General features: G+C 37.0%; 54 protein-coding genes and 2 riboswitches (2 of these 56 cut by a window edge). Of the genes, 30 read left to right on the forward strand and 24 right to left on the reverse strand.

Annotation, left to right across the window (positions count from 1 at the left end; translation table 11 throughout):
* The 6 genes from ACSV5T_RS01595 to trmFO all read left to right on the forward strand — a co-directional run.
* Positions 1-177: the final stretch of a ribonuclease HII gene (locus ACSV5T_RS01595; RefSeq protein WP_438320097.1), read on the forward strand. Its footprint begins 621 nt before the window's first position; 177 of the gene's 798 nt are visible here — the last part of the coding sequence; its start codon lies beyond the left edge, outside the window; the stop codon is at positions 175-177.
* 224 nt (positions 178-401) lie between these two features.
* Positions 402-800, forward strand: coding sequence for a YraN family protein (locus ACSV5T_RS01600; protein ID WP_438320098.1), 399 nt, complete (start codon positions 402-404; stop codon positions 798-800).
* An 11-nt stretch (positions 801-811) separates the two neighbouring features.
* Positions 812-2,449, forward strand: a complete 1,638-nt coding sequence (locus tag ACSV5T_RS01605) for a YifB family Mg chelatase-like AAA ATPase (RefSeq protein ID WP_438320100.1) — start codon at positions 812-814, stop codon at positions 2,447-2,449.
* An 8-nt stretch (positions 2,450-2,457) separates the two neighbouring features.
* Complete coding sequence (gene dprA / locus ACSV5T_RS01610; protein ID WP_438320101.1) at positions 2,458-3,705, forward strand: DNA-processing protein DprA; 1,248 nt, start codon at positions 2,458-2,460, stop codon at positions 3,703-3,705.
* Positions 3,695-6,091 carry a type I DNA topoisomerase gene (topA, locus tag ACSV5T_RS01615; RefSeq protein WP_438320103.1) on the forward strand — a complete coding sequence of 799 codons (2,397 nt, stop codon included), beginning with the start codon at positions 3,695-3,697 and terminating at the stop codon, positions 6,089-6,091. The genes dprA and topA overlap by 11 nt, the downstream gene beginning before the upstream one ends.
* The gene (gene trmFO / locus ACSV5T_RS01620) at positions 6,084-7,400 is read left to right on the forward strand and encodes a methylenetetrahydrofolate--tRNA-(uracil(54)-C(5))-methyltransferase (FADH(2)-oxidizing) TrmFO (RefSeq protein ID WP_438320104.1); all 1,317 of its coding nucleotides are present in this window, start codon (positions 6,084-6,086) and stop codon (positions 7,398-7,400) included. The genes topA and trmFO overlap by 8 nt, the downstream gene beginning before the upstream one ends.
* Before the next feature lie 141 nt (positions 7,401-7,541).
* Here the strand turns inward: trmFO and lgt are convergent, their stop codons facing one another.
* A complete protein-coding gene (gene lgt, locus ACSV5T_RS01625; RefSeq protein ID WP_438320105.1) occupies positions 7,542-8,363 on the reverse strand; it encodes a prolipoprotein diacylglyceryl transferase in 822 nt (273 codons plus the stop codon).
* Between the two features lie 153 nt (positions 8,364-8,516).
* Between lgt and ACSV5T_RS01630 the strand changes: the two genes are divergently transcribed.
* From ACSV5T_RS01630 to ACSV5T_RS01640, 3 genes are all read left to right on the forward strand, one after another.
* Entirely contained in the window at positions 8,517-10,232 is a 1,716-nt protein-coding gene (locus tag ACSV5T_RS01630; RefSeq protein WP_438320106.1) for a glycosyl hydrolase family 18 protein, read from the forward strand.
* A 90-nt stretch (positions 10,233-10,322) separates the two neighbouring features.
* Entirely contained in the window at positions 10,323-12,791 is a 2,469-nt protein-coding gene (gene leuS, locus ACSV5T_RS01635) for a leucine--tRNA ligase (protein WP_438320108.1), read from the forward strand.
* A 76-nt stretch (positions 12,792-12,867) separates the two neighbouring features.
* A complete protein-coding gene (locus ACSV5T_RS01640) occupies positions 12,868-13,347 on the forward strand; it encodes a deoxycytidylate deaminase (RefSeq protein ID WP_005386569.1) in 480 nt (159 codons plus the stop codon).
* A gap of 161 nt (positions 13,348-13,508) precedes the next feature.
* Here the strand turns inward: ACSV5T_RS01640 and ACSV5T_RS01645 are convergent, their stop codons facing one another.
* Positions 13,509-14,738 carry an aminopeptidase gene (locus tag ACSV5T_RS01645; protein ID WP_438320109.1) on the reverse strand — a complete coding sequence of 410 codons (1,230 nt, stop codon included), beginning with the start codon at positions 14,736-14,738 and terminating at the stop codon, positions 13,509-13,511.
* A 111-nt stretch (positions 14,739-14,849) separates the two neighbouring features.
* Here ACSV5T_RS01645 and ACSV5T_RS01650 point away from each other — a divergent pair, with 111 nt between their 5' ends.
* From ACSV5T_RS01650 to ACSV5T_RS01675, 6 genes are all read left to right on the forward strand, one after another.
* Positions 14,850-15,419 carry a helix-hairpin-helix domain-containing protein gene (locus ACSV5T_RS01650; RefSeq protein WP_105089216.1) on the forward strand — a complete coding sequence of 190 codons (570 nt, stop codon included), beginning with the start codon at positions 14,850-14,852 and terminating at the stop codon, positions 15,417-15,419.
* Positions 15,376-17,598: a ComEC/Rec2 family competence protein gene (locus ACSV5T_RS01655; RefSeq protein ID WP_438320110.1), complete on the forward strand. Its 2,223-nt coding sequence runs from the start codon at positions 15,376-15,378 to the stop codon at positions 17,596-17,598. Before ACSV5T_RS01650 ends, ACSV5T_RS01655 begins: the two co-directional genes overlap by 44 nt.
* Before the next feature lie 11 nt (positions 17,599-17,609).
* Entirely contained in the window at positions 17,610-18,587 is a 978-nt protein-coding gene (gene holA, locus ACSV5T_RS01660; RefSeq protein ID WP_438320111.1) for a DNA polymerase III subunit delta, read from the forward strand.
* 2 nt (positions 18,588-18,589) lie between these two features.
* A complete protein-coding gene (locus ACSV5T_RS01665) occupies positions 18,590-22,381 on the forward strand; it encodes a PolC-type DNA polymerase III (protein WP_438320112.1) in 3,792 nt (1,263 codons plus the stop codon).
* A gap of 192 nt (positions 22,382-22,573) precedes the next feature.
* On the forward strand, positions 22,574-22,816 hold the full coding sequence (locus ACSV5T_RS01670; RefSeq protein ID WP_438320113.1) for a hypothetical protein: 243 nt from the start codon (positions 22,574-22,576) through the stop codon (positions 22,814-22,816).
* Positions 22,817-22,871: 55 nt separating this feature from the next.
* Entirely contained in the window at positions 22,872-23,330 is a 459-nt protein-coding gene (locus tag ACSV5T_RS01675) for a hypothetical protein (RefSeq protein WP_438320114.1), read from the forward strand.
* 92 nt (positions 23,331-23,422) lie between these two features.
* Here ACSV5T_RS01675 and poxB read toward each other — a convergent pair whose 3' ends face one another.
* Positions 23,423-25,165 (reverse strand): ubiquinone-dependent pyruvate dehydrogenase, encoded by a 1,743-nt coding sequence (gene poxB / locus ACSV5T_RS01680; RefSeq protein WP_438320115.1) that lies wholly within the window; start codon positions 25,163-25,165, stop codon positions 23,423-23,425.
* Positions 25,166-25,458: 293 nt separating this feature from the next.
* Positions 25,459-25,574, forward strand: a riboswitch (FMN riboswitch).
* Positions 25,575-25,642: 68 nt separating this feature from the next.
* On the opposite strand from poxB, the gene ribD reads away from it, so the two are divergent.
* From ribD to ACSV5T_RS01730, 10 genes are all read left to right on the forward strand, one after another.
* Positions 25,643-26,857 (forward strand): bifunctional diaminohydroxyphosphoribosylaminopyrimidine deaminase/5-amino-6-(5-phosphoribosylamino)uracil reductase RibD, encoded by a 1,215-nt coding sequence (gene ribD / locus ACSV5T_RS01685; RefSeq protein ID WP_438320116.1) that lies wholly within the window; start codon positions 25,643-25,645, stop codon positions 26,855-26,857.
* Positions 26,838-27,494: a riboflavin synthase gene (locus ACSV5T_RS01690; protein ID WP_438320118.1), complete on the forward strand. Its 657-nt coding sequence runs from the start codon at positions 26,838-26,840 to the stop codon at positions 27,492-27,494. Before ribD ends, ACSV5T_RS01690 begins: the two co-directional genes overlap by 20 nt.
* An 18-nt stretch (positions 27,495-27,512) precedes the next feature.
* Positions 27,513-28,715 carry a bifunctional 3,4-dihydroxy-2-butanone-4-phosphate synthase/GTP cyclohydrolase II gene (locus ACSV5T_RS01695; RefSeq protein ID WP_438320119.1) on the forward strand — a complete coding sequence of 401 codons (1,203 nt, stop codon included), beginning with the start codon at positions 27,513-27,515 and terminating at the stop codon, positions 28,713-28,715.
* Between the two features lie 72 nt (positions 28,716-28,787).
* Complete coding sequence (gene ribH / locus ACSV5T_RS01700; RefSeq protein ID WP_105085641.1) at positions 28,788-29,249, forward strand: 6,7-dimethyl-8-ribityllumazine synthase; 462 nt, start codon at positions 28,788-28,790, stop codon at positions 29,247-29,249.
* A gap of 196 nt (positions 29,250-29,445) precedes the next feature.
* On the forward strand, positions 29,446-30,324 hold the full coding sequence (hslO, locus tag ACSV5T_RS01705) for an Hsp33 family molecular chaperone HslO (protein WP_295202901.1): 879 nt from the start codon (positions 29,446-29,448) through the stop codon (positions 30,322-30,324).
* 109 nt (positions 30,325-30,433) lie between these two features.
* The gene (mtnP, locus tag ACSV5T_RS01710; protein WP_438320120.1) at positions 30,434-31,228 is read left to right on the forward strand and encodes an S-methyl-5'-thioadenosine phosphorylase; all 795 of its coding nucleotides are present in this window, start codon (positions 30,434-30,436) and stop codon (positions 31,226-31,228) included.
* Between the two features lie 42 nt (positions 31,229-31,270).
* A complete protein-coding gene (gene mtnA, locus ACSV5T_RS01715) occupies positions 31,271-32,335 on the forward strand; it encodes an S-methyl-5-thioribose-1-phosphate isomerase (protein ID WP_438320121.1) in 1,065 nt (354 codons plus the stop codon).
* A 75-nt stretch (positions 32,336-32,410) separates the two neighbouring features.
* The gene (locus tag ACSV5T_RS01720; RefSeq protein WP_438320122.1) at positions 32,411-33,655 is read left to right on the forward strand and encodes an adenosylhomocysteinase; all 1,245 of its coding nucleotides are present in this window, start codon (positions 32,411-32,413) and stop codon (positions 33,653-33,655) included.
* A gap of 53 nt (positions 33,656-33,708) precedes the next feature.
* Entirely contained in the window at positions 33,709-34,998 is a 1,290-nt protein-coding gene (locus ACSV5T_RS01725) for an amidohydrolase (protein ID WP_438320123.1), read from the forward strand.
* Positions 34,999-35,103: 105 nt separating this feature from the next.
* Positions 35,104-35,766: a hypothetical protein gene (locus ACSV5T_RS01730; protein WP_287512413.1), complete on the forward strand. Its 663-nt coding sequence runs from the start codon at positions 35,104-35,106 to the stop codon at positions 35,764-35,766.
* Between the two features lie 111 nt (positions 35,767-35,877).
* Here ACSV5T_RS01730 and ACSV5T_RS01735 read toward each other — a convergent pair whose 3' ends face one another.
* Entirely contained in the window at positions 35,878-36,627 is a 750-nt protein-coding gene (locus ACSV5T_RS01735; protein WP_295825091.1) for a class I SAM-dependent methyltransferase, read from the reverse strand.
* 147 nt (positions 36,628-36,774) lie between these two features.
* Between ACSV5T_RS01735 and ACSV5T_RS01740 the strand changes: the two genes are divergently transcribed.
* From ACSV5T_RS01740 to ACSV5T_RS01750, 3 genes are all read left to right on the forward strand, one after another.
* Entirely contained in the window at positions 36,775-37,713 is a 939-nt protein-coding gene (locus ACSV5T_RS01740) for a DUF1848 domain-containing protein (RefSeq protein WP_438320124.1), read from the forward strand.
* A gap of 151 nt (positions 37,714-37,864) precedes the next feature.
* Positions 37,865-38,776, forward strand: a complete 912-nt coding sequence (locus ACSV5T_RS01745; protein ID WP_005386606.1) for a haloacid dehalogenase-like hydrolase — start codon at positions 37,865-37,867, stop codon at positions 38,774-38,776.
* A 1-nt stretch (position 38,777) separates the two neighbouring features.
* Positions 38,778-39,521 carry a DUF4241 domain-containing protein gene (locus tag ACSV5T_RS01750; RefSeq protein WP_227720903.1) on the forward strand — a complete coding sequence of 248 codons (744 nt, stop codon included), beginning with the start codon at positions 38,778-38,780 and terminating at the stop codon, positions 39,519-39,521.
* A 108-nt stretch (positions 39,522-39,629) separates the two neighbouring features.
* Here ACSV5T_RS01750 and ACSV5T_RS01755 read toward each other — a convergent pair whose 3' ends face one another.
* The 3 genes from ACSV5T_RS01755 to ACSV5T_RS01765 form a co-directional block, all read right to left on the reverse strand.
* Positions 39,630-39,779: a hypothetical protein gene (locus tag ACSV5T_RS01755; RefSeq protein ID WP_005386608.1), complete on the reverse strand. Its 150-nt coding sequence runs from the start codon at positions 39,777-39,779 to the stop codon at positions 39,630-39,632.
* 671 nt (positions 39,780-40,450) lie between these two features.
* Positions 40,451-41,068, reverse strand: a complete 618-nt coding sequence (locus ACSV5T_RS01760; protein ID WP_119207183.1) for a phosphatase PAP2 family protein — start codon at positions 41,066-41,068, stop codon at positions 40,451-40,453.
* A gap of 195 nt (positions 41,069-41,263) precedes the next feature.
* Positions 41,264-42,607, reverse strand: coding sequence for a VanW family protein (locus ACSV5T_RS01765; protein WP_438320126.1), 1,344 nt, complete (start codon positions 42,605-42,607; stop codon positions 41,264-41,266).
* A 107-nt stretch (positions 42,608-42,714) separates the two neighbouring features.
* On the opposite strand from ACSV5T_RS01765, the gene ACSV5T_RS01770 reads away from it, so the two are divergent.
* Positions 42,715-43,725 carry a site-specific integrase gene (locus ACSV5T_RS01770; RefSeq protein WP_370815993.1) on the forward strand — a complete coding sequence of 337 codons (1,011 nt, stop codon included), beginning with the start codon at positions 42,715-42,717 and terminating at the stop codon, positions 43,723-43,725.
* A gap of 122 nt (positions 43,726-43,847) precedes the next feature.
* Here ACSV5T_RS01770 and ACSV5T_RS01775 read toward each other — a convergent pair whose 3' ends face one another.
* Entirely contained in the window at positions 43,848-44,156 is a 309-nt protein-coding gene (locus tag ACSV5T_RS01775; RefSeq protein ID WP_295868843.1) for a LysM peptidoglycan-binding domain-containing protein, read from the reverse strand.
* Positions 44,157-44,398: 242 nt separating this feature from the next.
* On the opposite strand from ACSV5T_RS01775, the gene lexA reads away from it, so the two are divergent.
* Positions 44,399-45,070, forward strand: coding sequence for a transcriptional repressor LexA (gene lexA / locus ACSV5T_RS01780; protein ID WP_438320128.1), 672 nt, complete (start codon positions 44,399-44,401; stop codon positions 45,068-45,070).
* 136 nt (positions 45,071-45,206) lie between these two features.
* Here the strand turns inward: lexA and dapA are convergent, their stop codons facing one another.
* From dapA to ACSV5T_RS01860, 16 genes are all read right to left on the reverse strand, one after another.
* The gene (gene dapA / locus ACSV5T_RS01785) at positions 45,207-46,094 is read right to left on the reverse strand and encodes a 4-hydroxy-tetrahydrodipicolinate synthase (RefSeq protein ID WP_438320129.1); all 888 of its coding nucleotides are present in this window, start codon (positions 46,092-46,094) and stop codon (positions 45,207-45,209) included.
* A gap of 21 nt (positions 46,095-46,115) precedes the next feature.
* Positions 46,116-47,147 carry an aspartate-semialdehyde dehydrogenase gene (locus ACSV5T_RS01790; protein WP_438320130.1) on the reverse strand — a complete coding sequence of 344 codons (1,032 nt, stop codon included), beginning with the start codon at positions 47,145-47,147 and terminating at the stop codon, positions 46,116-46,118.
* Between the two features lie 23 nt (positions 47,148-47,170).
* Positions 47,171-47,968, reverse strand: coding sequence for a 4-hydroxy-tetrahydrodipicolinate reductase (gene dapB, locus ACSV5T_RS01795; protein WP_438320131.1), 798 nt, complete (start codon positions 47,966-47,968; stop codon positions 47,171-47,173).
* Between the two features lie 74 nt (positions 47,969-48,042).
* A riboswitch (Lysine riboswitch) is annotated at positions 48,043-48,214 on the reverse strand.
* A 41-nt stretch (positions 48,215-48,255) separates the two neighbouring features.
* The gene (gene recN / locus ACSV5T_RS01800) at positions 48,256-49,920 is read right to left on the reverse strand and encodes a DNA repair protein RecN (protein ID WP_438320132.1); all 1,665 of its coding nucleotides are present in this window, start codon (positions 49,918-49,920) and stop codon (positions 48,256-48,258) included.
* A gap of 4 nt (positions 49,921-49,924) precedes the next feature.
* Positions 49,925-50,380 (reverse strand): arginine repressor, encoded by a 456-nt coding sequence (gene argR / locus ACSV5T_RS01805; protein WP_024065706.1) that lies wholly within the window; start codon positions 50,378-50,380, stop codon positions 49,925-49,927.
* Between the two features lie 320 nt (positions 50,381-50,700).
* Positions 50,701-51,276: a class I SAM-dependent methyltransferase gene (locus ACSV5T_RS01810; protein WP_005386627.1), complete on the reverse strand. Its 576-nt coding sequence runs from the start codon at positions 51,274-51,276 to the stop codon at positions 50,701-50,703.
* Positions 51,277-51,303: 27 nt separating this feature from the next.
* Complete coding sequence (locus ACSV5T_RS01815; protein ID WP_005386628.1) at positions 51,304-52,188, reverse strand: NAD(+)/NADH kinase; 885 nt, start codon at positions 52,186-52,188, stop codon at positions 51,304-51,306.
* Between the two features lie 9 nt (positions 52,189-52,197).
* Positions 52,198-53,001 carry a TlyA family RNA methyltransferase gene (locus ACSV5T_RS01820; RefSeq protein ID WP_438320134.1) on the reverse strand — a complete coding sequence of 268 codons (804 nt, stop codon included), beginning with the start codon at positions 52,999-53,001 and terminating at the stop codon, positions 52,198-52,200.
* Positions 52,998-53,477 carry a divergent PAP2 family protein gene (locus ACSV5T_RS01825; RefSeq protein ID WP_005386630.1) on the reverse strand — a complete coding sequence of 160 codons (480 nt, stop codon included), beginning with the start codon at positions 53,475-53,477 and terminating at the stop codon, positions 52,998-53,000. Before ACSV5T_RS01825 ends, ACSV5T_RS01820 begins: the two co-directional genes overlap by 4 nt.
* A 28-nt stretch (positions 53,478-53,505) precedes the next feature.
* Positions 53,506-54,384, reverse strand: coding sequence for a polyprenyl synthetase family protein (locus ACSV5T_RS01830; protein ID WP_005386631.1), 879 nt, complete (start codon positions 54,382-54,384; stop codon positions 53,506-53,508).
* Positions 54,385-54,393: 9 nt separating this feature from the next.
* Complete coding sequence (gene xseB, locus ACSV5T_RS01835) at positions 54,394-54,600, reverse strand: exodeoxyribonuclease VII small subunit (RefSeq protein WP_298631581.1); 207 nt, start codon at positions 54,598-54,600, stop codon at positions 54,394-54,396.
* Positions 54,575-55,798, reverse strand: a complete 1,224-nt coding sequence (xseA, locus tag ACSV5T_RS01840) for an exodeoxyribonuclease VII large subunit (RefSeq protein ID WP_438320135.1) — start codon at positions 55,796-55,798, stop codon at positions 54,575-54,577. Before xseA ends, xseB begins: the two co-directional genes overlap by 26 nt.
* Positions 55,799-55,800: 2 nt before the next feature.
* Positions 55,801-56,754 carry a Kae1-like domain-containing protein gene (locus ACSV5T_RS01845; RefSeq protein WP_438320136.1) on the reverse strand — a complete coding sequence of 318 codons (954 nt, stop codon included), beginning with the start codon at positions 56,752-56,754 and terminating at the stop codon, positions 55,801-55,803.
* Positions 56,754-57,158, reverse strand: coding sequence for a transcription antitermination factor NusB (nusB, locus tag ACSV5T_RS01850; protein WP_438320137.1), 405 nt, complete (start codon positions 57,156-57,158; stop codon positions 56,754-56,756). Before nusB ends, ACSV5T_RS01845 begins: the two co-directional genes overlap by 1 nt.
* Positions 57,148-57,543, reverse strand: coding sequence for an Asp23/Gls24 family envelope stress response protein (locus tag ACSV5T_RS01855; protein WP_129823021.1), 396 nt, complete (start codon positions 57,541-57,543; stop codon positions 57,148-57,150). The genes nusB and ACSV5T_RS01855 overlap by 11 nt, the downstream gene beginning before the upstream one ends.
* Positions 57,544-57,555: 12 nt before the next feature.
* Positions 57,556-57,671, reverse strand: the end of a protein-coding gene (locus ACSV5T_RS01860; protein ID WP_178884980.1) for an Asp23/Gls24 family envelope stress response protein. Its footprint extends 265 nt past the window's final position; 116 of the gene's 381 nt are visible here — the last part of the coding sequence; its start codon lies beyond the right edge, outside the window; its stop codon occupies positions 57,556-57,558.

The raw sequence follows: 57,671 nt of genomic DNA on the forward strand, positions 1-57,671 counted from the left end.
CGAGATCGATATATGAAGAGCCTTGATGATGAATACCCTGGTTATGGATTTGGTATTCATAAAGGCTATTATACGGAGTTACATAAAGAAGCTGTTGAACAACAAGGTGTAACACCACTTCATCGCAAGAGTTTTGAACCTATTAAATCTATCGTCCGTTGGGTTAAACCTGATTGATTATATTAACGTAAATTTATCATATAAATTGTATATAGTTTATAACCGTAAAGAGGTTCCTATTGGTCACCGATGTGACTATTAGGAACCTCTTTTGTATTTACTTTTATAGTCTCCATATTCTACGCTACAAGTAAGTGTTACCTGTTGAACGTTTAGATGTAGATTGAGTGATACATATTCTATACGTTATTGTGGTTACTACACTTAAATAGGAGGTATATATGAAAACGATTAGTACAGGTAAAGCATTTAATGAACTAGATTCAAAGGAGCTTGGAAAATGGGGCGAACGGATGGCCATTAAATATATTGAAAAGATCGGCCTTACAGTGGTAGATACGAATTATAGAACCCGGTTAGGTGAAATTGATATCATTGCAAAACGTGATTTAATCTATCATTTTATTGAAATTAAAGCCCGCCGTGGAATGAAGCATGGATTGGCTCGTGAAGCGGTGACAAAGAAGAAACAAAAGCATATTAAACGGGCAGCTATGTTATTTTTGTATGATCTACATCAAAAAAAACGGCGGTGGAAAGAATTATCCTTTGATGTAATTGAAGTGTACTTGCATGAAGACTTTCAAAGTTCCATTCATTATTTACCGCAATGTTTTTAGAGAGGTTACTTATGTATGCAAAACTATTTGGCGCCACCTTACATGGCATAGATGGATGCATTATTACAGTGGAAGTTGATATATCTCAAGGATTACCTGTCTTTGACATTGTAGGGCTACCTAATCAATCGGTTAAGGAAGCTCGTGAACGTGTGCGGGCCGCCATCAAAAATAGTGGCTATGAATTCCCTATGAGACGCATTGTGGTGAATCTAGCACCTGCTACGATTCGTAAAAGTAGTGCAGGACTCGATTTAGCTATTGCTTTAGGGGTTCTGTTTGCATCGGGACAGATAAAGGGGCGCAAAGCTAATATTTCTGCTTTATTAAGTAACAGTCTGTTTATGGGAGAGCTAGCTTTAGATGGTTCACTATTACCAACATTTGGAACCTTGGCTATGTCTCTTGCAGGCTTAGATTCTAATTATTCTACTATATTTACAAGTGTTGAAAATGGTCATAACTTAAAGGCCATACCAAAGCTTACCATTTATGGGGAATCTTCATTACTACATATTATTTCTATTTTAGAGAAACTAGCTAAATCAAAGACCGGTAAAGGAAATAAAGGGACTATTAGCCAATCTACAAGTTCAGGAAATCAAAGCTATAAGCAATCAGTGGAATTGTTAGAGTCATATGAACCTGTAGATTATATAAATGAAGATAGTTGTGTAGTTACAGGACCTAATGAAATATATACAGTTGATTTTAGTGATGTACAGGGGCAAGAACTTGGTAAACGGGCTATGCTCATCAGTGCTGCAGGTCATCATCATTGTATTATGATAGGTCCACCAGGTGGTGGTAAAACGATGATGGCTGAGAGATTGCCGACCATACTACCACCTATGACCTGGAATGAAATGATTGAAGTGAGTCGTATACAAGACGTAATAGGATTATTAGGAGATTCGGGATTGGTTACAACTCGTCCTTTTAGACATCCCCATCATACTGCAACTTTAGCGAGTATGGTAGGAGGCGGTATTCAAGGTCGACCTGGTGAGGTAACCCTTGCTCACGGAGGTGTTCTATTTATGGATGAGGCACCTGAATTTCAACGTCAAGTTATCGATGCGCTTAGGCAACCTTTAGAATCACGTACAATTACCATCAATCGCTCTCAAGGTAATTACATATATCCTGCCGATTTTATTTGTATCTTAGCAGCTAATCCCTGTCCTTGTGGATATTATCATGATCCTTATAAAGAGTGCGTATGTACGGAAACAATGGTTAAAAATTATCAGCAACGATTATCTGGACCTATTATGGATCGTATCGATTTGCACATACCTGTTGAAAGGCCCACATTAGAGCAATTATTAGATACTTCGTCTTCAACGATGACGAGTGAAAGTATGAGAGAACAAGTTGTTATGGCGACCTCTATGCAACAGAAACGGTATGAAGGCCTAGATTTTAGCTCTAATGGTGCCGTACCGCATAAGGCCATAAGTGAGCTTTACCATATTACCGATAAGGCTTGGAGTGTACTCGGTAATATATTTGACCATTTCCATTTAAGTGGACGTGCTTTTGATCGCATATTAAAGGTCGGTCGTACCATAGCAGACCTTGAGGGAAACCCACAAGTGGAACCACATCATATTTCCGAAGCAATGTTATTTAGAACAGGTAAGTAGGTGATATTATGACAAGATATGACGACAACATTTATATTGCAGGTCTCCAAAGTTTATATAATGTGGGCGCAGCACATGTAAGGAGTTTTATTGATGATTTTGGAGGACCCTATGAAGCTTGGCAAGCTGTTAAGAAGGTTGAAAATTTGAAATCTTATTATCATATTTCCGTAGGAGATAAACGTGCTATTGCAGCATCGGCTAAGGATGAAAAACTAGATTATATAATTCAAAAATTAGATGAATATAAGATGGATGTTACTACCTTTCTAGATAAAGATTTCCCATCTATGTTAAACCAAATCTATAATCCACCAGCTATATTATTTATGCGAGGTAATCGAGCCTTATTAGATAAAAGGTTGAACCGTATTGCCATTGTAGGTGCGCGACGATGTTCATTATATGGGCGGAATGTGGCAAGAATGTTAGGAAAAGAATTGGGCAAATACAGTACTATAATTGTTAGTGGCGGTGCTCGTGGTATCGATTCGCATGGCCATGAAGGACTACTAGCAAGTCAGGGGTACGGTATTGTCGTTATGGGATGTGGATTAGATATTGTATATCCTAGAGAAAATTCAAAATTATTTGATAGAGTACTGGCTAATAATGGGTTACTCCTATCTGAATATCCTCCAGGCACACCGCCATCAGCAAAGCATTTCCCTGCGCGAAACCGTATTATTAGTGGCCTTAGTCGAGGTGTAATCGTAGTAGAGGCTAAGTCTAGTAGTGGCTCCTTGATTACGGCGGATATGGCGGTCAGTGAAGGGCGCGATGTGTTTGTAGTACCGTGTAACCTATTAGATCATACAGCGGATGGTAATAAGTTCCTTATGAGAAACGGGGCTTATGTATTGACTGGATATGAGGATATAGTGGAACAGTATCATTTAACATTGCGGGATTTTTTCGCTACAGAAGAGAAACTTTCACCGGCAAAAAAGAAACTTTCAGCGTCAAAGAAAGAGGAACATAGTCATGTAAAAAAGGGGGATTTATCGAGTAATACATGTAAGGGTGTTGATAGTCATGGGCCGTCTATGTTAAGCTTTAGTTTGGATAAGAGTTTAATCTTGAGTGAAATACCTCATGATCGATGTATTACTGTTAGTGATATTTTGAAAGTAACTCACATTCCATTGCAACAATTGCAGCCCTTATTACTAGAATTAGAGCTAGAAGGGGCTATAGAGCATCAACCGCCGAGAGGCTATATTAATATGACTAGGAGTGATATACTTGTCCATTAAACGATCTATCGTTATTGGCGAGCCAAAAGCAGCTAGTACTAGTAAAGAAACAAAAAAGAAAAGTACTACAAAAGAGAGTACTACGATAAAACGTAAGGTTGCCAAAGAGGCTCTTACTCCTATGGGGATTGTACGGGACAAGTCTGTATTACAAACCTCTGTGCCACCTGAACAACGTGAACCTCGCGTATATAATCCAGATGGCAAAGTATTGGTTATCGTAGAATCTCCTGCTAAATCTAAAACAATTGAAAAATTCTTAGGTCCAAACTATGTGGTAAAAGCAAGTATGGGCCACTTACGAGATTTGCCTAAATCTCAAATGGGTATCGATATTGAGCATGGCTTTACACCGCGCTATAGCAATCTAGTAACTCGTAAAAAGGTTATTGATGAACTCGTTTCCTATGCCGATGAAAGTAGTGCCGTATTGCTCGCAACTGACCCTGACCGCGAAGGGGAAGCCATTTCATGGCATTTAGCGTACATTCTTAATGTAGATCCTACGTCTACATGCCGTATTACATTTAACGAGATTACGAAAAATGCCGTTGCAGAGGCCTTAGAATCTCCACGGACTATCGATATGAACATGGTAGATGCTCAACAAGCACGCCGTGTGTTAGACCGTATCGTAGGTTATAAATTAAGTCCATTATTATGGAAAAAGGTTTGTAAGGGCCTTAGCGCAGGTCGTGTACAGTCCGTTGCTGTTCGTCTCATCTGTGAACGCGAACGAGAAATTCAAGCCTTTGTGCCACAAGAATATTGGACTATTGAAGGCAATTTTGAAACGCCTAAAAAAGAGGCTTTCACAGCCGAATTAACTCATATTAAAGGTGAGAAAATCGATATTACTACTGAAAAAGATGCACAAGCCGTTGTAGATGCCATTGGCGGTGCTGATGCAGTAGTAACGAATGTGGAAAAACGGAAGCGCTCTCGTAAAGCGGCACCACCATTTACAACATCTACGTTGCAACAGGATGGTGTTCGTAAGTTGAACTTTGGTGCAAAGCGTACCATGATGATTGCTCAACATTTGTATGAAGGTTTAGAAATCGGTTCCTATGGTCATGTAGGCTTGATTACTTATATGCGTACAGACTCTACGCGTATTTCTAAAGAAATGCAAGTAATGGCTAAGGACTATATTCTTCGTAACTATGGTGAAGACTATTATCCATCTAAACCTAATATGTACGGAGCAAAAGGTTCAGCTCAAGACGCCCATGAAGCGATTCGTCCTACATCATTAGAGTTAACACCAAAAATGGTAGAACCATTCTTGAGCCGTGATGAGCTTAAATTATATACATTGATTTGGAATCGTTTTATGGCGAGCCAAATGGCACCGCAACAAAATGAATCCACTACCATTGAATTGACTGTTCATGATGACTATACATTTAAAGCGACAGGCTCTCGTGTAATCTTCCCAGGTTTTAGTGCTGTTTATGAAGATGCTAAAAAAGAGGATGTTCCTCAATTGCCAGCACTTAAAAAGAATGATGCTGCTCATACTGTACAGGTATTGCCTGAACAACATTTCACGCAACCACCTCCACGTTATTCCGAAGCGAGTCTTATCAAAACATTGGAAGAGCTCGGTATTGGTCGTCCAAGTACTTACGCTCCAATTCTTGATACAATCGTAAGCCGTAACTATGTAGAAAATACTAATAAACAATTCGTTCCTACAGAGCTAGGCTTTGTCGTGGTAGATTTCTTGATAGCGTACTTTGAAAAAATCATCAATACAAGCTTTACTCGCGATCTTGAAGAAGAACTTGATGCTATTGCATCAGGTAAGGATACGTATCTAAAGGTATTGTCTGATTTCTATGAAGTATTCGCTAAAGAGCTAGAGGATGCGAGCGATGTGGATCGCATCGAAATTGCATCTATGGAAAGTGATGAAACGTGCGAACTCTGTCATAGCCCAATGGTATATAAATTTGGTCGCTATGGTAAGTTCCTTGCATGTTCTAACTTCCCAGAATGTAAAAATACTAAACCTATTACGGTAGGGACAGGTGTAACTTGCCCTAAATGTAAAGAAGGAGAAATCGTAGAACGTAAGTCTCGTCGAGGGCGTTTGTTCTATGGTTGTAACCGTTATCCACAATGTGATTTCACATTATGGGATAAACCAACCCATGAATTCTGTGATACATGTGGTTCTATTATGGTTGAAAAGACATATAAAAATGGGACGACTAAGAAATTCTGTTCCAATGAAGCTTGTCCAACTCGACCTCCAAAGAAAACTAGAAAGAAAAAGAGCGAAGCTAGTGAAGAAACTGTAAAAGAATCTAAAGAAACTAAAGAGTCTAAGAATTCTAAAAAATCTAGCAAAGCCAACGAGGAAACAACAGTTGAATAATAAAAATGTTATTGTTATTGGTGCAGGTCTAGCTGGTTCTGAGGCGGCTTGGCAACTCGCTAACCGTGGCATTCATGTAGACTTATATGAAATGCGCCCTGTGAAGAGTTCCCCTGCGCACCAAACAGATCAATTTGCAGAACTCGTATGTAGTAACTCTTTACGAGCTGGCAATATTGAAAATGCAGTAGGTCTTTTAAAAGAAGAGATGCGTCGTTTAGGCTCCATTATAATGGAATGTGCTGATGCTACTGCTGTACCAGCTGGAGGCGCCTTAGCCGTTGATCGTCATCTATTTAGTGAAATGGTGACTAAAAAGGTAAAAGGCCATCCTAATATTACAGTTCATCACGAAGAGGTAACAGAAATTCCTGCTGAAGGTACTGTTATTTTTGCTTCTGGTCCCCTTACATCTGAAGCATTAGGTGATAAGATTAAAGAATTAACTGGTGAAACAGGCTTTTACTTCTACGATGCAGCAGCACCTATTGTTACAGCAGACTCTTTGAATTATGATAAAGTATTTGCCGCTTCTCGTTATGATAAGGGCGACGCAGATTATCTTAATTGTCCTATGACAGAAGAAGAATACAAAGCATTCTGGCATGAGCTTACAACGGCTGAAGCAGTACAACCAAAGGATTTTGAAAAAGAAATCTATTTCGAAGGTTGTATGCCTGTAGAAATTATGGCTAGCCGTGGTGAAGATACATTGCGCTATGGACCATTAAAACCAGTAGGTTTGGTGGATAAGCGTACCAATGAGGAGTCTTATGCAGTTGTTCAATTGCGTAAGGAAAATAAGGAAGGCACTATGTTTAACTTGGTAGGCTTCCAAACTCACTTAAAATGGGGCGAACAAAAACGTGTATTCGGTATGATTCCTGGCCTTGAAAATGCAGAATTTGTACGTTATGGCGTTATGCATCGTAATACGTATATCAATTCTCCTGAGTTGTTGAACCATGCATTTCAACTAAAAAAAGAACCGCGTTTATTCTTTGCGGGTCAAATGACAGGCGTAGAAGGTTATTTAGAATCTGCTGCGAGTGGCCTTATGGTTGGTCTACAAGTGGATCGTTATTTAGACGACCGTTCATTTATTGACTTCCCTAAAACTACAGCTATTGGATCCCTTAGTCACTATATTTCTAACTATGAAGGGTCTAACTTCCAACCTATGAATGTCAACTTTGGTATTATGGATCCATGGCCACAAAAAATCCGCAAGAAAAAAGAGAAAAATGCACTCATTGCTAATCGTGCATTAGAAGAACTAGATGCATTAAAAGCTAAAGAAAATCTATAAATTTTGGACCTATAAATTTTATTGCTCCATACTATATGAGTTTTTAAGACTTATAAAGAAAAATCCTTCATTCAATGGGAGACCCATGAATGAAGGATTTTTTCTTATTCATAATATATGTTTCTTATTATTTGTTATTATTTACGTTTTTTTTGTTTTAGGCGCTGTTTCTGTAGTTTTAAGTCCAGGTTGATTTTTCTTTTCTAAGTAGCCTAAATAAATGAATAAGCAAATACCTACAATGATGACAATAAGACTAGTCATCTGAGCTGATTTTAAGCCTAATGTTAAGTCTACATAGTCACCGCGCAAGAATTCAAGGAAGAATCTAGCTGTAGAATAGAGAATAGCGTATAGTACAAATACTTGACCTTTAGCATGTTTAAAGGAACTAAATAATAGAAGGGCCACAAATATAAGAATGTCGATTTGACCTTCCCAGATTTCGGCAGGCCATAATGGTTGATTGCCGTAAGTGCGATGTGCTAACGTGCTTTCAGGATAGAGAATGCCAAAATTACCGCCCGTAGGATGTCCAAAAGCATCGCCATTTAAAAGGTTTGCCATACGCCCTACAGATTGAGCCAAGATTAAGGCAGGGGCAAATAAATCTGCAAAGGCCCAGAAGTCGATATTGTTTTTACGTAAGTACCAGTAACCAGCAATGGTGCCTAATACAACGCCACCTTGGATGGCCATACCACCTTGCCATACAAAGGGAATTTCTAATAAATGATTGCCATAATAGTGCCAATCAAAGAAGAATACGTCCCATAATCTAGCCCCGATGAGACCCGCTACGGCAACAGTAATGGAAAAGTCGATGATATGTTCATGCCATCCTCGACCATCTTTTTTTAATAAAACATAGGCAACAGAGGCACCACAGATGATAGCTAAAGCTAACATGGCACCATAGGCCCTGATAGGGAAGTCCCCTATAAAAAATAGATATTGATGCATATAAAACTCCTTATGTAATAACTTGTATTGTATAAGGTAAATTATAAATTACATGTACTCTTCATGCAACAACTGAGAGGAATTCTATATAATATGGTATAATATAGAGATTGAAATTATATCCCCTTTAGGGGACTAGAGTTAGGAGAGTTCATGATTCGTAAATCTACTATTTTAAAATCTTTAACAGCTTTGGTAATGTCTGCATTATCTAGTACAGCCGTACAAGCAGAAGTATTAGTGCCGCTCGATCAATTCTTGGCGAATACTACGCGTCATTACGAAGCTAATCAATATAAAACATCCTATACGGTATATGTACCTCAAACAGTATTACAAGGGAATACTATCGTTTTAGACCCTGCTGCTGTTGGGGAACCTGTAAAATTGCCCACAACTAGCAAAAATGGCACGATCTATGTCGACATTGAGTCTGATCCAGCTATGCTCGGTGTAAGCTATACAAAAACGAATGGACAATTAACATTAGGTCCTGCTCCACAAGCTTCTACGGTAAAAGCTCCGTATACAATGCAAACTCCATTGTCTTGGGCCTTTGATCCATGGCCAACACAGGGAACTCCATATCAAGCAAAACTCAATGCTAGCGGCGATAATATCATTTCTCCAAGCTGGTTTAAATTGCATAGCCTTGGCCTCGAAGCAAGTCCTAATGTAAGTATTGATTATGTTAACGATTATAAGAGTAAAGGTTATCACGTATGGCCTTTGATTACGAATAGATTCGACCCTGGCTTTACTAGTGGTATCTTAGCAGATCAATCTGTATGGAAAAAATATGCTCATAACCTCGTGCAATATGCTTATATTTACGGCTTTGATGGTTATAACTTTGACTTTGAAAATATTGATTATGCCGACCGTGATCGTTTAACAGCGTTTGTAGCGTATTTATCTAACCATTTACATCAATACAATATTAAAACATCCATTGATGTAACTGGTTATTCTGATAGCCCAGAATGGTCTTTAGTATATAACCGCAGCGCCTTTGCAAATTCCGTAGATTATGTAGTTCTCATGGCTTATGATGAAACATGGGCTAAGAGTACCACAGCAGGTCCTGTAGCAAGTTATCCATGGGTTCGCAATCATACAGAAAAAATGCTTTCTGAAGTGCCATCCCAAAAACTAGTACTTGGTGTGCCATTCTATATGCGCTTATGGCATGATACAAATGGCTATGCTAAGGGCGAAACATTGGCTATGAAAAATACAGGTAGTTACTTTGCAAACTACAAGGATAAAATGACATGGGATGATAGATTAAAACTTTATTATTTATCTATCCCAACTGGCTCTGGTTCCGATCGTATTTGGTTTGAAGATAATACGTCTTTAGGTTTGAAATTAGACCTTGTAAAAGAGTTACAGCTTGGTGGTTTTGCTGCATGGCGTAAAGGCTTTGAAGATGAATCTACTATTGCTATGATTCAAGGTAAAGACTTAGGTCGCGGTATTCCTAAATCTCCTACAGCGGTTATTCCTGAACCAGTAGTAGAAGAAACTAAACCATTAACTAAGCTTGAACAATATAAATTACGCCTAGAGGAAAAAGAAAAGGCAAAAGCTGCTAAAGCGGAAGCAAAACGTAAAGCAAAAGAAGAAAAAGAATTAGCTAAACGCAAAGCTAAAGAAGAAGCGGAGCAAGCTAAAGCTGAGAAAAAACGTCAAGCTGAGGAAGCCAAGGCAGAGAAAAAGCGTTTAGAAGAAGAAGCTAAGGCTCAAAAGGAACGGGATGCACAAGAGGCAAAGAATACAATTGCTTCTTATAAGAGCCATGGATCAGTTCAAAATACAACTACTAAAAACGAATTAACTAAATCTGTACAAGTAGTAAAACGCTAGAGTTTGACTGCTTTCATAGTACGTAGTAAAATAAAAATATTGATTATAAAACGGCAACTATTGAGGTTGACTATATGAGGAGGCCCCTACATGAATGAAAAATATGTAGCCCAAGATATTGAGAAAAAGTGGCAAAAGTATTGGGATGATAACCATACATTTAAAACAGAATATGATGAATCCAAAGAAAAATACTATGTATTAGAAATGTTCCCGTACCCATCTGGTAACTTACACATGGGTCACGTGCGTAACTATTCCATCGGTGACGTAGTAGCTCGTTTCAAAAAAATGAAGGGCTTCAACGTATTACATCCAATGGGCTGGGACTCCTTTGGTATGCCTGCAGAAAACGCAGCTATCAAACATGGTATTGCTCCTAAAACATGGACTCTTGATAACATCGAGAACATGAAATTACAACAAAAAGCACTTGGCTTGTCCTATGATTGGGACCGTGAAGTTGCAACATGTAAAGAAGATTACTACAAATGGACGCAATGGTTCTTCCAACAATTTTATAAAAAAGGCTTAGCCTATAAAAAAGAAGCAAAAGTAAACTGGTGTGAAACTTGCCATACTGTATTGGCTAACGAACAAGTTATCGATGGCGCTTGCTGGCGCTGTGACAACCCAGTTGAGAAAAAAGACTTGTCTCAATGGTTCTTGCGCATTACAGAATATGCTGATCGCTTGTTAACAGATTTGGACACTCTTGATCATTGGCCACAACGCGTTAAATTGATGCAAAAGAACTGGATTGGCCGTTCTGAAGGTACAGAATTCTCCTTTGAAGTACCATCCATCAATGAACGCGTATCTGTGTACACTACACGGGTTGATACTATTTATGGCGTAAGCTATGTAGTATTGGCTCCTGAACATCCATATGTAGAACGCCTTATTGAAAATGCGCCTAATAAAGCTGAATTAGAAGCTTTCATTACACGTATGCGCAATATGAGCGATATTGACCGTACATCTACAGAGGCACCTAAAGAAGGTATGTTCACTGGTTCCTATGCAGTAAACCCTATGTCTGGCGAACAAGTTCCTGTGTGGATTGCTAACTATGTATTAGTAGACTATGGTACTGGTGCTGTAATGGGTTCCCCTGCGCATGATGAACGTGACTGGGAATTTGCTCACAAATACGATTTGCCTATTAAACAAGTTGTAGCTTGTGAAGGCAAAGAATACAGCCTTGATAAATGGCAAGAATGGTACCATGAAGATGGTATCCTCGTTAACTCTGGTGAATATAATGGCCAAACATCTGAAGAGGCTCGTAAAACTATCACAGCTGCTCTTAACGAACGCGTCATTGGTGAAGGTAAAGTAAACTTCCGTCTTCGCGACTGGTTGATTTCTCGTCAACGTTACTGGGGCGTGCCAATTCCTGTAGTATATTGTGAAAAATGCGGTGAACAACTTGTTCCTGAAGAAGAGTTGCCAGTACGCTTGCCAGAGGATGTTAAATTTGAGTCTGGTGCCGTATCTCCATTGGCTACATCTGAAAGCTTCCTAAATACTACATGTCCTAAATGTGGTGGTCCTGCACGCCGTGAAACAGACACAATGGATACATTTATCGATTCCTCTTGGTACTTCTTGCGCTATACAGACGCTAAAAATGACCAAGCTCCATTCGATAAAAAAATCGCTAACTACTGGATGAACGTTGATCAATATATCGGCGGTATTGAACATGCTATTTTGCACTTGTTGTACTCCCGATTCTTTGTGAAAGTTATTCACGATTTAGGCCTTATCGAAGCTAACGAGCCATTCCGTGGCTTGTTGACACAAGGTATGGTTCTTAAAGAAGGCAGCAAAATGTCTAAATCCAAAGGTAATGTAGTTTCTCCAGAAGAAATTATCAATACTTATGGTGCAGATACTGCACGTTTGTTCATTCTATTTGCAGCTCCTGTAGATCGTGACCTTGATTGGTCTGACCAAGGCGTTGAAGGTTCTTACCGTTTCTTAGGTCGTGTATGGCGTATTGTTGATGCGTACAACGAAGAAGCTAAGAAAAATGTAACTGGTGAACTTACAAAAGACGAATTTGCATTGCGTCGTGAATTACACCGTGTTATCAAAAAGGTAACAGAAGACCTCGATAACAACTTCAACTTCAACACTGCGATTTCTGCCATCATGGAACTAGTAAATGCTATGTACGCTCATAAGGACAAAGCTGAAACGATCAATAGTGCTTTAGCTAATGAACTAACTCATTCCTTATTACTTCTTTTAGCACCATTCGTTCCTCATATGACAGAAGAGTTGTGGCATGAATTGGGTGAAACTACATCCATCCACACTGAAAAATGGCCTGTATACGAAGAATCAGCTCTCGTTGTAGATGAAGTAGAAGTAGTATTACAAGTAAATGGTAAAGTTCGTGATAAACTTACTGTTTCTGTAAATATTACAAAAGAAGAATTAGAAACATTGGCTAAAGAATCTAGTCGTGTTCAAGAGTTTACAGAAGGTAAAAATATTGTAAAAGTTATTTATGTACCTGGTAAACTTGTAAATATCGTAGTTAAATAACGATATTCTATTCGTTTAATACAGTAAGCCCCCAACTACATAAGTAGAAGGGGGCTTATTTTTTAGTGAGGTAATTATGGCAAAACGTAGCGATTATATTTCCTGGGATGAATACTTCATGGGGGTTGCCATCTTAGCAGCGCAACGCTCTAAGGATCCTAATACACAAGTTGGTGCATGTATCGTTAGCAATGATAATAAAATCTTATCTATTGGCTATAATGGCATGCCTTTGAATTGTAGTGATGATGACTTTACTTGGGAACGCGATTCAGCAGACGATAACAAATATTTCTATACTGTACATAGTGAACTCAATGCTATTCTGAATTATCGCGGTGGTTCTCTAGAGGGTTCCAAGATTTATGTTACATTATTCCCTTGTAATGAATGTGCTAAGGCAATCATTCAAAGTGGTATTAAGGCCGTTATCTACCGCGATGACCTTTATAAAGATACTAAAGAGGTTAAAGCATCTAAGCGGATGTTAAAAACTGCAGGTGTAGAGATTATTGAATATAAACCTACAGGCCGTACTTTAAATATCACATTGTAATAGAATAAATTTTTACTATTATCAAAAGACCCTATATACAAGCGTATATAGGGTCTGTTTCATATGTAGTTTTCCAATATAAATGGATATCTACTAGAGACGTTAGACTAGACATATAGTTCTTTGCTGTCATCCAATTTATGATTGTTTTGTAGTTATGTTTATACTTGTAAACGACCATCAATCATAATGTCTACTTCTTGACCGTCACGAGTATAGCCTTTGATGTTCATACGTTCATGGCCAATCATAAAGTCTACATGTGTTAAGGAGTGGTTAAGGCCGCGTTCTTTTAATTCTTCTTCAGATAAACCATCGCTATCTTTGAGGCATGTTGGATAAGAGGCACCAATTGCTAAATGGCAGGACGCATTTTCATCAAACAATGTTTCGAAGAAGATTTGGTTAGATTGACTAATTGGGCTGAAGTGATCAACTAAAGCAACTTCGCCGAGGTAGTGGGAACCTTCATCAGTTTCTACTAATTCTTTCAATACTTCATAACCTTCTTTGGCTGTATATTCAACGATTTTACCTTCTTTAAACGTAAAGGAGAAATCAGAAATAGTGTTGCCATGGTAAATTAAAGGTTTTGTACTGTATACAATACCATTAACACCATTGTATTGTGGAGCAGAGAAAACTTCTTCTGTAGGTATATTGGCATTGAAAATAGTACCATCTTTAGAGGATTCTTCACCACCTAGCCAAATATGACCTTCTGGCAATTCTAATAGGAGGTCAGTACCATTTTCACAAGTATAACGCAATGCCTTTAAGTCTAATTTATTCAATGCTTCACAGCAGTGACGTAATTTTGCCATATGATGACGATACGTATCTTTTGGTTCTACACCTTCAATGCGGCAAAGTTTCAATAATGTATCCCATAACTGGTTAATTTTTTCTTCGTCTGTACCTTTATAGCCTAATAAATCTGCCCAAAGAACTGTTGGTACAGAAGCAACACACCATGTAACAGAAGAGTTCATGATGGCTGTATGATAGAAGGATAACGCTTTATTTAAGTTACGAGATTGTAAGGAAATACGATCTGTTGGAATACCTTCTAAGGCTTTTGGATTAGCACTGATTAACGATAAGAAGGCAGCCTTTTCATCGATGTACTGCTTGTAGAATTCAGGAATCCAGTTAGCTGGTTTTTCTAAAACAGATTCGTTAGCATGCAATAAACGTTGACGGGCAATTGGTGAGCATCTCCAGTTCAGAACAACCTCCTTAGCACCAAGTTCATAAGCTTCTTCAGTAACAATCACTGCAAAGTCTTTGTTTTCTACATCTACAGAAATAACTAATGTTTGGTCTTGCTGCAAGTTTACCCCGTATTGTAATAATGTACGGGCATATTTTCTTAATGTATCTTGATTCATAATTTCTCCTTTAATTCGTCATCAATTGTTAAACTCCTGCTAGTGTGACCAATAGAGTCATCGGTAGGAGTTTTGTTTTTCATAGGGAAATCCTTCAGTAGGAGGTGCACTATGAAAGTTAAATTGAAGCCCTATATGATAATTGTATTAATCCTATGTATTTTAGTAGGAATTTATTTCCTATGGCCTATTATAACAGATGAAAGCGATTCTGTCCTAGCTGAAGGGGGTATAGATGGAAATTCTTCTATATCTACTGTAGAACAACAGCCTAATAAACCAATCGCTTATATAACAGGTGCAGTCGCTTCACCTGGTTTATATGAGCTTGAAAGCTCAGCTACTGTAGGTGATATTGTTAAGCTAGCAGGAGGACTATTACCGTATGCAGATGTAGAGTCGGTAAATATGGCTAAGCCAGTTACTGCAGGTGATCATATCCATGTAGTATTTAACTTTCACGGTAATCCTGAAGTGTTATTGCGTGGTAATAAGATAAACATAAACTCTGCCACTGCAAAAGAATTAGACTCTCTGCCAGGTATAGGCCCTGCCATGGCTAAAAGAATTGAGGAATATCGTTCACAAAAAGGCCCCTTTACTTCCGTTGAAGGTATCAAGGGGGTGAAGGGCATTGGTGACGGCGTATTTAAGAAAATTAAAGACAAAATTACAATTTAACAATCAAAATTGTAATCACGAAGGTATGCCACTACATACAAATATTATTGATCGTACAAAAGTGGTGTTAACTCATAGTCAATGGGCACATGTTATATTAGGATCTATCATTATAGGAACAATACTAGGGTATGGAAATTATTTTCCTGTACTCAATCAAATGTACTACATCTTTGCGATAGGGATAGCCATTATAGGTGTCGGTGTTTTTAAAGTCTTACAATCGTCTAATTGGTGGCGATCACTTGGTAAGTTAATAGTTTTAGTGTCCGTTTTTGTAGGACTGTCGTATTATCAAACAGATTTACGGATTATACATTTTAATAGCTATACTTCATATTATTTGCAGCAAGAAGGAGAATATCTTGGTACGGTTGTAACTGCTCCTGAAAGAGTAAATTTGAACGGACAGGAGTACTACAAATATACAATTAAAACTCATGGCTTACATCCTTATAAAGATACTGCCAAAAATGATTATATTAATGCACAGGGAAGGTTACAGGTATATTCAAAGGTGTCTACCACCAAACATCCCATACGACTAGGGGAATACGCAGTTGTAGAAGGTACACCAAAGTCCTTATTTCTTATCGAAGAGGAAGGTCGTATTAATCTTCGCGGTCGATATATGAGTTCCAATTCTCGAGGGCGAATCTACGATGGTGTATATAGAACTGCTACAAATAAAGACTTACAAGCATTCAACTATAAAGAGCTCTTTTCTGAAAAAATATATTGGAAACTCTTATTTATTTGTGGATCAATACGTGAGTCTATAGATAAAACTATTTCTAATTATCTAGAGGGTCCACAACATGTATTAGCACAATCATTAGCTTTAGGTGGCCATTATAGTGAGCTAGGGGAAGATACAATGAAGGATTTTTCCTATACAGGGCTTATTCATATTCTATCTATATCAGGTTCACATATTGCGCTCTTATTAGCACTGGTATATGGACTGGGACGACTTATTAAATTAAGAAAACGAACTAGTTTGACTATTGGCATTTTAGTAGCTTGCATGTATTGTGGTGTCGTTGGTGGCGATGCTCCTGTTGTACGGGCAACGATAATGAGCATACTCATGTGTATGGCTTACATAAAAGGTCGATTATATCAAGCGAAGCAGGCATTATGCATATGTGCCATACTATGTTTAGTATATGATCCTTTTTCTATATTTGATGTAAGCTTTCAGCTATCCTTTGGTGCAACTTATGGATTGCTCATATGGGGAAAAGTATTATATGAACGTATTCAATGGTTACCAAAATGGATTAAAACACCCCTTGTATTATGTGTGTCAGCACAGTTGCTCATCTTACCGCTACAGCTGTATTATTTTCACTATATCAGTATTGCTAGTTTGTTAGCAGCTTGTATAGTGGCACCTTTATTAGATATATCTATCGTTTTAATTTTTATAAGTACTATTATTAGCTCTATAATGCCAATATCATTTCTATGGCCTTTGATAGATGTACTATTACGTATATCCTTATATTTAAATCATGTGTTAGGTCGTAGTGGCAGTTTACTTTGGTTAGGGATGATGCATCCCTATTGTGCTTATTTGTATTTTGTTCTATTGGGTTTATTTACGTATTTTTTAACCCATAGAAAAAGGTATACTGTTTATATAGTGTTATGTTTAGTTTTTATGGTCACAACCTTTGGTGCTTCATATTATGTGACACAGTATCATAAGAATGCATTGGTTCACTATATTCCTATGAAGCAGTGTAATGTGTTACTTTGTATAGAACCAAATCACGAAGGGGCCTATGTATTAATTGATGCACCAGACCATATTAAAACAACACCTAATGAAAGGCTTATTAATCAAGCTATACAAGCATATGGTGTCAATCCAAAGGTTGTAAAAGTAGACTACTTTCATAGTAACGGATCTGCAAAAACAATATATAAAAATAGTATGAAAGAAATCGATGTATATAATGGACAAAGAGGGGAAAAAAATCTAAAATTAAATGATAAGACTAATACACTATTTATTACGAGTCGTTCTAGTTCAATGAATGAAATTGGCCGAGTATTACCGAATAATATGGTTTTACTTAGCAGCCCTCATGGTGCGTTACGCGATGTGGACCCATCATCGGAACACATGTATATAATGGGATACAGTTACATTAAAGATATCTATCTGTGAAAGGAGGAACTATGGCACATATTCAACTCATTTATGGCGATGAGCCACAATTAATTGAAGAAGAAAAACGTAAATTTTTAAGTGCCTATCCTGACCTTCCAGTAACAGTATTAGATGATGAAGCTGGGCCACAGAAGATAAGTGAAAAGCTCTGTGAGGATTCTCTATTTGGCGATCAAAAGGTATTTTGCTTAGTGAATTTACCTATTATTCGTAAAAGCGGTAAAAATAGCGATGCTTGGGTTCCATTATATGAACTTCTCATGGAATATAACGGGGATAACCCCATCCTTTTGATTTATCATGATATGATTGATAAACGCATCAAGCAGAATAAAGCGATTTTAGATAAAATTCCCAATCATCAATGTAAGCGCCTTGAAGGGGCAGACCTCGTGATGTGGATACGTCAGTATTGCACTTCTAATGGTTTTAAAATGACACCTGATGCACAGGAATATGTAGCTCATCTCATCGATTTGTGGCAAGATGTACCGGTTTCTTTTATGAGAACCGAATTTGACCGGTATTTTCTACAAATTACGGGTGATAAAGTCATTACTAAAGAGTTTCTCGAAGAAAATGGTAGCGATTATGGGGCTAAAAATATTTTCACCTTTAAAGAGGCTCTGTTAAAACGAGATATTGATACATTGCTTGAACTATTTCCGTTTATGTTCGGCTATAAAGAATTAGACCGTGCAATGAGCTATATTGAGGGGCAATTACGTTTACAGTTATTGGTCAGCGAATGTCGCCAAGCGGGAATGTCTGTTCAAGCTATTCAAAACTTATGTAAGGATCATGATTCGTCATTTAAACCATATCCGATTAAGTTAGCTTACGAGGCGAGTCCTAGAATTTCAATTAAGGCACTACGAGCTTTATTAAAAGGACTCTATGAGATTATCTTGGATAGCCGCAGCAGTAAGGGCGATATTTGGCGATTTAGAGATTTATGTATTACCTATTGTGGGTATAAGGGATAAAAATGAAAGTACGTTATCGTGTTGTACCAAAACAGAATAAGAAATCGTCCTTCTATGTAAACTGTCATAGCCAACATGTGACGATTCAAGCGGCGGACTCAGCTTTTTCCACATTACTTAGTTTGCGTGAAAGATTATCTGCATGGTATAAGGAAAAGAATATCTCTTTTGACGATATTCCAACTAATACCGATACAGCTTGTTGCTTCGCCTGGAAGGTAGATACTGAAACTGGGGAAGGTTTAGATACCTATTATTATGGTGGCGGCTACGGAGCTGGTGAATGGATTGAAGCTGCTGAGGCGCAACGTGAGGCTGAAGAGGCTAAAAATCAAGCCCCTATAGGCAAGTCCTTTGCAGGATATGATCAACAAGATGAATATGATGATGTTGACGAAGATGATTTTGCTCCATTCGTAGAGGCTGTTGAGTTAGGCTATTTCAACAATAGTCCAGTTGTTGTGTCTCGTTCTAATCAAACTGCTGCCGCATCTAGTAATAGTGATACTGTCGCATCTGTGAGCAGTACACCTAAAGCAAGCAATGGTTTTGCACCTAAAAGTACGACAAAATCTACTGGAAAAGGTAGTGAAGGAGATAGCAAATATCCTCGTCGTGCACCGAAGGATGCTCCTACTGATGAAGGTATGATTTTAGGACCTAAAATTGAAGGGGTTACCTCTAAGATCATGGGCACCTTAGATACACCAAGCGTCATCTTTGAAGGTGTATTTGTAGGCTTAGATAAACGAGATACTAAGACTGGTAAAAGTATTGTTAATGGCAGTATCGTAGATGATACAAATAGCATTAAATTTATTAAGTTTACAAACAGTCCTGAAGAGGGGGATGCGTTACTTAAACAGCTAAAGGGCTTGCAGCGTGTTCGAGTACAAGGTAGCGTCAGCTTTGATGATCGATTCGATAAAGATTATATCTTATCTATTCGAAGCATCGAGGCTATGGAAACTACGAGCGTGGAACGTACAGAAAACCGACCAGACTCCCGCGTAGAGCTTCATTTACATACTAAGATGAGTGATAAGGATGCTCTTGTATCTGTTAAGGATCTATTTAAAACAGTAAAAAAATGGGGCCATCCTGCAGTGGCTATTACAGACCATGGCGTAGTACAAGCCTTCCCTGAGGCTCAAGCTCTTGGTAAAGAGTTGGGCGTTAAGGTTATCTACGGTGTAGAGGGTTATCTTATTGAAGATGAGACAGTAACTCGCGATGAAAAGCCTGTATTAGATAAAAAGAAGAAAAAAGAAAAAGACAAACGTTACCATATTATCTTGTTAGCAAAAAATATGGTAGGTTTACGTAATCTCTATAAGATGATTTCTATATCTCATCTTGAACATTATAAGGTTCGTCCTCGTTTGCCTCGTTCTGTTATTGAAGAGCATCGTGAAGGTATCATCATCGGTTCTGCATGTGAAGCTGGTGAGCTTATGCAATCCATCGTTCGCGGCGCTACAAAGGAAGAGTTACTAGAGGTAGCCTCCTTCTACGACTATCTTGAAATTCAACCACATACGAACAATATGTTCTTGGTTCGTAAAGGCCTTATGCCTGATGAGCAAGCTCTTATCGATATGAATAAAACAGTTATCGAATTAGGGGAAGCGTTAAACAAACCAGTATGTGCTACTTGTGACGTTCATTATTTAACACCAGAAGAAAAGATATATCGTGAAATCATGTTAACTGCATGTGGGTATCCAGATGCAGATGAACAACCTGATTTGCACTTGCGTACTACTGATGAAATGTTGGCATCCTTCCCTTACTTAAGTGAAGAAAAGGCCTATGAAGTAGTTGTTACTAATACTCGTGCTATTAATGATAGTATCGAAGATATCAAACCAGTTCCAGACGGCACATATTCTCCAAAAATTGAAGGCGCTGATGAAGCTTTCACAGAAATGTGTTATAGAAATGCGAAGGCTATTTATGGTGATCCATTGCCACGCGTTGTACAAGAACGTTTAGACTATGAATTGGACTGTATTATTTCCAATGGTTACGGCGTATTGTATTACATTGCTCATAAGCTAGTAAAAAAATCTCTTGATGATGGCTATCTAGTAGGTTCTCGTGGTTCCGTAGGGTCTTCTTTTGCTGCTACCATGTCTGAAATTACAGAGGTAAACCCATTACCGCCGCATTATGTATGTCCTAACTGTAAATATTCAGAATTCTTTGAAAAGGGCGAATATGCAGGTGGTTTTGACTTGCCTCGTAAAGATTGCCCTGAGTGCGGTCATGCGCTACAAACGAATGGTCATGATATTCCGTTTGCTATCTTCCTTGGTTTCGAAGGCGATAAGGTTCCAGATATCGACCTTAACTTCTCTGGTGATTACCAAGCAAAAGCTCACAAATATACGGAAGAACTATTTGGTCGTGACAATGTATTTAAAGCTGGTACCATCGGTACTATCGCTGATAAAACGGCATTTGGTTATGTTAAAAAGTACGCTGAAATTAGAGACATTCAAGCTCGCAGTGGTTTCTTTGAACATTTGGCAAAAGGCTTTACGAATGTAAAGAATACAACAGGACAACATCCTGGTGGTATCATGGTTTGTCCTCGCGATATGGATGTGCATCACTTTACACCTATACAGCATCCTGCGAATAAGAAGGAAAGTGGCGTATTAACGACACACTTTGACTATCACTCTATTGAAGGTCGTATGACTAAGCTTGATATTCTGGGCCATGATGATCCTACTATCATTCGTATGCTAGAGGATTTGACTGGTATAGATGCAAAGACTATACCATTTGATGATCCAAAAACATTGAGCTTATTCTCTTCTACAGAGGGGATTGGTTTAACACCGGAACAACTACAAGGTGACCAAGTAGCCAGCTTGGCTGTACCAGAATGTGGTACGAAGTTTGTACGGGGCATGCTTGAAGACTCTCGTCCGCAAACATTCTCTGACTTAGTTCGTATCTCTGGTTTCTCTCATGGTACAAACGTATGGCTCGACAATGCCCAAGACCTTATTAAAAATGGTACTTGTAAATTGAACGAAGCTATTTCTACCCGTGACGACGTAATGAACTTCTTGATCCATCGCGGCATGGATAGAAAGCATAGTTTCTTCGTAATGGAAAACGTGCGTAAAGGGAAGGGCATTGAAAAACGAAATAAACAAGGGCAAGCTACGACGGAATTTGAAGCAGAAATGCGTGAAAATAATATTCCTGAATGGTTTATTGAATCTTGTAAAAAGATTTCCTATCTATTCCCACGGGCCCATGCGGTTGCCTATGTAATGATGGCATTCCGTATTGCCTGGTTTAAGGTATATCATCCATTGGCATTCTATGCGGCATACTTCTCCATTCGTGCAAAGGCCTTTGACTTACGCATTATGACAGGGGACCTTAAAACTCAAATGACTGAGTTCAACCGTATTAAGGCTCTCGATCGCGCTGCCAGTCCTAAAGATAAGGATCTTATGAGCGCGTTAGAAGTATCTATGGAAATGTATCAACGGGGCTATCGTTTTATCAATGTAGATATCCAGCACTCCGAAGCTAGACGTTTTAGCATTAAAGATGGTGCATTATTGCCGCCATTCTTAGCTATTGATTCCTTAGGTGAAACTGTAGCTGATGCTATCGTTGCTGAACGAGAAGAACGTCCGTTTACATCTCTAAAAGACTTGCAACGTCGTTGTAAGGTATCTAATACCATCATTGATCTTATGAAAGAACTTAAATGCTGTGGTGAACTACCTGAAGACGAACAAATGTCACTCTTTGGGGCATAATAAAATACTAGTTATACTTAAATACAAAGTAAGCACTATACCTAAAAGTGGATATAGTGCTTATTTTTCTATATTTTGATACAATACAATTGATATATCATTGGTACAAGGGAGTGTTGTGTAATGATAAGTGAATTATTGAAATTTCTAGGAATTAATTCATCAGATAGTGATATTACTAAAAAACCGAAAATGGAATCAGAAGACAATGGAACTGGATCTTATATTACTAAGGAACGACAAAATCAACCTATAGAGATTGAATTTTGGGACATTGAGCCTGAGGATGTGCCTGAGTTAGAAGAATCCGATATTCCAGGTGTATACTTTAACGAATTCCGAGAATATGTTGATCAAGAAGGAAATGTACTATCCCCATCAGATCTCGATGCAATACGATATAAAGATGATTACGAGGACGATTATTATAGATAGAAATTATTAGAGTGTCATATTTATATTGTTTTTATTGTGTAACGAGTGGGTAATTATGAGAGTTCCAATATATGAAGCTGTAGCTCACTATAAAAGGAATAATGAGTTACCATATACAGAGTATTTTTGCCTAGGCTTTTTTTCTAAATTATCATTAGCAGAAATGGCATTAACTGAGTCAAAAAATTTGATAGGTTTTTCTGATTTGGCGGATGATGCATTTTCGATAACAACTCATTATTTAAATGATTGTGTGCATATAGGTGATGATGTTAGTTATGAAATCATAAACAACAAAATTTATGGTGTTTGGTATGATTATGATATAGATGATTATTATACATGTTCAGGATACATAGGTTTATTTAGTACTTTAAAATATGCAGAGAAAGCAATAGAGTGGTATAAAACCTGGGATATATTTAAAGTACATGGCATAGAGTGTTTAGGAATAGCTACTATCACTCTTAATTTAAGGGGATGGACTGAAGGTTTTATAACAATATATGATTAAATTAAGAAAAAAGAGGTGTCATCATTTGATGATACCTCTTTTAAAAGTTTTGCAGTTTATTTAGTTTGGCAGATTTTGTAAATTTGGCAGATTTAGTACAAAGATTTATATTTCATCCAGTTTGTTTTGGCCATTTCTTTAAGTTCTGTACCACGGCCATCAAGGATTGCATTGATCAAGTATTTACTGAAGCCTTTTGCTTGTTGGTAAGCAATTTTTGGAGGCATAGCAAGTTCTTGTTTATCTACATGAACATTGACGATAACAGGACCATTATGGTTAAGAGCCTCCATGATTTTTTCGTCTACTTCACTAGAATTTTGAATACTTACACCTTTAATACCAGCCGCTTCTGCAAGTTTACCGAAGTCTGGATTTACAAAGTCTGTAGCATAGTCTAGGTAGCCAGAAGCTTTCATTTCCATAGCGATGAAGCTAAGTTCCTCGTTGTTGAATACAAAGATTTTAACTGGCAAGTTAAGTTGTTTTAATGTTAACATTTCGCCCATCATCATTGTGAAACCACCATCACCGGAGAGGGAAATGACTTGGCGGTTTGGACATGCATTTTGAGCTCCAATAGCATGCATCATAGCATTAGCCATGGAGCCATGGTTATAGGAACCCAAGATGCGGCGTTTACCATTTGTTTTTAAGTGACGAGCAGTCCAAATTACTGGAGTACCTACATCAAAGGTAAAGATAGCATCTTCACTTGCTAGCTTATTCAAACGATTAACAAAATATTGTGGATGAATTGCTACACCATCTGGTTCAGCTACTGCATAGCTATCTAGATCGCCTCTAAATTTAGTATATGCTTTACGTACAGTGTCGATAAATTCAGTATCACCGCGTTGGCCTACGAGAGGTAATAATTCTTTCAATGTATCTTTTACAGTACCAATAATACCTTGTGTAAGAGGAACACGACGACCTAATGTACTAGGATCTCTATCAACTTGGATTACCTTAGCATTTTCCGGATAGAATGGACGGTAAGGGAAGTCTGTACCAAGCATAACGAGTGTGTCGCATTGTTCAATAGCACGATAACCAGATGTATAGCCTAATAGACCTGTCATACCTACATCATATGGATTATCCCATTCAACCCATTCTTTACCTCTGAACGCATGTACTACAGGAGCTTGTAAGCGTTTTGCTAATTCTACGACCTCATCATGTGCACCTTCACAGCCTGCACCACAGAAGAGGGTAATTCGTTTGCCTGTTTCTAAATGAGCAGCCATTTCTTCGATGTCATCGTGTTGAGGAATGATATGAGGTAAACGAGGTTGGTTCCATACAGGTAACTCGTCGATTTCCATTTCCATAACTGCTACGTCCCCAGGAAGGACGATAACAGCAACATCTTGGTTGCCAATAGCAGCATTCATAGCACGGAATAGAATTTCAGGCATTTGTTTTGGATTAGAAACAAGTTCGCAGAAACAGGAACATTCTTTGAATAAGTTTTCTGGATGTGTTTCTTGGAAGTAATTTAAGCCTACTTCAGATTGCGGAATATGAGACGCAATAGCTAATACTGGAACACGATTGCGATGACAATCGAATAAACCGTTGATCAAGTGTAAATTACCAGGACCAGAACTACCAGCACAGACAGTCAATTTATGAGTTAAGGCTGCTTCTGCACCTGCAGCAAAGGCTGCAGTTTCTTCATGTCTAACATGTTCAAAAGCAATCTTACCATTGCGGCGTAGACTATCGTTTACAGAGTTTAAACTATCGCCAGTGATACCATAAATGCGTTCGATGCCCGCATTGGCTAAGACATCTATAAGTACATCAGAAATTCTTTTTTTTGCCATATTATCACCTATATTTAATAAATAATATTAATTAAATATTGTTATAAAACCATATATTATTATATTAGACCTCTTTGTAGTGTAATTATGTGATAAATGTTACTATTTTATGTATACATAATTTATATATGTTTATATTGTTATGATTAATAAATTTTTAATCTATTATATATTGAACTATAATAATATATATTTTATTCCTTCTTTACTTTTTAACAATATTTCTCAATACAAAACTCTTATTGTTGCATAACGTTAATAAAAGTGTTACTATTAATTCAGAAACAAAATAGATGAGTCTTTGGGGATAGGTGAAATTCCTTACCGGCGGTATAGTCCGCGAACCTTTTAGGTATGAATCGGTGTAATTCCGATACCGACAGTACAGTCTGGATGAGAAAAGACGAAGCACATTTGACGTGCGTATTTATGATTACCCAAGGACTATGTATATAGTCCTTTTTTTATTGAGGTGATATGGTGGATGACGTAGCATATATGAAACGCGCCATTGCACTGGCAAAATTAGCCACAGGTCACACCTCGCCAAATCCTTTGGTTGGTGCCGTAGTGGTTAAAGACAATACAATAATCGGTGAAGGTTATCATCATAAGGCTGGTACAGCTCATGCTGAGGTTCATGCCTTAAACCAAGCTGGTAATAATGCTAAAGGTGCTACTTTATATGTAACCTTAGAGCCATGCTCTCATTATGGTAAAACTCCACCTTGTGCGCTGCGTATTATCGAGGCTGGCATAGCTAAGGTCGTTGTAGGTAGTACAGATCCTAATCCACTAGTATCGGGAAAGGGTATGGATTTACTCCGTGAAGCAGGCATAGAGGTTGTTTGCCCCGTATGTAGTGAGGAATGTGCTGAACTAAATGAGCATTTCTTTACATATATACAGACAGGTAAACCTTTCGTAACTATTAAAAGTGCTATGTCCCTTGATGGTAAGATTGCGACTTTTACTGGTCAATCCCAATGGATTACGAATGAGTCCTCCCGACGAGATGGACATATACTACGTGCTACTCATGATGCCATGCTCGTTGGCATCGGTACAATCTTAGCAGATAATCCTCAATTAAACTGTCGTTTAACTGATACTGAATTATCAGAGACTTTATTAGATACAAGCATACTTGATGAAACGATTCATGTTCATCAGCCTGATGTAATCATCTTAGATAGTCTAGGTAGAACACCAACAACAAGTCGTATATTTGAAATAGATACTCGCAAGGTACATATATTTGTATCGAAAGGCTGTCCTAAAGAACGAATACAGGCGCTTGAACAAGTAGGGGCTCTTGTTACTGTTGTTGAATCAGTATCTACTCGTAAAAGTAAAAGTACAGATATCGTAATAGATATTAAAAAACTATCTATTGATGATATTCTTACGAAGTTGGGCGATTTTGGTTATACTTCATTATTAGTTGAAGGTGGCTCTGCCATTATAAGTTCATTTGTAGAAACATTGAACTTTGATAAGGTAGTTACTTATATTGGTAATACAATAATCGGTGGAACAGAGGCTACACCTGCTGTAGGTGGTCGTGGCTTTGAAAGTCTAGAATCTTCTCCACAGTTAACTTTTACAAAAACTAAAGTATTAGATAATAACATTCGCATCGAAGCGTATCGTCAAGGAAGGAGGGGCGCTTATGTTCACGGGAATCGTTGAAGAAATCGGCCGTGTAGAGAGCATTAAAAAGGGCCCTAAATCCTTGGCTATTACAATTCGGGGGAATAAAATATTTAGTGATTTAAAAATTGGTGACTCCGTTGCTGTTAATGGTGTGTGCTTGACGGCTACAACGATTGGTAATGGCGTATTTACCGCAGATGTAATGCCAGAGTCGATTAAGATGACTACTTTTACAAATTTGAAAGTTCATCAACCAGTCAATTTAGAACGGGCTATGCTCGCTAACGGTAGATTTGGCGGTCACATTGTGGCAGGTCACGTAGATGGAACGGGCCGCATCATTAACCGGGAACAAACGGATAATGCCATTATTTTTACCGTAAAGGCCCCTAAATCCGTTATGGATTACGTTATTTATAAGGGGTCCATTACGATCGATGGAATTAGCCTCACTATTATGCGACGAACGGACAGCAGTTTTTCTGTATCTATCATTCCTCATACCTTGGGCGAAACAATTTTAGGTTCTGCCCATATTGGTACGGAGGTTAATTTAGAAACGGATATCGCTGGTCGATACATTCGTCATTTTATGAATCTCGGTAGTGAACCTACCGAAGATAAACCTAAGAAATCTATGCAATCCCTCTTAGTAGAGAATGGATTTATATAAAGAGTAAGGAGCGTTCCTATGAGCGAACAATTACATTCTATTACAGAGGTCTTAGAAGACCTTAAAGCTGGTAAACCTGTTATTATTGTTGATGATGAAAGCCGAGAAAACGAAGGCGATCTTATCATTGCTGCTGAGTTTGCTACACAAGAAAATATTAATTTTATGGTTAAATACGCGCGCGGTATCGTATGTACGCCTATGCGCCGTGAAGCTTTAGAAAAACTTGGCATTCCTGCTATGGTTGCTAAAAATACAGATAATCATGAAACAGCTTTCACCGTTACTGTTGACCATGTAGATACTACAACAGGCGTATCTCCAGCAGAACGTGCTTATACAATTCAAAAATTACTAGATCCTAATGCTAAACCTGAAGACTTCCGTCGTCCTGGTCACGTGTTCCCTTTAGTGTATAAAGAGGGTGGCGTTCTAGTACGCCAAGGTCACACTGAAGCATCTATCGACCTTTGCCGATTAGCAGGTTTACAAGAGGCAGCTGTTATTTGTGAGATTACAAAAGATGACGGCGATATGGCACGTCTACCAGATCTCATGAAATTTGCGAAAGAACACGATTTGAAAATTGCTTCCGTAGCAGAGCTTATCGAATACCGTAAACAGCATGAAGACATGGTTGAGCTTGGTGCTTGTTCTAAATTACCTACTAAATTTGGTGATTTTAATATCTTTGTATTCAAAAATGAATTAGATAAAAAAGAACATTTAGCTATTGTTAAAGGGGATGTGCAAAACTGTAGCGATGTCCTTGTACGTATTCACTCTGAATGTTTAACTGGCGATGTATTCGGTTCTAAACGTTGTGACTGTGGTGAACAATTAGATAATGCGCTACGTGCTATCGAAAAAGAAGGCAAAGGCGTTGTAGTATACATGCGTCAAGAAGGTCGTGGCATTGGCTTAACAAATAAAATTAAAGCCTATGCATTACAAGAGCAAGGCCTAGATACTGTAGAAGCTAATGAACAATTAGGCTTCCCAGCAGATATGCGTGAATATTCCTTGGCTGCTCAAATTATCCGTTTCTTAGGGATTAAGAGTATTAGATTGTTGACAAACAATCCAGAAAAACGTCATGGCTTAGAACATTGGGGTATTGATGTTACTAGTCGTGTACCGCTCATTATTGCAGCTAATAAATTTAATGCAGGGTACTTAAAGACAAAAGAAGAAAAAATGGGTCATATGTTAGAAGACTAATCATTTAGTTTTACTTAACAAATTGCTTGTCACATAAGAATTTCCTTTATAGGAATATAGGAGGTCAACATAATGAAGGTTCAAGAAGGTAATTTACTAGGTAGCGGTAAGAAATTTGCTATTATCGGTTCTCGTTTTAATGAGTTCATTACTTCCAAATTAATCGGTGGTGCTGAAGATTGCCTATTACGTCACGATGTAAAAGAAGAGGATATTACTGTTATTTGGGTACCAGGTGCTTATGAAATTCCATTGATTGCTAAAAAAGCTGCTTCATCTGGTCGCTTCGATGCGGTTATTTGCGTTGGTGCTGTTATTCGTGGTGCTACAACTCATTATGATTATGTATGTAATGAAGTAGCTAAAGGTATTGCTCATGTTTCCTTAGAAACTGGTATTCCTGTTATGTTCGGTGTAGTAACTACTGAAAATATTGAACAAGCGATTGAACGTGCTGGTACTAAGGCTGGTAATAAAGGTTACGATTGTGCTATGGGCGCTATTGAAATGGTTAACCTTATCGATCAATTCTAAGAAGACTATCAAAAACACTCAGTATCCTATGGTACTGGGTGTTTTTATAATATCGAAAATATGTTCTTTTACATTGAAAGTAATCTAGACGAACATATATTCCCTATAATTTGAAATGTAATTCTATGACATGATATACTATATAAGCATATAAAAGTGCAGTTTTAAACTTTAATTAGTAATAAGGAATGATGGAATGGATTATATAAAACGTTTTACTACCCGAGAAGGGGTACGTATGTCTTTAGCGGTAACAACGGATACTGTTGAAACGGCTCGTGTACGTCATGATTTATGGCCTGTCGCAACAGCTGCTTTAGGTCGCGCTATGACGGGGGCTATTTTATTAGCTGGTGATTTTAAAAATCATGAAAATGTAAGTTTGCGTATTAAAGGTGATGGCCCTCTAGGCGTTGTTCATGTAGATGCTTTTGCAGATAATACGGTTCGTGGCTATGTGGATGAGCCACATGTAGATGTACCTTTAAAACGAGCTGGTAAGCTTGATGTAGGTGCTGCTGTTGGTCATAATGGTGAAGTACAAGTTACTCGCTTTACTCAATTAGCACAAGATTATACCTCTACAAGTCCAATTCAAAGTGGTGAAGTAGCAGAGGATTTGGCCTACTACTTATATGCTTCTGAACAAGTACCTTCTACTATTAGCTTAGGTGTATTGGTAGACCCAGATTATCATACAGTTGTAGCTGGTGGTTTTATCGTACAAGCTTTACCAGATGCTACAGACGAAGCATTAGCACAAGTAGAAAAGAATATTAACGAACTTGGTCCTATTACAGAATATTTAAAAGCTCATCCAGATGGTAAGGGTCTAATGGAACGCGTTCTTGATGGCTTAACTGTGAATGAAGTATATAATGAACCAATTCACTTCCAATGTCGTTGTGGACGGGATCGCTTTGGTGCCGTACTTATGACATTAAGAGAAGAAGATAAAGAGGCTATTCTAGAAGATGAAGTAACAGAGCTTGTTTGTCACTATTGTAATGAAAAATATCATTTCACACGTGAAGAGTTACAAGATATGTTTGCTCCTAAAGGTCCAATTCAATAAAATCTATATAATATGCAGAAAAAATACAGGCTACGAGGTTTTTCCTATAGCCTGTTTTTCTATTCTATGAGAAAATAAAAGATAGAGTGATTAATAATAGGAGGTCACAATGAGTGCAATTGGCGTAATTGGTGGTACTGGCGTTTACGATCCGTCCATCTTTGAAAATATTCATGAAGAATCCTTAATGACACCATATGGTGAAATAGATTATGTACAAGGTACATACCATGGAAAAACTGTAATCTTTGTTGCTCGTCACGGCAAAGATCATACAATTCCTCCACATAAAATTAATTATCGAGCTAATATTTGGGGCCTCAAAAAATTAGGCGTTACATTTATTATCTCTACGACTGCGGTAGGTTCATTGAATGAAGACTTCAAGCCTGGTCATTTCGTGTTGACTGACCAATTCTTAGATTTTACTAAGAACCGCATCACTACATTCTATGAAGGTGGTGACCGTCCAGTAGCACACTTGGATGTAACAAATCCGTATTGTCCAGAACTACGTGATATCCTTCAAAAGGTTGGTACTGAACAAGGTTTGTCTGTTCATAATGGTGGTACCTATGTATGTACAGAAGGTCCACGCTTTGAAACACCAGCGGAAATTAAAATGTTCCATATGCTTGGTGGGGATACAGTAGGCATGACAAATGTACCTGAAGTAAATTTAGCTAATGAAGCTGAAATGGCATATGCTACGATTTCTATGATTACCAACTATGCAGCAGGTATTTCTGAATCTGCTCTAACACATAGTGAAGTTGTAGAAATGATGGGGGATATGGCAGCTCAACTTAAATCACTTATTTTAGGTGCTATTGATGCAATTGATGTAGATGCTCGTTATGATGCGCATAATCGCATGCACGAATATGGTGGCTTTAAACTATAATCCATTTATAACGAAGCACAATAGTTCATCGAAGGAGAAGGTATGATTAATATTGAATGGCGTAAAGATACGCTGGTGCTATTAGATCAAACTAAATTACCTACTGAAATTACTTATGTTCACTGCACGGATTGGCGTCAAGTGGCTGAGGCTATTAAAATGCTTCGCGTTCGTGGGGCACCTGCTATTGGTGTAGCTGCTAGTTATGGTCTAATTTTAGCTGCTATGGAAGCAAGCCGTTTAGAGGCTCCATTTAGTGAACAACTTACAAGCTTATATGAATTTAGCGAGACTTTAAAAGAAACTCGGCCTACTGCAATCAACTTGGCTTGGGCTATAGATCGGGTGATTTCTTTAGTAAAAGGTCAAGTTGAAAGCATGTTCTCAATGAGTGATGTGGTAGACCTAATTACGAAGGAAGCTATTATTATTCATGAAGAAGACGTATCTTTGAATCGTCGTATGGCAGAAGCAGGAGCAACTTTATTTGAAGGTCAAAAGAATATTCGTATTTTGACCCATTGTAATGCTGGTGCATTAGCTACAGGTGGTTTAGGTACAGCACTTGGTGTTGTACGTAAGCTTCATGAAAATGGTCAATTGGAACGAGTATATGCGGATGAAACACGACCATTATTACAAGGTGCTAGACTGACTGCATTTGAGATACATGAGGATGGCATTCCTGTAACATTGGAAACAGACAATATGGCTGCTTATGCGATGCAACATGGCCTCATTGATGCTGTTATCGTAGGCGCAGACCGCATCACTACTAAAGGTGATGTAGCAAATAAAATCGGTACTTATGGTGTGGCTGTGTTAGCTAAATTCCATAATATTCCATTCTATGTGGCGGCTCCGTATAGTACATTTGATTTTACTCTTGAAAATGGTGCGGATATTCCTATTGAGATGCGCGATGATTATGAAGTGACATCGTTACATGGTGTTCAAATAGCACCCAATGGCATTGATGTTCTTAATCCAGCCTTCGATGTGACACCACATGAGCTAGTGACTGCCATCATTACAGAAGAAGGTGTTTTAAAACCAAACTATGAAGAGTCTATTGATAAGCTGCGTCAAATTGTAGAATCTAAATAACAAATAAATCCAAGTGGGTTTACTATCAAATCTTTATTTTAACTATATCAACTCATATTAGTAAAAGGAGTTATTATGCAATCTTTAATTAAAGATATTAATTTAGCTGCAGAAGGTCGTAAAAAAATTGATTGGGTTTCTAACTTTATGCCTACATTGAATACCTTGGGCGATCGTTTTGAAGCTGAACAAACTTTCAAAGGTCAAACTATTGTCGTTAGTGTTCACTTGGAAGCAAAAACAGCATATTTAGCTACTGTATTAAAACGTGGTGGCGCTGATGTTATCGTAACTGGTTCCAATCCATTATCTACACAAGATGATGTTGCGGCTGGTCTCGTTGACATGGGCCTAACTGTATACGCTTGGTATGATTGTACTGATGAAGAATATTTCAACTTCCTTAATAAGGCTCTTGATCATAAACCACACATTATTATCGATGATGGTGGTGACTTGGTAAACTTGTTGCACACAACACGCCAAGATGCAAAAGAACGTTTGTTAGGTGGTAGTGAAGAAACTACAACAGGTGTACATCGTCTGTATGCATTAGAGAATGCTAAACAATTGACATTCCCTATGATTGCAGTAAACGATTCCTACTGTAAATATCTTTTTGATAACCGTTATGGTACAGGCCAATCCGTTTGGGATGGTATTATGCGTACTACAAACTTAACAGTAACAGGTAAAAACGTGGTTGTTGCTGGTTATGGTTGGTGTGGTAAAGGCGTTGCTATGCGTGCAAAAGGCCTTGGTGCTCATGTATATGTAACTGAAGTAGATCCAATCAAAGCAATTGAAGCTGTATTTGATGGTTTCAAAGTATTGCCTATGATTGAAGCTGCTAAAGTAGGGGATATTTTCTGTACTGTAACAGGTTGTAAAGATGTTATTGTAAAAGAACATTATGAAGTAATGAAAGATAAAGCTATTTTATGTAATGCTGGTCACTTTGATTGTGAAGTTAATGTAGCTGATCTTACAGAACTTGCGATAAGTCATGAACGTGTTCGTCAAAACATCGAAGGCTATACTATGGCAGATGGTCGCAAACTTTACGTATTAGCCGAAGGTCGTCTAGTAAACCTTGCAGCTGGTGATGGTCATCCTGCAGAAATTATGGACTTATCCTTTGCTATGCAAGCGCTTGCAGCAGAACATATTTTACATAATGGTAAAGATATGGACCCTAAGGTATATGTATTGCCTCATGAATTAGATGCGGAAATTGCAAAACTTAAATTGAACTCCATGGGCTATGATTTAGACTCTTTAACACAAGAGCAAATCGACTACCTTACAAAAGTAAATTAATTAACCAAATATAACCGAGCTATTTTAGCTCGGTTATACCTATGAGGAAGCTTATGTCTGATTTATTGATTACCAATGTAGACGTCTTAACTAATGAGGGCGTTCTCAAGAATCATGCCATTGAAATTGAAAATGGCTTTATTACATCTATTGTAAAGGATAGTGAAGTAGAAAAGGCTAAAGAGTCTGCTAAAGATGTATTAGATGGGAAAGGCCAATTGGCTGCTCCAGGTCTTGTTAATACACATACTCACATTGCAATGGGTTTATTTAGAAACTATGCAGATGATCTTGAGCTTATGGACTGGCTAGAAACGGCTATTTGGCCAACTGAGGCAAAGCTTAACGATGAATATGTACGGTATGGCACACAACTTGGCATCGCTGAAATGTTGCGTTCTGGTACAACAACCTTTAGCGATATGTATTTCTTCATGAATACTACTGCTGAGGTAGTAAAAGAAACTGGTATTCGCTCTGTACTATCTCGTGGCTTAGCAGGTGTATCCCCAACAGCAGATCAAGCATTAGTTGAAAATGCTGATTTATTCCGCACATGGAATGGCTTTGATAATGACCGTATCAAGGTATTACTTGGACCGCATGCACCATATACTTGTCCAGATGCGTACATGGAAAAGGTTATTGCCTTATCTCATGAACTAAATTGTGGCATTCATATGCACTTATCCGAAACAAAAGGGGAAGTAGAGAATGTTATAAAAGCTACTGGTAAGACACCAATTGCTCATATGTATGATTTAGGGTTATTCTGGAATACTACATTAGCTGCACACTGTGTTCATGTAACAGACGAAGATATGGATATTATGGCAGAAAATAATGTAGCTGTTGCCCATAATCCACAATCTAACCTTAAATTAGCAAGTGGTACTGCACCAGTTCCTGAAATGATCGGTAAAGGTATTACTGTTGGTCTCGGTACAGACGGTTCTGCTTCGAATAACAATGCGGACATGCTTGAAGAAGTACGCCTTGCAGCTACCTTACATAAAGCACGTCTCTACGACCCTAAAGCCATTCCTGCACAAGCAGCTTGGAATATGGGCACTGTAGAAGGTGCAAAAGCTTTAGGCTATACAGACCTTGGTGTATTAGCAACAGGCTACCGTGCAGATATTGTTTTATATGATGTATCTGGGATGCACTGGATGCCTCGCTATAATGATTTAGCAGCACTTGTATACTCTGCGAATAGTTCTGATGCTAATACTACAATTGTAGGCGGTAAAGTCCTTATGAAAGACAAAGAATTGCTTACTATTGATGAAGAAAAACTTCGTGTAGAAATCACTATGGCTCAAGCGTATTTCAGTAACTAATATATTAAAAAAACTATAGCTGTAATTGATTAGCTTTTTCTTGTCTAGTTTAGTACTAGTTAGGTTTGTATTTATATAATATAAGTTTGTATGCGAGGTACTGCTATGCTAAAAAGAATACTTCAATACCTTTCACTTTGTATCGCCTTAGTTAGTTTGTTGATATTAGCTGGTTGTAGTAGTAATAGTGCGTCTTCTCAGCCTAAAGGAGCTGAAGGGGAATGGATTGCTTACTCAGGCTATACCGTTCAAAATGTAGTCAGCGCTGTTGATACGCCTATTTTTACGATGAATCTTACAGCTCGAAATGATAGTAAGACGATTTATACAGCAGATATGAAAGCTTATAACTATCAATATACGACGCCTGAAAAGAGACCTGTTATTGAATCTACTCAAATGGTAGGGGATATAAAGGAAACTCGTCTAAATTATATTACGGCTCTTACACTTGTAATGAGTGCTAACGATATAGTAGGTAACGCAGATAGCTCAAATTCTAATACAATCAAGATGGATATTACTGGCATACCAAATACTGCTCTTATTTATGATTCAAAAACAGATACTATTAAATTTATGGATCAAACCTTTAAACGGGTAAGCAATACAAATAATTTACAAACCTTGGCTGATGCGTATAAGAAAGATCTCCAAATAGCTTCTAATAAATATTTAGAAGAGATTGGCAATGCAGCAAATCCTAAAACAAAATTTATAACAACCTATAACTTTGATGACTCTATCATTAAAGACAATAAGAAATGATTTATAAAAGAAAACCCACTCATAGTATGATATATTCCTTTATTAGATACTTAATAAAAGGGGTACATATCATATGGAGTGGGTTTATTTTGTAATGTTTTACTTTGAATGCTATTTTATTACTTTTACCAAGAACATTGGTACAGGGATATAAAATTCATCTTTTTCGTTATAAATACGAGGTCCTACTGTGGAGTCAATAGTGACGGAGCTAGCACCTAATTTTGTGAGCACTTCTTTATCCCATTGAGGGCGTGTAAAGGATGAAATTTCAAGCATATGATAAATAGTATGGCACCGCTCTTTTAAATCATTGCTTACATGTTCATGGGCATGATGAACAGATGGTGGCAAGTCATGGTGATTGCGAGCATATTCCGCATCATAATTGAGGATTAAACCACCTGGACGAATGATGCGTAACCATTCTGCATAGGCTTTATCTGGATGTGGTAAGTTCCATGTTACATTGCGGGCTACAACAATATCAAAGGTATTAGAATCAAAGCTAAGATTTTCAGCATCCATGACGGAGAAGGTGGCATCGGAGTTTAGTGATTCGGCAAGTTGATTAGCTTCATCAATCATATTTGGGGTAATATCAATACCATGTACTGTATGGCCCAATTCAGAGAGAATAATACTAAAAAATCCAGCGCCACAGCCAATATCTAAAATGCGTAGAGATCGATCAGAGTCAAAGATATGGCTCATCAATTCATCACGCCAAAGCTTAAGTTTAGGGCTTTCTAATTCTTTAGCTCGCAATGACCCAAAATCACGTGCTCGATCGCTCCAATAAGCGGTAATAAACTCTTTGTCATCCTTCATAGGATGATTCTTTTCAAATATATCGTTCATCTTTTTGTTCTCCTCATTTTTAATACACTTAATAGTACCATAAAATGAGAATGTACCATACTATAAATATCACACTTACTACATAAATAATTAATATTGAATATGATATAATACATCTATATTTTTGTTTTATGAAAGGGCAGGACAATGATTTTACAGACGGGACAACGTACGGATATTCCTGCCTTTTATGGGCAATGGTTGATTAATCGTGTTCATCAAGGATTTGTAGATGTACGAAATCCCTATAACCCAATGCAGATAACACGGTATCCTATTAATCATGAAGTAGTAGATGGTATTGCGTTTTGTACAAAGAATCCTTTGCCATTTATTCCGCTCTTACATGAAATAAATGATTATAGACAGTTTTGGCACATGACTATAACCCCTTATGGTCCAGATATCGAGCCCTATGTACCAAAAGCAGATTCTGTAATAGACGGATTTAAACAAATATCAACAAGACTGAATCCTCAATCCATGGTGTGGCGTTATGATCCTATTATTTTAACCCATATCTACACAATAGATTTCCATTTTGAAAGCTTTTATAACATGGCTAAGGCGCTAGAAGGATATACGGATACGGTAGTTGTAAGTTTCTTAGATATATTTGATAAGGTGGCTCAGAACTTTCCTGAAGGTTTTAGACCAAGTGTTGATGTACAACATAACATTATTAAGGAGCTTATTTCTATTGCTCATTCTTGCAATATGGACCTTAAAACCTGTGGAGAAGGGGACGCATTTAAAGAATTAGGGGCTAATACGGAAGGTTGTTTAACCTTAGATTGTTATGAACGGGCTTGGAATGTTACGTTAAAAGCACCTAAACGGGTACCAGCGAGACCGGAATGTAATTGTTATTTACATGGTGATATAGGTGCCTATGATAGTTGTAGTCATTTCTGTCGCTATTGTTATGCTAATACAAATCAGGCGGCGGTCCAGCATAATCGTTTGTTACATGATCCAAATTCTAGTTTCCTTATTGACCAGCTTTCAAAAACAGCAATTATTAAAGAAAGCATGGAAAAAAGCTGGATTGTTGATACAAATTACAGGCAAGAAACTCTATTTTAGATGGAATTACGATGCTATATAACGCTGTTTCGTTGACGTATCGTGTAAAATAGATAACAAAGGGGGTTGTCAAAGGGACACCTCAGGAATATAAGAGAGTGAATAGACTTATTAATTGTTTAGTTGTTTTATTATCACAAGGAGGTGTCGTATGATAACCTACAAAAGTGATACTAAAGATTCATCCTTAGTATCACGTGAAGATTCTATGCCAGTTCTTGCCATGTGCTATGATTTTGATAAGACTTTAACCCCTGATGATATGCAGGCACAAGGCTTTATTCAATCTGTTGGCTATGATGAGGAGCAAATCAAGCAGTTCTGGCAAGAATCTAATCAATTGGCTAAGAAAAATGATATGGATAATAACTTAGCCTATATGTACAAGATGATTCAAGAAGCAGTAGGTCGCTTTTATGTAACTAAAGAAAAGCTCATGGAATATGGGAATCAAGTAGAATTGTATGACGGTGTTCGCACTTGGTTTGAACGTATTCGAGAATATGGATTAGAACATGGGGTACGCATTGAGCATTATATTATCTCTTCTGGATTGAAAGAGATGATAGAAGGCACTGAAATGGCGAAAGAGGGAGCTTTCACAAAAATCTATGCCAGCGCATTCATGTTTGATGATAAGGGCGTAGCTGTGTGGCCTGCGCAAGCAATTAACTATACGAATAAAACTCAGTTTTTGTTCCGTATTCAAAAGGGGATTCTAGATATTAATGATACAGGCGTTAACGATTATATTAAGCCTGAGGACCAACGTGTCCCATTCCGCAATATGATTTATATTGGGGATAGTGATACAGATATTCCTTGCATGAGCCTTGTTAACGCAAATGGAGGCCATTCCATAGGTGTGTATGATCCTATTAAAAAGGATAAAGATAAGGTGTATAAGATGATGCGTCATCACCGTATACGCTATTATGCACCTGCAGACTATACAAATGGTTCCCAGTTAGATACATTAGTTAAACAAATTATACGTAAAACAGCAGCATATGAAGTGTTAGAGGGCGAGTATATTCATTGTAAACACGAAGCAGAGGAGTAATATGGAACAATCTAAATTGACAAGTGAATGGATTCAAACGTTTAATCGTTTAGGTTCTGAAGGTAAATTAAAACCTACCGTACCATATCATGATTTATTCAACCGTAAAGAGCTAAAAGGCTTTCCGTTGCATACATTGCCTATGTGGACTGTAACGTTCCCAACAGGTCATATTACATGCTGTGATCCTTTGGTAACATTACCTAATAAACCAGATACGTATATTAGAACGGTAGAACCAGGTACGTATTTGTTAGAAACAAAAATTATTGAAATGGAACCAAATGAGTATCGCTATGTGGCAAGCCGTGTTGTTTTTAGTGGCAATGAGCCTGTGAACTATGAATTGGCTTTGAAAGGTACGGAAGACTTAACAGATCTTGATGATGGTGAAAGCTATATCGGATTCCCTGTAGATTCTGGACTTGCTACTGTAGTTGATGCAGAAACTATCGAAACCTATAGAAAGTTCTATGATCAATGGCATACAAACTATCCTGACAAAAATATCTATGATGATTACTACAGTGATTTATTCCAGTTAAATGCATTGGCATATCCACAATTCCAACGGTCTAAAGGGGATTGGATTAACTTTACAATTCCTGAAACTGAATTAACAGTACCTATGATTCAATCCGGCTTTGGAGATGGTTTATATCCTGTATACTGGGCCTTTGATAAAGATGGTCAAATTTGCCAACTGATTATGGAATATATCGATTGCAGCGAAGCATATCAATAATATGATCTAGTGTAGTATGTAAAGATATAACCCTAATAAACTTAATATATACAAAAAAGACGCTTAGCATACTAAGCGTCTTTTATATATTATATTTAATTGTAAGGTCTAAACTCCGAAAATCCAGTTAACGAATACACGAAGGATACTTAGACCTACAATAATTTCAGCTAAGAATCTTAAGGAACCTTCCATACCATTACCTAAATGTTTTAAACTGCCAATTTTGGCTTTACTTACGATGTCACACCAGCACATATAATACCTCCGTGAGAGTTAATATGAGTAAATTACATAACTTATATGCTTATTTTACAACCTTATATCAAAAATTTCAATATGTATTTAAAATTAAATAATAATAATTCTACACATACATCTATAATAATAAAATTATAGTTACCATAAACCTACATAAAATAAGGAATCATAAGCATCTAGTTAGTTTGGTATATATTAAGGTTATGTAAGACTTATATAAATATATATAGCTAAATGATGTTATATAAAAAGATAGTTGTATTAGATACTAAACATTATTTAAGAGTTTATTTGTATATACACCTAAGGTTAATGATTAATAAGCTTAAAAAACATAGTTTAAACATTTACATATATTAAGTTTTATATAGTGAGATTAACTAGGTTACATAAATTAAATTAGAATTATAAGGTTAGATAAATTGAGTTAAATATTGTGTAATTGAATAGATTACATAATATGAAACGATAGGATCTGTTGATTGAGTAATTTAAAGGCTTATTTGGGTTGAAATGTAAATAAACTAGCTTATAGATATATAGGCTAGTTTTTTATTTGTTTTTGAATTACTTCCGATAACGATATATTATCGGAAGTAATTATATAAAGAAAATTGGGCCTATATGGCCCAATCCCTTATGTTATATAGTTTTTTTACTTATTAAGCTTATTTGCGTTTAAATGTGTATGGTTCGTATTCTACATCATTATGACGGTTAGTCCACCAGTTCCAACCGATTCTTGCAAGCTTCCATGCAATGAAGCCTACGATAATGCCCAATACTAAGCCTGTTAATACATCTGTTGGATAATGTACAAATAGATATACTCTAGAAAATGCTACTACTAATGACCCAAGTAATGCTATAATTCCCAAATATCGCTTCTGAGGCGCTATTTGACTCAAGCCTAGGTAAATGGTCATGGCAGATGCAAATGAACCAAAACTATGGCCTGACGGGAATGAATAACTATTTGCTTTTGGTAACGCAGACTCTAATGGTACTGTTACATTAGGAAAATCTACAAATGGTCTTAATCTAGCTACATGTGGTTTTAAACCTTGGTCACCGATGATTAATACAAATCCTAATGCAATTATTATAGCTACGCCTAATACACGGTATTTTTTTTGTAACATCAATAATAAGGCAATGACAATCCATAAGGCACCGCTGCCAGTAATTTTTGAAATAAATGCCATAATTGGTGTTAAAAAACTATATACAAGATGGTCATGTACATAGAAGATCAAGGAGTGATCAAATTGTAAGATTGTGTCCATAGTTTCCTCTTCTATTTAACTAAATGATAATTATTGAGAATGATTGAGAATAGATTATATCCTCAATATTCTGTATTGGATTTCCATATACTTTGTAATATGTATATATTGGTTTCTCAATTACATCCAAATAATAGCCTAAACTATTTATACCTCATGGTCAATAGTTTAGGCTATATTTAATAAAATCTTTAATTATGGTTTCTTTTTATCTGCTTTTTTAGTTGAACCTTCAGGTGGCATTGTTATGATTGTATCTACTGGGTCATATACAGATTCAAAGGAATCAGTTTGTGTAACCCAATTACCATATGTTATGGTTCTATACGTATTCATTGTTAAGCCTACATGCCCTTCTTGTACTTCTTTTTCTTTTAAAGACGGATCTACGCGTGTAATTGTCTTATTTGGTATTTCACTACGATCACCAACTGAAATAGATACATTTTTAGGCTTGTCTTGAGCAGTACCTATAATATAGATGATTAGTGTACCATGATTCATCACACTGAGGATATAAATGGATTGCTGGTATGGATTTCTAAACTTAAAGTCCAAATAGCCCCATGCTACTGTAGCATCACGACCAGCTTGAATATATCCAACAGGTTCAAAGTGAGGTGTACGTTCTACAATATTCATGCCAGATAATAATGCTGTATTAAAGATGGTAGAACTAACTTGGCAAATGCCACCACCAATACCTGGAACTAATTTGCCATCAATCATTACCGGTGCATCATCATAGCCAGCCTCAGCAGTACGTTCACCTACAACATCGTTAAAGGAGAATACTGCACCAGGTTTAATCAATGTACCATTGATTTTATCAGATGCGAGTTGAATATTATGTGTTCTGCTTTCATTATTTGGATCAAAATCTGTACTAAAGGATGCTAGAACGGTATTTAATGGTTTTAAATCAGAATCAGTAACCTTAATAGTATTTTTTGTGGTAAATACCATAGATAGAGATGTGATGCTTTCTCCAGATTGTAATTGATCCTTAAGGTTTTGTAAGGTTGCATCAATATCAATGCGTTTACCTTCTTTAGCAGGATGGAATACAACTTGACCCTTCTCAATAGTTAGATATGCATCATGACCTGGAGTATCAATTGATTTGGCAAGTTCTGTAAGGTAGGTTTTACTTTTTACCTCGTCTAGCTTATATTGTGGTTGAAAATGTTGGCCATAATATAAGGCATTAAATCTATGTGCAAGCAAGGTCCACCAATCATCTTCATACCCATATGTAGAAATAGCTTTCACTACAGCCTCTGTATCTACCTGAATACCTAAATCATGATACGTAGCCTGTTGTTTTTTATTATTCCCCATATCAATGGATATAGTCTGTTGTGGTATTTTACTATTTAGTTCTTGTATTTGAGCTTGTAATTCACTCTTTGGTGTATTAGATAAATCAGTATCATTGTAAAATACGCCATACGATATATTTTCTGTTGGGATGTATGAGCAGCCGCTCGTACTCAGCAGGACAAGCATAGTCCCTAATATTATATATTTTTTACTCATTGTATTATAAACTCTCCCAAATTAGTCATTATATTCTCTAATTATAGCATATAAGTACCTATTCTATGGTACAATTATATTGATATTTTTAGGGGTAAGGGTGAATTATGTCAGAGTCTAAGGAACAACAAAAACATTTCTATTTGCGCAATAATGATGCGCTTATGAATAGTACCAAGTTGTCTATGAAAGCCAAACAAAGTATATTGCTGTCTAAGGCTGAAAATACTGTGGATGCTTACGAATCGGATTGGGACGATTTCGTAGATTGGTGTACCTATCAAAAGGTATCTTATTTTCCGGCTACACCAGAAACTATAGTGAACTATATTAATGATCTTGCTGATTATGCTAAAGCAAATACGATTTCTCGTCGTATTAGCGCTATATCTGAGAATTATAATGCGTCTGGCCATCGGGATAATCCATGTATGGCACCTATCGTAAAACAAGCGTTACGGGGCATTAGACGTTTAAAAGGTACATTCCAACAAGGTAAGACACCAGTCCTTTTAGAGGATATTGAAGATATTTTAGATTGTATGACCAAGCTAGATGTACCTGAATTACAACTATTACGTGATAAAGCTATTCTTTTAATCGGATTTATGGGTGCTTTTCGGCGTAGCGAAATTGCGGCTATTACAGTAGAACATCTTCAATTCTCTCCACAAGGTGTTGAGATCTTTGTACCATCATCTAAAGCTGACCAAGAAGGTCAAGGTGCTGTAGTGGCGATTCCGCATCTATCTGGTTCTCCGTTAGACGCAGTTCGTGCCTTACAGCAATGGTTACGTGTCTCTGGTATAACAGAAGGACCTGTATTTAGAGGCTTTACTAAAAATATGTCGTTACGTAAAACAGCTATATCCGATAAGATGATTGCCGAAATCGTAAAGAAATATATTTCTCTTATCGGTCTTGATCCTGCCATGTATGGAGCCCATAGCTTGCGTCATGGCTTTGCAACGACTGCTGCAGCCTATGGTGTGGAAGAACGTAATATTATGAGACAAACACGCCACCATAGCGTTAATATGGTTCGTCGTTATATTAATGAAGCGAACAAGTTTGTAGACAATCCTATTTCAACAATCTTTGAAAAGCGATTTAGATAACAACTATTAATCACTTGATTTAGATAATAACTATAAATCGGTTAATAACATACATGAAACAACAAAAAGCAGCTATCTCTATTGAGTAGCTGCTTTTTCGTGTGGGTTACACCCATATATATTTAGTTTTGAGCCACATAGTCCAAAGCTCTAACTGGACTATCAGTTTTATGTGCTGGTACCTTTAAAACTGTACCAGGTACAAGTGTACCAGAATCACTGATGTTATTAAGTTCTTTCATGGCATATACCATTTCACGAACATCCATATCTTTATGAGCTGTGCGAGCTGCAATATCCCACATTGTATCGCCTGCTTGTACCTTTACTTCGCGTACTGCATGTGTATTTGCATCTGTTACAGGGTTTGTCATATTATAACCAAATAATACTGTTAAGCACATTCCTAGCATCATTAATATATTTTTCATCTCATACCTCACATTTACATCGAACATAATATCTGAGAACATTTGTTTGTTTACATGCATATAATAGCACACGAACGAATGTTCGGTCAAGAGTTTTAGAACAAATGTTTGCAAAAACTTTTAAAATTGCCTATAATAAGTATGTAAGTTAGTAATTATCTTACTTTTTCATTATATAGCATGACATGTGTTATTTTTTACGCATATAAATATTGACATTACATTGACTTTGGAGGTTCATCGTGAGACGCCCTGCTACAGATATTAATACTAAACAGCGCCGTATATTAGATTTTATTAAAGATTCACTACATAATGAATATCGTTGTCCTACTGTTCGTGAAATCTGTACACATGTAGGGCTTAGTTCTACATCTACTGTACAATCTCATTTGAATGCTCTTGAAAAGTTTGGTTATATTAAACGAGATCCTAATAAAAACCGTGCTATTACTGTTTTAGAGGATACAAAACCTTCTATTTCTGTAGCTGGTAATGAAACTTCAAGCTCTGATAACTTTGAATTTTTAGGTGCCGGTCTAAAACAAGTTCCTCTCATTGGTACTGTTCAAGCTGGTATGCCTATTACCGCTGTAGAAAACTTAGAGTCTACCCTTACATTGCCTGTTCAATTGACTGGAGATTCTGATTGTTTCTTACTTCGTGTTCAAGGCGAATCTATGATGAATATCGGTATGTATGAAGGCGATATGCTTATTGTACGCCATCAAAATACCGCTAATAATGGTGATGTCGTAGTGGCTCGTATTGATGATGAAGCTACTGTAAAACGTTTTTATAAAGAAAATGGACATATTCGTTTACAACCTGAAAATGATGATTTTGATCCTATTATTGTGGATGATTGTCATATTGAAGGCCTTGTAATCGGTCTTGTACGCGATAGAATTTAATATAAAACGGCTACATATCATATTGTAGCCGTTTTATTTTTATATTAGTTCGCTATTAAGTTTTAACAATCTATATACAGATACAAAAAAAACAGTAGCTACATATGATAGCTACTGTTTTTAGTATCTCTATATTTTATTTTACATATTCAGCTAAAGCTTTATCAATATATGCTGCTTCTTCAGCACTAGGATCACACATCGGTAAATTAAATACACCCGCAGGTAAGCCAATTTTACGAGCTGCATATTTAACAGGAATTGGGTTTGTAGTGATAAACATCGCTTTAATGATATCCGCTAAGCTTTGATGAATACGAAGTGCTTCGTGATTATGACCTGATTCATAAGCTTGAATCATAGCATTCATATCTTTGCCAGCCAAATGGGACACTACGGATACTACACCACAAGCACCTACTGATAACATTGGTAATGTAAGTCCATCATCCCCACTGTATACCATGAAGTCTTCTCCTGGCATTAAGCGTTTGATTTCAGATGCAATCATAAGATTGCCACTAGCTTCTTTAATAGCACATACATGTGGATATTCACTATGTAATTGAGCTAGTGTTGTAGGAAAAATTCCTGTTCCAACACGGCTTGGTACATTATATACCATGATTGGAAGTGTAGTAGCCTCTGCAATAGCTTTAAAGTGTAAATATTGGCCTTGTTGATTTGGCTTATTGTAGTAAGGTACTACAACTAATAAGCCATCAATTCCATCAATTTTAGAAACTTCTTTCACAAATTCTACAGAAGATTTTGTGTCATTTGAACCTACATTAGCAATAATAGAACCTTTATGACCACATTCTTTAGCAACAGCTGTAAATAATGCTAATTTATCCTCTTTGGACATGGATGGATTTTCCCCTGTTGTACCGCATACAACGAGGCCATCGGATCCATTATCTAACAAATGATTAGCAATAGCTACACTATTTTCTATGTTTAAGGATCCATCATTATTAAATGATGTAATCATAGCCGTTAATACTCGACCAAAGGTTTTCATATCTGTCCTCCCCTTGATAGATTAAAATGCTTGTTTTTCTACCAAGTACTCAGCAATTTGCAACGCATTAAGTGCTGCACCTTTACGAATTTGGTCCCCTACAATCCAGAAATTCATACCTTTATCATTATATAAGTCTTTACGAATACGGCCGATTTCACAGTCGTTTTGATTAGATGTATATAATGGCATTGGGTAAATTTGTTCTGCAGGATTATCTTTTACTTGTAAACCAGGGAATTTCTCACATGCTGCTTTAAAAGCTTCTACAGAAACTGGTTCTGCTGTTTCTACTAAAACAGATTCAGAGTGGGAACGATACACTGGAACACGTACAGTAGTTGGTACAACTTGAATTGTGTCGTCGTGAAGAATTTTTTGTGTTTCATGAACCATTTTCATTTCTTCTTTTGTGTAATCATTGTCCAAGAACACATCAATTTGTGGTAAAAGGTTAAATGCTACAGGATAATGTTTAGGCGCAGAACCTGTTGGTAATAAGTTTGCAGTCATTTCCTCGCCAGCTGTATATTGTCTTACTTGGTTTTCAAGTTCTTCAATACCTTCTTTACCTGCACCGGAAACTGCTTGGTATGTACTTACCACAATGCGTTTAATTGGAGAAATATCATGAAGTGGTTTCAAACCTAAGCTCATAATAATAGTGGAGCAGTTAGGATTCGCAATGATACCTTTATGTTTTAAAATATCTTCTGGATTTACTTCTGGTACTACAAGAGGTACTTCAGGATCCATACGGAATGCACTAGAGTTATCAATAACGATAGCGCCTCTTTTAGCTGCTTCTGGTGCTAATGTTTTAGAAATAGAACCACCTGCAAATAGAGCGATATCAATATTTTCAAAGGATTCAGGTTTAGCTTCCTCTACTACATATGTTTTACCATTAACGGTAAGTTCAGTACCTGCAGAACGAGCAGATGCTAACAACTTTAAATTTTCATATGGGAAATTACGCTCTTCAATAAGTGTAATAAATTCAGCACCTACTGCACCAGTAGCACCAAGAATTGCAACATTAGGTTTTTTCATTACTATATCTCCTTGCTATTATATTATAAATAATGCTCTAAGCCGTATGTTAAACCAGCTTTAGTACTAATTTTTTTACATGCTAATACTACGCCTGGCATAAAGGAAAGACGACTTAAACTATCGTGACGAATTGTTAATGTTTCATCATAGCCACCAAATAGTACTTCTTGGTGAGCTACGTAACCAGGTAAACGAACGCTGTGAATGGTTACGTCATCAACCTTAGCGCCACGAGCACCTGGTAAACTTTCACGCGTTAAATCTTCTGCTGCAGTTGCATTCGCAGCTTGTTTAGCTTCGTTAATTAATTTAGCTGTTAAAATAGATGTACCGGATGGAGCATCATATTTATGGTTATGATGAAGCTCAATAATTTCTACATTAGGGAAATATGGAGCCAATTCAGCAGAAACCTTCATCATCATAACTGCACCAAGAGAGAAATTAGGTGCTACAAGGCAATTGGCATCATTTTTACGACCAATAGCATCTAATTCATCGCGTTGTTCCGCCGTTAAACCAGTAGTACCAATAACTACGTGAATGCCTGCAGATAACATCTTTTTAGCATTTTCATAGATGACAGCAGGATTTGTAAAATCTACAATAACATCAGGTTTATTTGTATCAAGTACCTCATCGATGGAGGCATTCATTGTAATTCCTAATTGTTCGATGCCCGCTACGGTGCCTACATCTTGACCTGCCTTAGTAGGATCGATACCACCTACTAATGTTAATTCAGGATCATTATGTACTGCTTTGACTACTTCGCGGCCCATTTTACCGCCAGCGCCATTTACCATTACTCGAATCATATATACCTCCAAAAAAGCCAGTGGATGCATCCACTGGCCTTATAGTTTATATAGCTTATAACTGTTACTAAAAGCTCAATGATAGCACTCCACCAATTCAAATTGATGACAGTCGTCCATCTATTAAATAGACAACCAGAACGATGAGTCGCAATCACCGAACTTCGGCAAGCATCCCTTTTATCATGGATCAATGCATGCCGGCTCCTCATGATTACTCTTTATACTCGCACCTCTATCAACATATTCACTTAATACTATTAGTATAAGTAATTATGCGATTTTAGTCAATTAAAATGGTCAATTAGTTCCTTAGCTGCTGCCAATGCAGTGGAGGACATGCCTCGACCAGACATCATAGAAGCAATTTGTGTTACTCGTTCCTCTTCATTAAGTACCGACAATGTTGACACAGTACGGTCATCTTGCTCAATTTTAGCCAAATGGTAATGTTGTTTTGCAATACTTGCTGTTTGAGGTAAATGAGTAATACAGAATACTTGATTTGTCTTAGAGAGATGTAGAATCTTTTCAGCAACCTTTAAAGCTATATCTCCACTAATACCAACATCAATTTCATCAAATACCATTGTCTTGAACGTATCACTACGGAAGACAGATTTGAAGGCTAATGCAATCCGAGCCAATTCACCACCAGAGGCTACCTTGTGAAGTGGTAACAATTGTTCCCCTTTATTGGCAGAGAATAGAAGTTCAATGGACTTTGCCCCTAAAGCAGATAAGTCATCCCCATCCTCTATATGGAACTGAATCTCCCCTTTTGGCATGCCTAGGTCTACTAATTCCTGGTGTAGAGCATTAGCAATGATCTTTGCATTTTTAAGACGTACATCACGTAAAACTGTTAAAGCTTCTTCTGCTACCTTTTTTGCCTCTTCAAGACGAGCTTCTAATTCGTCTTGTGCAAATACAAGGCCTTCTAATTCCTCTAAACGAGCTTGTGCCTTTTCTTCGTAAGCCAGAATTTCTTCTACAGTTTCACCATATTTTTTCTTTAAGCCGTAAATAGTTGTATCTCTATCTTGGCAATACTTATAGCGTTCTTCGTCATAGCTAATAGTATCTCTATAACGATCTAACGATTGTGCAGCCTCTTCCAGTTGGAAATAAGCAGAATCAACCATTTCAGATACTTCTTTCAGTTCACCATCATATTTTACAAGGTCATTAACTTCTACCTTAATAGAGTTGATCGTGTCTAGTAATGGTTGACGACCATTATAAAAGGCATCATAACAAGAACCTAATACCTTATCAATATGTTCAAAACTATCGAGTCGTTTTAATTCCTCTGCAATAGAAACATCTTCTCCGATAGTAAGTCCTGCTTCTTCAATCTCATCGATTTGGTATCGTAGCATATCGAGCTCTCGCGCTCGTTCAGACATATTTTCTTGTAAATGATCTACATCTTGTTTGGCTTGTTTATATACTTTATAAGCATCTAAATAGGTCTTGTAAGCCTTCTGTCCCTCTTTATTATAGGTATCTAAATATTCATGATGCGTGTCGGCATCTAATAATCGTTGATTACTATATTGACCATGAATATCAGCTAAATATTGACCAATTTCTTTTAATGCTTTTAATGGTATAGGTTGATCATTAGCTAAGATGGTAGATTTACCATTGCGATTAAATGACCGGGAGAGAATTAACTCCCCTTCTTCAACCATAATATTTTTAGATTCTAATAGCTCTTGTATACTTTGGTGATCGGCAATATCAAATATTCCATCTATAACAAAACTATCTTTACCATGACGAATGAACTCGCTGCTTGCGCGCTCTCCTAAAAGGATACTAAAGGCATCCATTAATATGGATTTCCCTGCCCCAGTTTCGCCGGTAAAGATAGTTATGCCATCATTAAATGAAATATTCATTTGCTCAATCAACGCAAAGTTGCGAATGCTCATTTGCGTTAACATCTATTTAGTCCTTCATTAAATCTTGAATTTTCGCCAAAATTGCTGGAACTTCAGCTTCAGATTTTGCAATTAACAAAATTGTATCATCACCAGCTAATGTACCAATAATTTCAGACCATTTTGCATGGTCAATGGAAAATGCTACGGATTGAGCTGAACCAGGAATTGTATGTAATACGACTTGATTCAAGCTATGATCTACCTTAATTAGAGAATCTTGGAATAATCGATTGATTCGACTACGAGATAGAACTACATTTTCTTCTGGAGATAATGCATATCGATAGTGTCCATCGCCTGTAGGAATTTTGATTAACATCAATTCCTTAATATCACGAGAAACAGTAGCTTGCGTTACCTCAATACCTTCTTCTAATAAGGCCGCTGCTAATTCCTCCTGAGTTTCAATCGCCTTGGACTGAACGATTTCTTTAATTTTGTTATAGCGATAGCGTTTCATTTTAAACTCCCTTTTTTAAAACTTGCACATAAAAGAGAATAGTATCTTTCTGCTATTATTATACCATATATTCATAATTAATATATGGTATAAATCGCATATCTCATACTAGTTATGCATATTATATTTATATTTAAAAAAACGTTAACATTCTATAGATTGAGGGCGTACAAACACATAGCCTATAGGCTTCATCTATTTATACGAAATTAATAATTTAAAACTAGAATAATATGCATGTATAAATAAAAGCCCCTATAAAGGGGCTTTTACATGTTTCTTATGACTTTTATTCATAATGAATAAAGATATATTTCTTTTTATCGTTTTTGCAATATAAATAACTCAGGTGGATTATTTATTTGATTCATTGGATGCCAATGACATACATTATACAATTTCTGTTCTAAATCTGATAAATACGATTTAAGGATCTGCATTTCTTCTAACCCTTCTGTTGTTCCAGGGTAAGCAACAATTGTGATAACTCCAGATTTAGATAATTTCTCTAAACCCTCTTTTATAGCGTCAATTGTTTGATGCGGTTTAGTTATAACTTGATGATCGCCACCTGGTAAATATCCTAGGTTAAAAATCATTAAATCAATTACTTCATCTTTTAACTGATTAACTAATGCACGATCATGGGAGTCATGGATAAATGTTAGGCTCACATCTTCAGCTATATCATTTGACTGCAATAACTCTTGGCTACTATTAATAGCTTTCATTTGGATATCGATGCCATATAAATGACAGCCTTTTCTTGCTCGCTCTGCTAGATACAATAAATCATGGCCATTGCCACATGTTGCATCTACTACAACATTAGCGTGTTTCATTACTCGATCCCAGATTAAATGTTGAAACTGAACAGCATTGTTAATGTTAATCACAAAATCACCCCACTTGAGATTTTAGTATTATAATAACTCGTCACGACGAGAGGCTAATTTTTTAAATAATGTACCAAAGAAACATTGATCTTTAAAACGTACGAATAAGCAATATACTGGATTGGAGCTTATATGTAATGTTTCTTTATTGGTAAACGTATAGTCAAATGTACCATCTATACAGATATGTAATTGAGGCTCTCGTTCTGGCATGGTGATTTGAATTGTATCATGCTCTTCCAATACAAGAGAAACGCCTTGAATAAGATGTGGTGCTACAGGAGTCACAATAATTGATCTATTATCAGGCTTCATAATAGGACCACCTGCAGATAGATTATATCCTGTAGAGCCTGTGGCAGAAGAAATGATCAAGCCATCAGAAGGATACATTTGTGTATGTTGATTATTGATGGACATATTGATACGTGCCATTTTAGCTGGTTCTGCACGGGTAATAACTATTTCATTAATGATAGGTACTAATTCTTCTTCATTACCATTATTGCGGTCAATATACGCATATAAATGTCCACGTTTTTCGATATTATAATCACCCTTGGCAATACGTTTAATATGACTTTGCATTTGGTGAACTTCGATTTGGTTTAAGAAACCCAACTCACCAAGATTAATACCACAAACAGGTACATTGTATGGGTAAATTTGTCGTGCCAAATGGATGATGGTACCATCACCACCAAAACTAAAGGCAATATCTATTTGTTTAAAGATTTCTGGACGACTTAAAATGTGAGTTTCAGGAATCTTAAGTACTCGTGCAGGTGCATCTGATTCGAGATCATCTGGCAAGAATACTTCGATACCTTCATCTTTACAAATATGTGCAGCCATTTTTAAAACTGCCATAATATTGCTTTTCCCCATATTAGGGAAAAATCCGATACGCATAGTAATCTCCTATAATGAATGAGCCTCTGCAACCACTGTATCGATTAAAGTATCATCAATGGTTAAAGCCCCTTCTTTGTACTTTTTAAAATAACCTAAAAACTCAATATTACCTTCCATACCTTTAATTGGTGAGAAAGTTAATCCATGAACATATAATCCACAATCATGAGCAACGTGTAAGATACGATGTAAAACCTCTTTATGGATTTCCGGATTGCGTACAATACCACCTTTGCCAACATTTTCTTTGCCAGCTTCAAATTGCGGCTTAATTAAAGCAACGAGGGAGCCTGTATCTTTTAACAATGTAGTAGCTACAGGCAATACTTTATCTAAAGAGATAAATGCTACATCTATGGAAATAAAGTCAACCAGTTCACCTAATTGTTCTGGTGTGACAGTGCGAATATTTTGCTTTTCCATGTTGATAACACGTGGGTCTTGACGTAACTTCCAAGCTAATTGATTATAGCCTACATCGATAGCAAATACTTTAGCTGCTCCATTTTGTAGAGCACAATCTGTAAAACCACCAGTGCTGGCACCTATATCGACCATAACAGCGTCTTGTAAATCGATAGGATACGTTTGAATAGCCTTTTCTAACTTTAGTCCACCACGACTAACATAAGGTAAGGTGTTACCCTTTACTACGATATTAGCATCTACAGGAATTTTTGTACCCGCTTTATCAATACGCGTTGTATCCATAAAGATTTGGCCAGCCATTATGGCTGCTTTGGCTTTTTCTCTACTTTCAAAAAGTCCTCGATTAACAAGGAGTATGTCTAAACGTTCTTTACTGCTCATATGACACCATTATAAATATAATAAAATTGAATACATGCTACAAGAATGCCAAGAATTAATCCCCCAAATACCTCTATTGGTGTATGGCCTAATAACTCTTTCAAGGCCTCTTTACGAGTAATGACAACAGGTATGTTTTTCTTTGTAAAATAATCTACAATTTGGTTTAGAATTTGAGCTTGACGACCAGCTTCTAAACGTACGCCAGATGCATCATACATGACTACGATAGAGAATACTAAGGATAGAATAAAAAGATCAGATGCTCCATTTTTTAGATATATAGCCGTGGTTGTAGCGATAACAAAGGATGTATGCGAACTTGGGAAACCACCAGATCCGACTAATCGTTCTGGACGAAATTTACCATGCCGAACTAGTTGCCATACGAATTTGATAGCCTGAGCTGTAAACCAACCCCAAAATGCGGCTTGCGCTATGTAGTTGTGTGCTATTTGTGGTAATATATCAATCATTATTTATACCTTCTACAGGTCGTAATAATTAATTAGTGCGTTCTAAAAGATAATCAATTAGAGCAGCCAGAATAGATGTATCATAGGAAACGGAATTTAGTGCATCATGAGCTTGTTTACCAACTAAGGAAGCTTGATTCTTAGCTTCATCTAGACCTAGTAAAGATACATAGGTAGATTTATGTTGGCGAATATCACTACCAGGTGTTTTTCCTAATTCTTCAATTGTACCAGTTACATCTAGAATATCATCAGTAATTTGGAATAACAATCCCAAACAATTTGCATATTCCATAAGTGCTGTTCTCGTAGCTGTATCTGCATTGCCTAAGATGAGCCCTAATTCTACAGATGCATTAAATAAAGCCCCAGTTTTTCCTCGGTGTAAAACCTTTAACTCCTCTAGTGGTATATGTTTATCTTCACTAAGCATATCGAAGGCTTGACCTCCGACCATACCTTCAGGGCCTGCAGCCGTAGCCACACATTGAATGGCATCAAGTTTTTCCTGCGCTGTAGCCGTCTCATTAGCGGTCATTAATTGAAAGGCATAGGTCAATAAACCGTCACCTGCTAGAATAGCCATACCTTCACCATAAACTTTATGATTTGTTAAATTACCTCTACGATAATCATCATTATCCATGGCTGGTAAATCATCATGTACTAAGGAATATGTATGGATACACTCCATAGCACATAGAAATTCCTTATAATCAGCTGGATCTTTATGAAGCATTTCTAATACAGCTTTAGATAAGATTGGTCGGATTCGTTTGCCACCTTGCATTAAACTGTAATTCATAGATTCATAAAGGGGTTTAAATTCTCGATTTGGGCTAGTTAATACTTCACCTAACCATTGTTCAATATGTTGTTTGCTAGACGCTAAATAGTCTTTGAACATAGAATCTCCTTATTCGCTGATGCGGACTTCTTCGATAATTTGTTGAACTTCATTTTCAACCGAATCGAGCATTTCTGCACATTCTTTTACTAATGTTAAGCCCTTTTTATATTGAGTTAAGAGTTCAGAGATGGTCATATCACCATCGTCTAATTGTTTCACAATATCCTCTAAGGCTTTATATTTCTTTTCATAATTTTTTAGTGATGCGGCCATCTTTGTGCGCCTCCTTTACCGTAGCATTCACATAACCATCAGCAAGTGTAACTCGTATATCATCCTTTGGATGTAATTGAGTAACAGACGTTATAGGTTTATCATTATGTTCAACCTTTGCAAACCCTTTTACCATCATTTGTAATGGATTAAGAGATTCTAATTGTTGAGCTAATAATGCTAAACTATGTTTCTCTGTATTGCATCGTTCTTTTGTAGCATTAGTTAATGATTGTGAAAGCTCTTGTAAATGCGTTTTCTGTTTATGCAAAAATTGTAGAGCTGGAATACCTAATCTACGATTAAAGAGAAATGTTAAATCTGTACGTTTCTGCTGTAATGTATAACGTATAAACTCATGTAGGTATTCTTCTTTTTCTGTTAATTGATCTTGTAGTGTAATGATAGGAAGTACAGCCATTTCTGCAGCGTGACTTGGCGTTGCTCCACGAGCATCTGCTACATAATCACATAAGGTATAATCTGTTTCATGACCTACTGCTGAGATAACTGGTGTATTAGCAGTATATATAGCCTCTACAACTGCTCTATCATTGAAGCACCATAAATCCTCCATAGATCCACCACCACGACCAACGATGATGACATCCACCTCTGGATCAGCATCGGCAGCAGCAATACCTCTTGCAATAACAGGTCCTGCAGTATTGCCTTGGACAGGAACGGAGAATAATTTAAATTGCACTAATGGGTTACGTCTCTCACTAACATGTAAAATATCATGCAATACAGCGCCAGATTGAGATGTAACAATACCTATGCAACTTGCCATGTACGGAAGACTTTGTTTGTGGCTGTCATCAAAGTATCCTAGCGCCGTTAATTCTCGTTTTAACGCATCAAATTCGAGCTGTAATGGGCTTTTAGACCCTATTTGCATATCTGATGCAATGAGATTTAAACGGCCCATTTTATTGTAAAAATTAACAGATGCTTTCACAGTGACTAATAATCCATTTTGAATGGCATTGGCCAGTCCTTTTTGCATAACTGTACTAGACCACATGGTAACATCAATAGCGGATTCTTCATCTTTTAACGAGAAATACATATGACCACTACTATGACGTTTAGCGTTAATAATAGTACCGCTAACATAAAGATTCTTAAGTAGATATTCACGGTCTAAGGTGCGCTTTATAAGATTGTTTAATTGTGTAATGGTTAATACATTCACGATTATCCTCTAATTTCCTCTAAAAAAGCAGCGCCAAAAGCATTGCCAGTGGCATTATCAACAGAAAATTGTGGTTGTGCCACGTGTAATGTAATGTGATTACGCATACAATAATGCTCCATACGATGACGAAGTATACTATTGCTCATTACACCACCTACGGCAATTAATGTTTTAACAGGTTTATTTTTTAAATGATAGGTAATCATTTTTTCTAGTGCATTTCCAATAGAGGTGAATACAGCTCTCGACAAATTAGATTTTTCCATATCATTCATGGAATCACTAATGCGTCGCATAGCCGCACTACATGGCCCAGCAAAGCTTATCCAACCATCTTTTACAGAAGATGGTAATGGTTTATATTCTGTAGTTTGTAATGCTAATGCCTCTAGATGCTTACCTGCAGGAAATGGTAAACCCATTGCAACACCAATACGATCTACATATTGACCGCCTTGTAAATCCTTAGAGCCGCCAATAATGTGAGACTCAAATATGCCTTCTCCTTTATAATGACAGTATACGAGCTCCGTAGTACCACCAGATAAATGAAGTGCTAAAAATGGATCTTTAGGAATTGTTTTTAGTTCTCGAAGGGCAGCTAAAATATGATTTTCTTGATGTGCAAAAACTTGTAAAGGTACATTCATCATATGACTTAGAGATTGACCATACCCTAGCCCTACCATAAAGGCTGGCATATAGGAATTTTCCTCACGTCTAGGAAAACCACTAACACCGATACCACTAATTGGTAGTTGTGGCAATTCAGGTATCAACTTAGGCAATGCCTTTGTATGTTGAAAGACCATATTTGATTGTTGTAGTCCTCGCTCACCTTGTTTGACCTCTAATATTTTGCGGGCTTCCCCAACTATTTGAAAGTCGCTATCTATAATGGCACAACTTGTAGTGTAGCAACTAGTATCAATGCCTAAGTAATATCGTTTCATTATTTACTCTTATTATATGCATCTAGAATTGCATTAATTAATTTATAGGAAGAATCAGAACCAAAATTTTTAGCTAATTGAATAGCTTCATTAATAGCTATAGATGGTTCTAAAGGTTCATCTTCATTTGTCATTTCCCATAGAGCAATACGTAAAATAGCACGATCAACCTTGTCTAAGTTTTCAACTTTACGTGATTTACAAAATGGCTGTAATGCTGCATCTATAATTTCAGAAGCGGATAATACACCATTTATAATGTTATTCGCATAGGCCTTATCCATAGATTTATGCATATGTCCTTCTGGAAATTGAACATCACTTTGGTCTGCATGAAATTCATTAGCATATAACATTTGAAATGCGTATTGACGTGCTTCACGTCGATTTCGCTTAATTACCATGTGGAGTTGGCTCCTTTTCTTTAACAATACCTTCAATATGAACATCAACCTTAACATGATCAAGATCAAGCATATTCTTTAAGGTTTGTTTGATTTCTAACTGCAATTGTTTGGATAACTCAATAAGATTGTATCCATACAAGGCTTTAATATAAATATTGATTTCAATAAAACCTTTACGATGTTTAACATTGATACCTGGTAAACTACGTTGACCAAAGGCATGTGTAATACCCTCTACTAATTCATCGTAAAAGCGAGGGCTTAAAGAATGAATACCTGGAATCGTAGCTAACGTTTTAGTAGCTACATCGATGATGACAGAGTCTGCAATATCAATGGTATCCATATCTAATCCATAGTTTAATTGATTGTCTGAACTCATATAGATACCCTCCTAAGGCTGTGATGGTGTTACTAAATCATCAAAAATAATGTCTTGTACCACTACATCAATGGTTTGTACCTCAATTTCTGTATAAGAAACTAAAGCTGTTTTGATACGTTCTTGTA

This window comes from Veillonella sp. ZSJB6 (genome assembly GCF_051549505.1).
Lineage (GTDB): Bacteria > Bacillota > Negativicutes > Veillonellales > Veillonellaceae > Veillonella.

Coding starts and splice junctions, on each gene's coding strand:
- ACSV5T_RS01600 (WP_438320098.1), top strand. CDS start 402: ATGAAAACGATTAGTACAGGTAAAGCATTTAATGAACTAGATTCAAAG.
- ACSV5T_RS01605 (WP_438320100.1), top strand. CDS start 812: ATGTATGCAAAACTATTTGGCGCCACCTTACATGGCATAGATGGATGC.
- dprA (WP_438320101.1), top strand. CDS start 2,458: ATGACAAGATATGACGACAACATTTATATTGCAGGTCTCCAAAGTTTA.
- lgt (WP_438320105.1), bottom strand. CDS start 8,363: ATGCATCAATATCTATTTTTTATAGGGGACTTCCCTATCAGGGCCTAT.
- ACSV5T_RS01630 (WP_438320106.1), top strand. CDS start 8,517: ATGATTCGTAAATCTACTATTTTAAAATCTTTAACAGCTTTGGTAATG.
- leuS (WP_438320108.1), top strand. CDS start 10,323: ATGAATGAAAAATATGTAGCCCAAGATATTGAGAAAAAGTGGCAAAAG.
- ACSV5T_RS01640 (WP_005386569.1), top strand. CDS start 12,868: ATGGCAAAACGTAGCGATTATATTTCCTGGGATGAATACTTCATGGGG.
- ACSV5T_RS01645 (WP_438320109.1), bottom strand. CDS start 14,738: ATGAATCAAGATACATTAAGAAAATATGCCCGTACATTATTACAATAC.
- ACSV5T_RS01650 (WP_105089216.1), top strand. CDS start 14,850: ATGAAAGTTAAATTGAAGCCCTATATGATAATTGTATTAATCCTATGT.
- holA (WP_438320111.1), top strand. CDS start 17,610: ATGGCACATATTCAACTCATTTATGGCGATGAGCCACAATTAATTGAA.
- ACSV5T_RS01665 (WP_438320112.1), top strand. CDS start 18,590: ATGAAAGTACGTTATCGTGTTGTACCAAAACAGAATAAGAAATCGTCC.
- ACSV5T_RS01670 (WP_438320113.1), top strand. CDS start 22,574: ATGGAATCAGAAGACAATGGAACTGGATCTTATATTACTAAGGAACGA.
- ACSV5T_RS01675 (WP_438320114.1), top strand. CDS start 22,872: ATGAGAGTTCCAATATATGAAGCTGTAGCTCACTATAAAAGGAATAAT.
- poxB (WP_438320115.1), bottom strand. CDS start 25,165: ATGGCAAAAAAAAGAATTTCTGATGTACTTATAGATGTCTTAGCCAAT.
- ribD (WP_438320116.1), top strand. CDS start 25,643: ATGGTGGATGACGTAGCATATATGAAACGCGCCATTGCACTGGCAAAA.
- ACSV5T_RS01690 (WP_438320118.1), top strand. CDS start 26,838: ATGTTCACGGGAATCGTTGAAGAAATCGGCCGTGTAGAGAGCATTAAA.
- ACSV5T_RS01695 (WP_438320119.1), top strand. CDS start 27,513: ATGAGCGAACAATTACATTCTATTACAGAGGTCTTAGAAGACCTTAAA.
- ribH (WP_105085641.1), top strand. CDS start 28,788: ATGAAGGTTCAAGAAGGTAATTTACTAGGTAGCGGTAAGAAATTTGCT.
- hslO (WP_295202901.1), top strand. CDS start 29,446: ATGGATTATATAAAACGTTTTACTACCCGAGAAGGGGTACGTATGTCT.
- mtnP (WP_438320120.1), top strand. CDS start 30,434: ATGAGTGCAATTGGCGTAATTGGTGGTACTGGCGTTTACGATCCGTCC.
- mtnA (WP_438320121.1), top strand. CDS start 31,271: ATGATTAATATTGAATGGCGTAAAGATACGCTGGTGCTATTAGATCAA.
- ACSV5T_RS01720 (WP_438320122.1), top strand. CDS start 32,411: ATGCAATCTTTAATTAAAGATATTAATTTAGCTGCAGAAGGTCGTAAA.
- ACSV5T_RS01725 (WP_438320123.1), top strand. CDS start 33,709: ATGTCTGATTTATTGATTACCAATGTAGACGTCTTAACTAATGAGGGC.
- ACSV5T_RS01730 (WP_287512413.1), top strand. CDS start 35,104: ATGCTAAAAAGAATACTTCAATACCTTTCACTTTGTATCGCCTTAGTT.
- ACSV5T_RS01735 (WP_295825091.1), bottom strand. CDS start 36,627: ATGAACGATATATTTGAAAAGAATCATCCTATGAAGGATGACAAAGAG.
- ACSV5T_RS01740 (WP_438320124.1), top strand. CDS start 36,775: ATGATTTTACAGACGGGACAACGTACGGATATTCCTGCCTTTTATGGG.
- ACSV5T_RS01745 (WP_005386606.1), top strand. CDS start 37,865: ATGATAACCTACAAAAGTGATACTAAAGATTCATCCTTAGTATCACGT.
- ACSV5T_RS01750 (WP_227720903.1), top strand. CDS start 38,778: ATGGAACAATCTAAATTGACAAGTGAATGGATTCAAACGTTTAATCGT.
- ACSV5T_RS01755 (WP_005386608.1), bottom strand. CDS start 39,779: ATGTGCTGGTGTGACATCGTAAGTAAAGCCAAAATTGGCAGTTTAAAA.
- ACSV5T_RS01760 (WP_119207183.1), bottom strand. CDS start 41,068: ATGGACACAATCTTACAATTTGATCACTCCTTGATCTTCTATGTACAT.
- ACSV5T_RS01765 (WP_438320126.1), bottom strand. CDS start 42,607: ATGAGTAAAAAATATATAATATTAGGGACTATGCTTGTCCTGCTGAGT.
- ACSV5T_RS01770 (WP_370815993.1), top strand. CDS start 42,715: ATGTCAGAGTCTAAGGAACAACAAAAACATTTCTATTTGCGCAATAAT.
- ACSV5T_RS01775 (WP_295868843.1), bottom strand. CDS start 44,156: ATGAAAAATATATTAATGATGCTAGGAATGTGCTTAACAGTATTATTT.
- dapA (WP_438320129.1), bottom strand. CDS start 46,094: ATGAAAACCTTTGGTCGAGTATTAACGGCTATGATTACATCATTTAAT.
- ACSV5T_RS01790 (WP_438320130.1), bottom strand. CDS start 47,147: ATGAAAAAACCTAATGTTGCAATTCTTGGTGCTACTGGTGCAGTAGGT.
- dapB (WP_438320131.1), bottom strand. CDS start 47,968: ATGATTCGAGTAATGGTAAATGGCGCTGGCGGTAAAATGGGCCGCGAA.
- recN (WP_438320132.1), bottom strand. CDS start 49,920: ATGTTAACGCAAATGAGCATTCGCAACTTTGCGTTGATTGAGCAAATG.
- argR (WP_024065706.1), bottom strand. CDS start 50,380: ATGAAACGCTATCGCTATAACAAAATTAAAGAAATCGTTCAGTCCAAG.
- ACSV5T_RS01815 (WP_005386628.1), bottom strand. CDS start 52,188: ATGCGTATCGGATTTTTCCCTAATATGGGGAAAAGCAATATTATGGCA.
- ACSV5T_RS01820 (WP_438320134.1), bottom strand. CDS start 53,001: ATGAGCAGTAAAGAACGTTTAGACATACTCCTTGTTAATCGAGGACTT.
- ACSV5T_RS01825 (WP_005386630.1), bottom strand. CDS start 53,477: ATGATTGATATATTACCACAAATAGCACACAACTACATAGCGCAAGCC.
- ACSV5T_RS01830 (WP_005386631.1), bottom strand. CDS start 54,384: ATGTTCAAAGACTATTTAGCGTCTAGCAAACAACATATTGAACAATGG.
- xseB (WP_298631581.1), bottom strand. CDS start 54,600: ATGGCCGCATCACTAAAAAATTATGAAAAGAAATATAAAGCCTTAGAG.
- ACSV5T_RS01845 (WP_438320136.1), bottom strand. CDS start 56,754: ATGAAACGATATTACTTAGGCATTGATACTAGTTGCTACACTACAAGT.
- nusB (WP_438320137.1), bottom strand. CDS start 57,158: ATGGTAATTAAGCGAAATCGACGTGAAGCACGTCAATACGCATTTCAA.
- ACSV5T_RS01855 (WP_129823021.1), bottom strand. CDS start 57,543: ATGAGTTCAGACAATCAATTAAACTATGGATTAGATATGGATACCATT.